The organism is Comamonas aquatica NBRC 14918 (genome assembly GCF_000739875.1).
Taxonomy (GTDB): domain Bacteria; phylum Pseudomonadota; class Gammaproteobacteria; order Burkholderiales; family Burkholderiaceae_C; genus Comamonas; species Comamonas aquatica.
Window position 1 is genome coordinate 1 of record NZ_BBJR01000055.1, and the last position, 47,912, is coordinate 47,912.

At 65.1% G+C, this 47,912-nt stretch carries 41 protein-coding genes and 2 pseudogenes; 35 read left to right on the forward strand and 8 right to left on the reverse strand.

What is annotated here, in order from left to right:
* Both CA2_RS17660 and CA2_RS13140 read right to left on the reverse strand, forming a co-directional pair.
* The coding region (locus CA2_RS17660) for a glycosyltransferase family 4 protein (protein ID WP_217997638.1) at nucleotides 1-949 on the reverse strand (949 nt) is incomplete at its 3' end.
* Entirely contained in the window at nucleotides 931-2,040 is a 1,110-nt protein-coding gene (locus CA2_RS13140; RefSeq protein ID WP_042418035.1) for an MraY family glycosyltransferase, read from the reverse strand. The genes CA2_RS17660 and CA2_RS13140, both read right to left, overlap by 19 nt.
* Nucleotides 2,041-2,133: 93 nt before the next feature.
* Here CA2_RS13140 and argB point away from each other — a divergent pair, with 93 nt between their 5' ends.
* The 14 genes and pseudogenes from argB to CA2_RS13210 all read left to right on the forward strand — a co-directional run bounded on the left by argB (nucleotide 2,134) and on the right by CA2_RS13210 (nucleotide 17,489).
* Nucleotides 2,134-3,024: an acetylglutamate kinase gene (argB, locus tag CA2_RS13145; protein ID WP_174435617.1), complete on the forward strand. Its 891-nt coding sequence runs from the start codon at nucleotides 2,134-2,136 to the stop codon at nucleotides 3,022-3,024.
* Between the two features lie 194 nt (nucleotides 3,025-3,218).
* Nucleotides 3,219-3,941 carry a response regulator transcription factor gene (locus tag CA2_RS13150; protein WP_042418042.1) on the forward strand — a complete coding sequence of 241 codons (723 nt, stop codon included), beginning with the start codon at nucleotides 3,219-3,221 and terminating at the stop codon, nucleotides 3,939-3,941.
* A 147-nt stretch (nucleotides 3,942-4,088) separates the two neighbouring features.
* The gene (locus CA2_RS13155) at nucleotides 4,089-5,117 is read left to right on the forward strand and encodes an ATP-binding protein (RefSeq protein ID WP_052369941.1); all 1,029 of its coding nucleotides are present in this window, start codon (nucleotides 4,089-4,091) and stop codon (nucleotides 5,115-5,117) included.
* A 90-nt stretch (nucleotides 5,118-5,207) separates the two neighbouring features.
* On the forward strand, nucleotides 5,208-5,897 hold the full coding sequence (slmA, locus tag CA2_RS13160) for a nucleoid occlusion factor SlmA (protein WP_042418046.1): 690 nt from the start codon (nucleotides 5,208-5,210) through the stop codon (nucleotides 5,895-5,897).
* A 171-nt stretch (nucleotides 5,898-6,068) separates the two neighbouring features.
* Entirely contained in the window at nucleotides 6,069-6,764 is a 696-nt protein-coding gene (locus CA2_RS13165) for a TetR/AcrR family transcriptional regulator (RefSeq protein ID WP_081889004.1), read from the forward strand.
* Between the two features lie 45 nt (nucleotides 6,765-6,809).
* Nucleotides 6,810-8,607: pseudogene (locus CA2_RS13170) on the forward strand (acyl-CoA dehydrogenase C-terminal domain-containing protein).
* Nucleotides 8,608-8,664: 57 nt separating this feature from the next.
* Nucleotides 8,665-9,099 carry a DUF2147 domain-containing protein gene (locus tag CA2_RS13175; RefSeq protein ID WP_042418048.1) on the forward strand — a complete coding sequence of 145 codons (435 nt, stop codon included), beginning with the start codon at nucleotides 8,665-8,667 and terminating at the stop codon, nucleotides 9,097-9,099.
* 88 nt (nucleotides 9,100-9,187) lie between these two features.
* Nucleotides 9,188-11,590, forward strand: coding sequence for a 3-hydroxyacyl-CoA dehydrogenase/enoyl-CoA hydratase family protein (locus CA2_RS13180; RefSeq protein WP_042418053.1), 2,403 nt, complete (start codon nucleotides 9,188-9,190; stop codon nucleotides 11,588-11,590).
* Between the two features lie 168 nt (nucleotides 11,591-11,758).
* Entirely contained in the window at nucleotides 11,759-12,952 is a 1,194-nt protein-coding gene (locus CA2_RS13185; protein ID WP_042418057.1) for an acetyl-CoA C-acyltransferase, read from the forward strand.
* A 4-nt stretch (nucleotides 12,953-12,956) separates the two neighbouring features.
* Nucleotides 12,957-14,003, forward strand: coding sequence for an alpha/beta hydrolase family protein (locus CA2_RS13190; protein ID WP_081889005.1), 1,047 nt, complete (start codon nucleotides 12,957-12,959; stop codon nucleotides 14,001-14,003).
* Entirely contained in the window at nucleotides 13,981-14,838 is an 858-nt protein-coding gene (locus CA2_RS13195) for an acyl-CoA thioesterase (protein WP_042418059.1), read from the forward strand. Before CA2_RS13190 ends, CA2_RS13195 begins: the two co-directional genes overlap by 23 nt.
* 87 nt (nucleotides 14,839-14,925) lie before the next feature.
* Nucleotides 14,926-15,714 (forward strand): enoyl-CoA hydratase, encoded by a 789-nt coding sequence (locus CA2_RS13200; RefSeq protein ID WP_042418062.1) that lies wholly within the window; start codon nucleotides 14,926-14,928, stop codon nucleotides 15,712-15,714.
* A gap of 502 nt (nucleotides 15,715-16,216) precedes the next feature.
* The gene (locus CA2_RS13205; protein WP_042418066.1) at nucleotides 16,217-16,705 is read left to right on the forward strand and encodes a thioesterase family protein; all 489 of its coding nucleotides are present in this window, start codon (nucleotides 16,217-16,219) and stop codon (nucleotides 16,703-16,705) included.
* Nucleotides 16,706-16,901: 196 nt separating this feature from the next.
* Nucleotides 16,902-17,489, forward strand: coding sequence for a bactofilin family protein (locus CA2_RS13210; protein ID WP_042418069.1), 588 nt, complete (start codon nucleotides 16,902-16,904; stop codon nucleotides 17,487-17,489).
* Between the two features lie 78 nt (nucleotides 17,490-17,567).
* Here the strand turns inward: CA2_RS13210 and CA2_RS13215 are convergent, their stop codons facing one another.
* Entirely contained in the window at nucleotides 17,568-18,020 is a 453-nt protein-coding gene (locus tag CA2_RS13215; RefSeq protein ID WP_042418070.1) for an acyl-CoA thioesterase, read from the reverse strand.
* Between the two features lie 42 nt (nucleotides 18,021-18,062).
* Between CA2_RS13215 and CA2_RS13220 the strand changes: the two genes are divergently transcribed.
* The 4 genes from CA2_RS13220 (at nucleotide 18,063) to CA2_RS13235 (ending at nucleotide 23,466) form a co-directional block, all read left to right on the forward strand.
* Nucleotides 18,063-19,880, forward strand: coding sequence for an ABCB family ABC transporter ATP-binding protein/permease (locus CA2_RS13220; protein ID WP_042418072.1), 1,818 nt, complete (start codon nucleotides 18,063-18,065; stop codon nucleotides 19,878-19,880).
* Nucleotides 19,881-19,916: 36 nt separating this feature from the next.
* Nucleotides 19,917-20,858: a 2-hydroxyacid dehydrogenase gene (locus CA2_RS13225; protein ID WP_042418074.1), complete on the forward strand. Its 942-nt coding sequence runs from the start codon at nucleotides 19,917-19,919 to the stop codon at nucleotides 20,856-20,858.
* A gap of 122 nt (nucleotides 20,859-20,980) precedes the next feature.
* Nucleotides 20,981-22,819 (forward strand): Na/Pi cotransporter family protein, encoded by a 1,839-nt coding sequence (locus tag CA2_RS13230; protein WP_042418076.1) that lies wholly within the window; start codon nucleotides 20,981-20,983, stop codon nucleotides 22,817-22,819.
* 290 nt (nucleotides 22,820-23,109) lie between these two features.
* Nucleotides 23,110-23,466, forward strand: a complete 357-nt coding sequence (locus tag CA2_RS13235; protein ID WP_174435618.1) for a DUF1304 domain-containing protein — start codon at nucleotides 23,110-23,112, stop codon at nucleotides 23,464-23,466.
* Between the two features lie 116 nt (nucleotides 23,467-23,582).
* On the opposite strand, the gene CA2_RS13240 is transcribed toward CA2_RS13235, so the two are convergent.
* From CA2_RS13240 to CA2_RS13250, 3 genes are read right to left on the reverse strand one after another with little or no spacing between them, the layout of a single operon-like run.
* Nucleotides 23,583-24,623 carry a DctP family TRAP transporter solute-binding subunit gene (locus tag CA2_RS13240; protein WP_042418079.1) on the reverse strand — a complete coding sequence of 347 codons (1,041 nt, stop codon included), beginning with the start codon at nucleotides 24,621-24,623 and terminating at the stop codon, nucleotides 23,583-23,585.
* A 55-nt stretch (nucleotides 24,624-24,678) separates the two neighbouring features.
* Nucleotides 24,679-25,977: a TRAP transporter large permease gene (locus CA2_RS13245; protein WP_042418081.1), complete on the reverse strand. Its 1,299-nt coding sequence runs from the start codon at nucleotides 25,975-25,977 to the stop codon at nucleotides 24,679-24,681.
* Nucleotides 25,974-26,519, reverse strand: a complete 546-nt coding sequence (locus CA2_RS13250; protein WP_042418084.1) for a TRAP transporter small permease — start codon at nucleotides 26,517-26,519, stop codon at nucleotides 25,974-25,976. Before CA2_RS13250 ends, CA2_RS13245 begins: the two co-directional genes overlap by 4 nt.
* A gap of 197 nt (nucleotides 26,520-26,716) precedes the next feature.
* On the opposite strand from CA2_RS13250, the gene CA2_RS13255 reads away from it, so the two are divergent.
* The 5 genes and pseudogenes from CA2_RS13255 to CA2_RS13275 all read left to right on the forward strand — a co-directional run bounded on the left by CA2_RS13255 (nucleotide 26,717) and on the right by CA2_RS13275 (nucleotide 31,221).
* Complete coding sequence (locus tag CA2_RS13255; RefSeq protein ID WP_042418087.1) at nucleotides 26,717-27,667, forward strand: LysR substrate-binding domain-containing protein; 951 nt, start codon at nucleotides 26,717-26,719, stop codon at nucleotides 27,665-27,667.
* 346 nt (nucleotides 27,668-28,013) lie between these two features.
* Nucleotides 28,014-28,915: pseudogene (locus CA2_RS13260) on the forward strand (amino acid ABC transporter substrate-binding protein).
* 107 nt (nucleotides 28,916-29,022) lie between these two features.
* Complete coding sequence (locus tag CA2_RS13265; protein WP_042418090.1) at nucleotides 29,023-29,778, forward strand: amino acid ABC transporter permease; 756 nt, start codon at nucleotides 29,023-29,025, stop codon at nucleotides 29,776-29,778.
* A gap of 3 nt (nucleotides 29,779-29,781) precedes the next feature.
* Complete coding sequence (locus CA2_RS13270) at nucleotides 29,782-30,453, forward strand: amino acid ABC transporter permease (protein ID WP_042418093.1); 672 nt, start codon at nucleotides 29,782-29,784, stop codon at nucleotides 30,451-30,453.
* A 30-nt stretch (nucleotides 30,454-30,483) separates the two neighbouring features.
* Nucleotides 30,484-31,221: an amino acid ABC transporter ATP-binding protein gene (locus tag CA2_RS13275; RefSeq protein ID WP_042418096.1), complete on the forward strand. Its 738-nt coding sequence runs from the start codon at nucleotides 30,484-30,486 to the stop codon at nucleotides 31,219-31,221.
* 106 nt (nucleotides 31,222-31,327) lie between these two features.
* Here CA2_RS13275 and CA2_RS13280 read toward each other — a convergent pair whose 3' ends face one another.
* Nucleotides 31,328-32,107 (reverse strand): siderophore-interacting protein, encoded by a 780-nt coding sequence (locus tag CA2_RS13280; protein ID WP_042418100.1) that lies wholly within the window; start codon nucleotides 32,105-32,107, stop codon nucleotides 31,328-31,330.
* Nucleotides 32,108-32,193: 86 nt separating this feature from the next.
* On the opposite strand from CA2_RS13280, the gene pyrC reads away from it, so the two are divergent.
* The 4 genes from pyrC (at nucleotide 32,194) to CA2_RS17665 (ending at nucleotide 36,140) form a co-directional block, all read left to right on the forward strand.
* A complete protein-coding gene (pyrC, locus tag CA2_RS13285; RefSeq protein WP_042418103.1) occupies nucleotides 32,194-33,237 on the forward strand; it encodes a dihydroorotase in 1,044 nt (347 codons plus the stop codon).
* Between the two features lie 151 nt (nucleotides 33,238-33,388).
* Nucleotides 33,389-34,273: an NYN domain-containing protein gene (locus CA2_RS13290; protein WP_042418105.1), complete on the forward strand. Its 885-nt coding sequence runs from the start codon at nucleotides 33,389-33,391 to the stop codon at nucleotides 34,271-34,273.
* 198 nt (nucleotides 34,274-34,471) lie between these two features.
* Nucleotides 34,472-35,344, forward strand: a complete 873-nt coding sequence (gene htpX, locus CA2_RS13295; RefSeq protein WP_042418108.1) for a protease HtpX — start codon at nucleotides 34,472-34,474, stop codon at nucleotides 35,342-35,344.
* A 163-nt stretch (nucleotides 35,345-35,507) separates the two neighbouring features.
* Entirely contained in the window at nucleotides 35,508-36,140 is a 633-nt protein-coding gene (locus CA2_RS17665; protein ID WP_217997639.1) for a YXWGXW repeat-containing protein, read from the forward strand.
* Between the two features lie 120 nt (nucleotides 36,141-36,260).
* Here CA2_RS17665 and CA2_RS13300 read toward each other — a convergent pair whose 3' ends face one another.
* The gene (locus CA2_RS13300; protein WP_042418111.1) at nucleotides 36,261-37,166 is read right to left on the reverse strand and encodes a LysR family transcriptional regulator; all 906 of its coding nucleotides are present in this window, start codon (nucleotides 37,164-37,166) and stop codon (nucleotides 36,261-36,263) included.
* A gap of 126 nt (nucleotides 37,167-37,292) precedes the next feature.
* On the opposite strand from CA2_RS13300, the gene CA2_RS13305 reads away from it, so the two are divergent.
* The 8 genes from CA2_RS13305 (at nucleotide 37,293) to CA2_RS13340 (ending at nucleotide 47,745) form a co-directional block, all read left to right on the forward strand.
* Nucleotides 37,293-39,410 (forward strand): 3-hydroxyacyl-CoA dehydrogenase NAD-binding domain-containing protein, encoded by a 2,118-nt coding sequence (locus CA2_RS13305; RefSeq protein ID WP_042418114.1) that lies wholly within the window; start codon nucleotides 37,293-37,295, stop codon nucleotides 39,408-39,410.
* A 286-nt stretch (nucleotides 39,411-39,696) separates the two neighbouring features.
* Complete coding sequence (locus CA2_RS13310; RefSeq protein WP_042418117.1) at nucleotides 39,697-40,893, forward strand: acetyl-CoA C-acyltransferase; 1,197 nt, start codon at nucleotides 39,697-39,699, stop codon at nucleotides 40,891-40,893.
* A gap of 76 nt (nucleotides 40,894-40,969) precedes the next feature.
* Nucleotides 40,970-42,169 carry an acyl-CoA dehydrogenase family protein gene (locus tag CA2_RS13315; RefSeq protein ID WP_042418121.1) on the forward strand — a complete coding sequence of 400 codons (1,200 nt, stop codon included), beginning with the start codon at nucleotides 40,970-40,972 and terminating at the stop codon, nucleotides 42,167-42,169.
* Nucleotides 42,170-42,313: 144 nt separating this feature from the next.
* Nucleotides 42,314-43,450, forward strand: a complete 1,137-nt coding sequence (locus tag CA2_RS13320) for an acyl-CoA dehydrogenase family protein (RefSeq protein WP_042418123.1) — start codon at nucleotides 42,314-42,316, stop codon at nucleotides 43,448-43,450.
* A gap of 68 nt (nucleotides 43,451-43,518) precedes the next feature.
* Entirely contained in the window at nucleotides 43,519-44,325 is an 807-nt protein-coding gene (locus CA2_RS13325) for an oxepin-CoA hydrolase, alternative type (protein ID WP_042418126.1), read from the forward strand.
* A 33-nt stretch (nucleotides 44,326-44,358) separates the two neighbouring features.
* Nucleotides 44,359-45,600 carry a CaiB/BaiF CoA transferase family protein gene (locus CA2_RS13330; protein WP_042418129.1) on the forward strand — a complete coding sequence of 414 codons (1,242 nt, stop codon included), beginning with the start codon at nucleotides 44,359-44,361 and terminating at the stop codon, nucleotides 45,598-45,600.
* Nucleotides 45,601-45,701: 101 nt separating this feature from the next.
* On the forward strand, nucleotides 45,702-46,703 hold the full coding sequence (locus CA2_RS13335) for a Bug family tripartite tricarboxylate transporter substrate binding protein (RefSeq protein WP_042418132.1): 1,002 nt from the start codon (nucleotides 45,702-45,704) through the stop codon (nucleotides 46,701-46,703).
* Between the two features lie 73 nt (nucleotides 46,704-46,776).
* Nucleotides 46,777-47,745 carry a Bug family tripartite tricarboxylate transporter substrate binding protein gene (locus CA2_RS13340; RefSeq protein WP_245620961.1) on the forward strand — a complete coding sequence of 323 codons (969 nt, stop codon included), beginning with the start codon at nucleotides 46,777-46,779 and terminating at the stop codon, nucleotides 47,743-47,745.
* The last annotated feature ends 167 nt before the right edge of the window (nucleotides 47,746-47,912 follow it).

Consider the following 47,912-nt stretch of genomic DNA (forward strand, 5'->3'; position numbering starts at 1 on the left):
TACACCCCGGCACATCCCTAGTAATCACCGCTCTTCCACATGCCATTGCCTCTTGTGTGCTGCAGGGTACACCTTCACGATAAGACGGTAGGACAAAAACACTGGACTTTTCAATCCACGCCTGCACATTGTCGACATGGCCAGGGTGGGTGATGATATTGGCTTGTTTGTAGTAGTCCAGGTCATTTTGCGAGAGGCTGCTGGGATTGTCTTTGTCAATAGCGCCCAAGACAATAAATTCAACTTCTGGATGCTGTTGTTTGACAATTTCAGCGGCTTTAAGAAACTCAAAGATGCCTTTTTCTGCCAGCAAGCGACCAATAAACAAGAAGCGTATGGGGTCGAGAGAGGGAGGGGTCGGTTTGAATTTTTCCAGGTCAACACCAATGCCACCCAGAATTTGCACATCTTTGACTTTAATTTTGTGCTTTTCAAGCAGGTCAACAGGGTCATCTGGGTTGAGAAAAATGATTCTATCCAGATATCTGAAAGATATTTTGTACAAGAAAATCTGTACCGCTCGAACCAGTTTTTTCTTGAAGCTTTCTTTTTTGTGCGGTGGCTCTGGGGTAAAGGCATAGCCCAAGCCTTCCAGCATGCCTACAATGCGTGGCAATTTGGCGAGCTTGGCAGCAAGTGTGCCAAAAATGACAGGTTTTGCAAAATAAGAAAAAACAATATCAGGAGAAATTGCCTTGATTTTATTTTTGAGTTGTATAGTGCTTTTTATATCAGCAAAAGGGTTTAGCCCGCCTCGATTGAGCTGGTAGCTGACAGGTTCTGCGCCAAGCGCTGTAATGGCTGCAGAAGTTTTTTCGCTGTAATCTGTGGCAAAGACATATACCTCATGACCTTCTTGGATCAGGAGTTCAATAAATGTTTTTCTAAAGTTCAGCGTGCTGCTGGCTACAGTACCGATCAGGCAAATTTTCATTTCTTTGGCACCCACCTAAAAAACGCCAACTTACTATACATAGCCAGATACACCAAAATGCTAGCAACCAGCAGCACAGCACACAGCCATGTGTACTGATAGCTAAACACCGCTGCAGTACAGGGAATGGCTGCATACAGCCACAGAAAAGGCGAGGTGAAACCGTTTTGCAGTGTTTTGGAAAGTTCTCCAAACAACTTGCGTGCCCAGCGCTTATTGGCCAGCATATGCAAGTGAACGCCATCAGGCTGGCTGGGGTGATAGCCTTCACGCAGTGATTTGCGTACAAAGCTAAAGCCAACTTCAATAATCGGGTAGGAACAAATCAGCAAGCTGGCCCAAGGCGACACCTGTGCATTGCGTGCTGGCAGCAAAATGGCAATCCAGGCCAGCGTAAAGCCAAGAAAATACGCGCCACCATCGCCCAGAAAAATTTTGCCGAAGGGCCAGTTCACCAGAAAAAAGCCTAGTACTGCGCCAGCAATAATCAGGCAGGTAAAGGCCAGGGGAATATCGCCGACTTCACGTGCAATCAGGCCAAAGGCGGCGAGCATGATGAGGGCGACACCGGCGGTCAGGCCATTAAAGCCGTCAATGATATTGATGGCATTGGCTACGCCGCCCACGGCAAAGGCGGTAAAGAGTACGGATATGGCAGTAAAGCCCAGCAGCCAGTCCACACCCCAGATATCTACGCTGGTGAGCGACACGCCTGTAATGCCCCAGCCCAGCAGGCCAGAGGCCATGGTGGCCAGCAGGCGGGTTTTGACGGAGACTTTTTTGGTGATGTCTTCCAGCAGGCCAAAGATAAAGGCTGGCATGCCTGCCATGAGAATGGCGCTGAGGATTTGACGCTTTTCTGCAGCGGCTGGGCTGTGGCTGGAGAAGGCATAGCCTGCCAGCACACCCACTACCAGAGCAATGCCTGCAATGCGCGGGGTGGGGGCAGTGTGGAACTTTTGCACGCCGGTGCTGGAGTCCATGGAGAAGGCACCGTGCCACTTCTTGGTGCCGACGAGTAATAGACAGGTGAGGAAAGAGGCGATGGCGGCAATGAGTGCATCAAGGCGTGCCAGCTCTAGCGGGGAAAAGTGGCTGAAAAACATGTGGGGGCGTAGCTATGTGTGCGCCAGCGTGGACTGGGGCACAATGCGAAGTTTGTTTGACCTTATTGTCCCATGTACTGCTGGTAGATGACCATGACAACCCTTTCCCACATCACCCCCCGCGACAAAGCAGAGATTCTGGCGCAGGCGCTGCCCTACATCCGCAAGTTTCATGGCAAGACCATGGTCATCAAGTATGGTGGCAACGCCATGACCGATCCTGCGCTGCAGGCGGACTTTGCGGAAGATGTGGTGCTCTTGAAGTTGGTGGGGATCAACCCGGTGGTGGTGCATGGCGGGGGGCCGCAGATTGAGACCGCATTGAACCGATTGGGCAAGAAGGGTGAGTTCATCCAGGGCATGCGCGTGACCGACGCGGAGACCATGGAAGTGGTGGAGTGGGTGCTGGCCGGCGAGGTGCAGCAGGACATCGTGGGCCTGATCCACCAGGCGGGCGGGAAGGCCGTGGGGCTGACCGGGCGCGACGGCGGCCTGATCCGTGCCAAGAAGCTGAAGATGCTCGACAACAAGGATCCTTCGATTGAGCACGATGTGGGGCAGGTGGGTGATATCGTGGCGATCGACCCCAGCGTGGTGCGCGCGCTACAGGACGATGCCTTCATTCCCGTGATCAGCCCCATCGGCTTTGGCGAAGAGAACGAGAGCTACAACATCAATGCCGACGTGGTGGCCAGCAAGCTGGCGACGGTGCTGCAGGCCGAAAAGCTGGTGCTGCTGACCAACACCCCCGGTGTGCTGGACAAGGGCGGCAACCTGCTGACCGATCTGACCGCGCGTGAGATCGACGGGCTGTTTGCCGATGGCACCATCTCGGGCGGCATGCTGCCCAAGATCAGCGGTGCGCTGGATGCCGCCAAGGCGGGCGTGAACGCCGTGCACATCATCGACGGCCGTGTGCCGCATGCCATGCTGCTGGAGATCCTGACGGACCAGGCCTATGGCACCATGATCCGCAGCCACTGAGCGCGCGACACCCCAACGCCGAGATTGTTGACAGTCTCGGCGTTTTTTTTATGGGCGAACGGAGGGAGCGCATGCCGAGGGGGCTCGGAAAAGCTTCTAATATTTCAGCATAGACCGGTGGAGCGGGGCCGAGGCGTCGCGCCAAGCCATGGAGCGCTCTGCAGACCAAGAAGCGCATACAAAGGGGACATCTGATGCGGTTGTTGTTGGTGGAAGACGATTTGATGGTGGCCAGCGGGATCAAGCTGGGCCTGACCGATGCGGGCTATGCGGTGGATTGGGTCAGCAGCGCCGAGCGTGCGCTGGACGTGCTGGAGCACGAGTCGTTCGATATCGCCATCCTGGACATCGGACTGCCTGGCATGGATGGGCTGGAGTTGCTGCACCGCATGCGTGGCAAAGGCATGGCCTGCACTGGCATGCCGGTGCTGATGCTGACGGCGCGCGATGCCTTGCACGACCGGGTGCGCGGCCTGGACCTGGGGGCGGACGACTACATGGTCAAGCCCTATGAGCTGCCCGAGTTGCTGGCGCGGCTGCGCGCCTTGTTGCGCCGCTCGCAGGCGGCGAACTCCGCCGTGCTGAGCTTTGGGCCGCTGGTGCTGGACACGGCGGCACGCAGTGCCGGGGCCCGGCTGGGCGGACTCGAGGGCGAGGGGGAGCTGCATTCCATCGACCTGGGCCCGCGCGAATGGACGGTGCTGGAGTACCTGCTGATCCATGCGCCCAAGCCGGCCAGCAAGGAAAAGCTGCTGCAGGCCTTGACCGGCTGGGACAAGGAGATCACACCGAATGCGGTCGAGGTCTATGTCTCGCGCCTGCGTGCCAAGCTGGAGCCCTACGGGGTGGCGTTGCGCTCCATCCGCGGCTTTGGCTACCGGCTGGATGTGCAGACGCAGGAAACCGAAGCTGCTTGATTTTTGATAGCTTGCTGCGCAGCTACAGTGAACAATACTGATAGTTTGTAGTGAGAAGTGCTCAGCATCGCTGCGCAACGCGCTCACTTTTTTGATAAGGCCATGTCTTTGCCGGTCCACAAGCGTCTGTTGGCATTGCTTCTGCCCATGTTGTTGCCGGTGCTGGGACTGGTGCTGGCGGCCGTGTGGCTGGGCTACAGCGTGGCGGCGCAGATTGCCCGGTCGCCGGAGCAGTCGCCCGATCTGGCCGAGATCGGGCTGGCGGTGCTGCCGGCCTTGCTGATGCTGCTGTTGCTGGGCGTGATGGCCCACATGGCGGCGCGCAAGGCCCTGATGCCCTGGGTGCTGCTGGCGCAGACGGTGCAGGCCCGCTCGCCCAAGGACCTGCGGCCCATCCCGATTGCGCCACACACGCCGGCGGACGTGCAGGTCATGGCCGAGGCGCTGAACCGCCTGTTCGCGCGTGCGAACGAAGAAAGCGATGCCCAGCAGCGCTTCATCGCCGATGCGGCGCACCAGTTGCGCACGCCGCTGGCCGCATTGCAGTCGCAGGTCGAAGCTTGGGCGCTGATGGCGCAGACGGCCCCGGACAAGAGCATCCACCTGCCTGTGACCCAGGTCGAACGCCTGCGCCAGGCCTCGCGCCGCACCACGCAGTTGGCCAACCAGTTGCTGGCATTGTCGCGGGTCGAAAGCTCATTGGGGCAGGCGGCGGGCACGCAGCGCGTGGACATCAAGAACCTGTGCGAGACCGTGCTGGAGTCCTTCCTGGATGACGCCCTGGCCAAGCAGCTGGACCTGGGGCTGGAGGCCGAGGCGGCGCATGTCACCGGCTACGAATGGCTGTTGCGCGAGTTGATCGCGAATGTGCTGGACAACGCCGTCAAGTACACCCCGCAGGGCGGGCGGGTCACCTTGCGCTGCGGCCGTAGGCTGTCGCCGCAGCGACAGATCCGGGTGTATGTGGAGGTGGAGGACGATGGCCCCGGCGTGTCCGTGGGTGAGTACGCACGCCTGACGCACCGCTTTTACCGAGGGCCTGGCACCACGGTGGAAGGCACGGGATTGGGCCTGGCGATTGCCCAGGAAATCGCCCAGGGCCATGGTGCGCACTTGCTGTTTGCTCCCGGTGCCCTGGGCCGTGGCATGCGGGTGACCCTGATGTTTGGCGAGTGATGGCGGCGGATTTTGTTGGCCGGACAAACGGTTACTTCTGCATATGTCTGTGAGAGAATGAATCGATTTACCTGTTGATTTGTCTGCCTTATGTCCGTATCTGAAGTTCTGACCCCTCCGACCGAAACAGCCGAGACTGTCGTTGCTAACGCCACATTGGAGGAGCAGCCCCGCACGCGTAAACGCCCCAAACCGGGCGAGCGTCGCGAGCAGATTCTTCAGGCACTGGCCGCCATGCTGGAGAAGCCTGGCAGCGATCGCATCACCACGGCGGCCCTGGCCGCCAACCTCTCCGTCAGCGAAGCGGCCCTGTATCGCCATTTCGCCAGCAAGGCGCAGATGTTCGAGGGGCTGATCGACTTCATCGAGCAAACCGTGTTTGGCCTGGTGCAGCAAGTCGCTGGCCGTGAAGGCGAACCCCTGGAGTGCACCCCCGAGGACGGCGCCCGCCGTGCGGCCCGCATCGTGGCCCTGCTGCTGCAGTTTGCTGAGCGCAATCCCGGCATGGTGCGCGTGCTGGTGGGCGACGCCCTGCTGCTGGAACACGACCGCCTGCAGGCACGCATGAACCAGTTCTTTGACCGCATCGAATCCACGTTGCGCCAGTGTCTGCGCCCGGCGGCTGGCGCGCTGGGCTCCAGCACCCCGACGGTGGATGCCCAGGTGGCCGCCAGTGTGCTGATGTCTTTCGTGCAGGGGCGCCTGCAGCGCTATGTGCGCACCGGCTTCCGCCGCCAGCCCACCGAGCACCTGGATGCCAGCCTGGCAATGCTGATTTGAGCGGGCCACACGACCACCGAACACCAGGGCGACTGCACAGTCGCCCTTTTTTATGCCGGGTCGGCGGCTGCACGACTAAATCGGGGGCGCAAGGGTTTGCACCTATGCTCAAAGCCCGAGGAAGTTTTTACGATTCAAAAAAGAACGAACGTTCGTTTTTATTGGTGATGCATGCCCTCGACCCCACACATTTTCCCCGCCGTCCCCAGCAGCCCGACCGCCGATCGTAAACCGCGCGGCGCGGCAGCCGGGCACCGCATTTCTCCCAAAGACCTGCAGACCAAGGCCCACATCGTGGATGTGGCCCTGCAACTGGCCATGCACAACGGGCTGGAAAGCCTGTCGATCGGTGGCCTGGCCGAAGCCACGCAGATGAGCAAATCCGGTGTGTTTGCCCATTTCGGTTCGCGCGAAGAGCTGCAGATTTCCGTGATCCGCGAGTACCACCACCGCTTCGAGCAGGAGGTGTTCTATCCCGCGCTGCAGGCCGAGCGCGGGCTGCCCCGTCTGCGCGCCCTGTTCGACCACTGGATGAAGCGCACCACCATCGAGCTGGACTCTGGCTGCATCTATATCAGCGGCGCGATCGAGTTCCACGACAACATCGGCCCCGTGCGCAACGCGCTGGTGGAGTCGGTCAGCATCTGGCACGCCGCCATGCGCCGCACCATCAACCAGTGCAAGGAACTGGACGACCTGCGGCCCGATGCCGACGAGAACCAGATCCTGTCCGAGATCCATGCCCTGATCCTGGTGCTGCACTACGAAGCGCGCTTCCTGCGCAGCCCGGGCGCCATGCAGCGTGCCCTGACCGGTTTCGACAACATCCTGTGGCGCTATGGCGCCCCGGCCTCGGCAAAGAACTGAGACCGCCTCCCCACCCCCTTGATTGCTGATTTACAGGAGACAACCATGCCCAGCTACACCCCGCCTCTGCGCGACATGCAATTTCTGATGCATGAAGTGTTCAAGATCGAAGAAGAATTCAAGGCCCATGCCCAAGCATGCCGAGGTGGATGCCGACACCATCAATGCCGTGCTGGAAGAGGCCGGCAAGTTCGCCGCCAACGTCACCTTCCCGCTGAACATCAGCGGCGACGAAGAGGGCTGCCAGCTGGACAAGACCACGCACGAGGTCACCACCCCCAAGGGCTACAAGGAGGCCTACCAGCAGTTTGTCGAGGGCGGCTGGCCCGCACTGTCGTGCGACCCCGAGTATGGCGGCCAGGGCCTGCCGTTCGTGGTGAACTCGGCGCTGTACGAAATGCTCAACAGCGCCAACCAGGCCTGGACCATGTACCCCGGCCTGTCGCATGGCGCCTATGAAGCCCTGCACGCCCATGGCGCCCCGGCATTGAAGGCCAAGTACCTGCCCAAGCTGACCAGTGGCGAGTGGACCGGCACCATGTGCCTGACCGAACCCCACTGCGGCACCGACCTGGGCCTGCTGCGTACCAAGGCTGAGCCCCAGGCCGACGGCACCTATAAGATCACCGGCAACAAGATCTTCATCTCCGCCGGTGAGCACGACTTCACCGACAACATCGTCCACCTGGTGTTGGCGCGCCTGCCGGACGCACCGGCCGGCTCCAAGGGCATCAGTCTGTTCGTGGTGCCCAAGTACCTGGTGAATGCCGACGGCAGCCTGGGTGCGCGCAACGGCATCTACTGCGGCGGGCTGGAGCACAAGATGGGCATCAAGTCCAACGCCACCGCCCAGATCGTGATGGAAGACGCCGTGGGCGAGCTGGTAGGCCAGCCCCACAAGGGCCTGCAGGCCATGTTCGTGATGATGAACGCGGCCCGCCTGGGGGTGGGCAACCAGTCCCTGGGCCTGACCGAAGTGGCGTTCCAGAACGCCCTGGCCTATGCCAAAGACCGTCTGCAGATGCGCAGCCTGTCCGGCACCAAGGCCAAGGACAAGCCCGCCGACCCCATCATCGTCCACCCCGATGTGCGCCGCATGCTGCTGACGGCCAAGGCCTATGCCGAAGGTGGCCGCGCGCTGTCGACCTTCTGCGCGCTGCTGATCGACAAGGAACTGAACCACCCCGATGAGAAAGTGCGCAGCGACAGCGCCGACCTGGTGGCTCTGCTGACCCCCATCGTCAAGGCCTTCTTGACCGACAACGGCTGGATCGCCACCACGCAAAGCCAGCAGGTGTTTGGTGGCCACGGCTTTATCAAAGAGTGGGGCATGGAGCAGTTCGTGCGCGACAACCGCATCAACATGATCTATGAGGGCACGAACGGCGTGCAGGCGCTGGACCTGCTGGGCCGCAAGGTGCTGGGCAACCAGGGCGCCACGCTGAAGAAGTTCGGCAAGCTGGTGGCGCAGCTGGTGGAAGAAGAAGGCGTCAACGAAAAGATGGCCGAATTCATCAACCCCATCGCCATGCTGGGCGACCAGATGACCAAGTTCACCACCGAGATCGGCTTCAAGGGCATGCAGAACCCCGACGAAGTGGGCGCGGCATCCGTGGACTACCTGCGCGTGGCCGGCCACCTGGTGTTCGGCTACCTGTTTGCCCGCATGGCCCAGGTGTCGCTGCGCGCCATCGCCGCCGGCAGCACCGATCCGTTCTACACCGCCAAGTTGCAGGTGGCGCGCTTTTACTTCGCCAAGCTGTTCCCCGAGACCGCCACCCTGATGCGCACCGCCCGTGCGGGCAGCAAGGTGCTGATGGACTCGGATGCTGCTCTTGCTTAAGTAGCGGCTAGCGCACGCATTTCCTTGAATGTAGAAGCCTTTGAGACGGAGATTCTTATGAAGCAAGCGTTGGCAGCTCTGTTTTTCGTAGTGCTCGGTGCACCCGCGATGGCGCAGATGACCCCCGTGGGGGTGTGGAAGAGCCTGGACGACAAGACCGGCGCACCCAAATCGCAGGTGCGCATCAGCGACCACGGTGGGGTGCTGACCGGCCAGGTCGAGCGCGTCCTGCGCGAGGGCGCCGATCCCCTGGCCGTGTGCGACAAGTGCACGGACGACCGCAAGGGCAAGTCCATCGTGGGTCTGGAGATCATCCGCGGCGCCAAGCAGGCCGAGGGCAAGACCGTCTGGGAGGACGGCAAGATCCTCGACCCTGAAAACGGCAAGACCTACACCCTGCGCCTGACGCCGGTGGAGGGCGGCAGCAAGCTGGAAGTGCGTGGCTCCATCGGTCCCTTTGGCCGTACCCAGACCTGGGTGCGTGTGCAGTAACGAACAACCTTGCTGGCCCTGCCCGCATGGCGCCATCCTGGTGGGGCGCCATGCGGGCGTCTGGGCAGCATTCCATGGAAACCATCCCATGTCCCGATTCAATGTGAAGAAAGTCGCCGTGCTGGGTGCCGGTGTGATGGGCGCGCAGATTGCCGCCCATCTGGTCAACGTGAAGGTGCCGGTCATCCTGTTTGACCTGCCCGCCAAGGAAGGCCCCAAGAGCGGCATTGCCGAGCGTGCCATCGCCAACCTGAAAAAGCTCAAGCCCTCGCCCATCGGTGTGGCCGAGGATGCCGACCTGATCCAGGCCGCCAATTACGAAGAGCACCTGAAGCTGCTCAAGCAGTGCGACCTGGTGATCGAGGCGATTGCCGAGCGCATGGACTGGAAGCTGGACCTGTACACCAAGATTGCGCCGTTTGTGGCCAAGCACGCGCTGGTGGCATCCAACACCTCGGGCCTGAGCATCACCAAGCTGTCCGAGGCACTGCCCGAAGCCATCCAGCCGCGTTTTTGCGGCATCCACTTCTTCAACCCACCGCGCTACATGCCGCTGGTGGAGCTGATTGCCACCCCCACCACCGAACCCCAGGTGCTGGACCAGCTGGAAGCCTTTGTCACCAGCGGCCTGGGCAAGGGCGTGGTGCGCGCCAAGGACACCCCCAACTTCATCGCCAACCGCATCGGCATCGCCGGCATGCTGTCGACCATGAAGGAGGTCGAGAACTTCGGCCTGACCTACGACGTGGTGGACGACCTGACCGGCAAGAAGCTGGGCCGGGCCTCCAGCGGCACCTTCCGCACCGCCGACGTGGTGGGCCTGGACACCATGGCCCACGTCATCAAGACGCTGCAGGACAACCTGAGCCTGGAGACCGACCCGTTCTACGGCAGCTTTGGCACGCCGCCCGTGCTGGCCAAGCTGATCGAACTGGGCCGCCTGGGCCAGAAGACCAAGGCCGGCTTCTTCAAGAAGGTGGGCCGCGACATCCTGCAGTTCGAGCTGGACAGCGAGGACTACATCCCCGCCGGCGGCAAGGCCGACGAGGTGTATGCGCGCATGCTCAAGAAGCCTGCGGCCGAACGCCTGCGCCTGCTGCGCAATGCCGAAGGCGCACCCGGCCAGTTCCTGTGGGCCATCCTGCGCAACAGCTTCCATTACGCCGCCCTGCACCTGGCCACGATTGCCGAGTCCGCGCGAGACGTGGACCAGGCCATGCGCTGGGGCTTTGGCATGAAGCAGGGCCCGTTCGAGCTGTGGCAAGAAGCCGGCTGGCTGGAGGTGGCGCAGATGATCCAGGAGGACATCGACGCCGGCAAGGCGCTGTGCAAGGCGCCCCTGCCGAAGTGGGTGTTCGAAGGCCCCGTGGCCGAGGCCGGTGGCGTGCACACGGCCCAGGGTTCGTGGAGCCCGGCGCTGCAGAAGTTTGTAGCGCGCCGCGTCCTGCCCGTCTACGAAAGACAGCTTTTCCCTGAAAAACTGTTGGGCGAGGACAACCTGCCCGACTGGAAGACGGCCGGCACCACGGTGTTCGAATCCAAGGCGCTGCGCACCTGGACGCTGGATGGCGAGATCCTGATCGCCAGCATCAAGAACAAGATGCACGCCATCAGCCCCGAAGTCATGGAAGGCCTGATGGAGGCCGTGGACACGGCCGAAAGCGACTTCCAGGGCATGGTGATCTGGTCCGGCGATGCCCCGTTCAGCGTGGGCGCCGACCTGGAAGCCACCATGCCGGCCTTTGTGGTCGGCGGTGCCGATGCCATCGACAGCATCGAAAGCGAGCTGCAGAACCTGATGCTGCGCATCCGCTATGCGCAGGTGCCGGTGGTGGCTGCCATCCACGGCATGGCGCTGGGCGGCGGTTGCGAGCTGGCCGTCTACAGCGCGCGCCGCGTGGCCCACATGGAAAGCTACATCGGCCTGGTGGAAGTGGGGGTGGGCCTGGTGCCCGGCGCCGGCGGCCTGACCTACATCGCCCGCCGTGCGGCCGAGAACATGGCCAGCTCCACCGGCAAGGACGTGCTGCCCTTCCTGACCGAAGGTTTCACTGCAGCCGCCATGGCCAAGGTGGGCACCAGCGCCATCGAGTCGCGCAAGCTGGGCTACCTGCTGGACAGCGACCTGATCGTGCCGCACAAGGACGAGGTGCTGTTCACTGCCATCAACGAGGCCCGCAGCATGGCCGCCGGTGGCTGGCGCTCCCCGCTGCAGCGCCCCTTCCCCGTGGCGGGCCGCAGCGGCCTGGCCACCATCAAGGCCCAGTTGGTGAACATGCGCGACGGCGGCTTCATCAGCGCCTACGACTTCAAGATCGCCGCCATGATCGCGGAAGTGGTCTGCGGCGGCGAGGTGGATGCCGGCTCGCTGGTGACCGAGGAGTACCTGCTCAAGCTGGAGCGCAAGGTGTTCTGCCACCTGATCGGCCAGCCCAAGACGCACGAACGCATCCTGGGCATGCTCAACACCGGCAAGCCGGTTCGCAACTGATGAAGCTACTGCGCGTCCTGCATGCCGCGTTGGGCGGTGCTCACCATCCTCACGTACAGCAAGTATGTTGCGGTGGTTGCGCTCCGTCCGCCTTGCCTGCCGGCCGCTCGCGACGCTTCCTCAGCCGCGAACGCAGTGTCTTTCAACCGCATCACTGAAAGATCCAACATGAAACAAGTACAAGACGCCTACATCGTTGCCGCCACGCGCACGCCCATCGGCCGCTCGGGCCGGGGCTATTTCAAGAACACCCGCCCCGACGATTTGCTGGTGGCCAGCATCCGTGCCGCCATGGCCCAGGTGCCCACGCTGGACCCCAAGGCCATCGAGGACGCCATCATCGGCTGCTCCTTCCCCGAGGGCGAGCAGGGCATGAACATGGCGCGCATCGCCGTGGGCCTGGCGTTCGACCATCCCATCGGCGGCGTGACGGTGAACCGTTTCTGCGCCTCGGGCATCACCGCCATCCAGATGGCGGCCGACCGCATCCGGGTGGGCGAGGCCGATGTGCTGATCGCCGGGGGCGCCGAGTCCATGAGCATGGTGCCCATGGGCGGCAACAAGCCCTCGTTCAACCCCGAGGTGTTCGCCCGTGACGAGAACGTGGGCATCGCCTACGGCATGGGGCTGACCGCCGAGAAGGTGGCCCAGCAGTGGAAGGTGAGCCGCGAGCAGCAAGACGCCTTCGCGCTGGAGTCGCACCTGCGCGCCGTCAAGGCCCAGCAGGCGGGCGAGTTCACCGATGAAATCACGCCCATCGAGATCGTCGACCGTTTCCCCAACCTGGCCACCGGCGAAGTCAGCACCCGGACCCGCACCGTGCACCTGGACGAAGGCCCGCGCCCCGACACCACGCTCGAAGCCCTGGGCAAGCTGCGCCCGGTGTTTGCCGCGCGTGGCAGCGTGACGGCGGGCAACAGCTCGCAGACCAGCGACGGCGCCGGCGCGCTGATCCTGGCCAGCGAAAAGGCGGTCAAGCAGTTCGGCCTGACCCCGCTGGCCCGCTTTGTCAGCTTTGCCGCCCGCGGTGTGCCGCCGGAAATCATGGGTATCGGCCCCATCGAAGCCATTCCCGCAGCCCTGCGCTACGCCGGCATCAACCACCAGGACATCGGCTGGTTCGAGCTGAACGAGGCCTTTGCCGCCCAGTCGCTGGCGGTGATCAACACCCTGGGCCTGGACCCCGCCAAGGTCAACCCCATGGGTGGTGCCATCGCCCTGGGCCACCCGCTGGGGGCCACCGGTGCCATCCGCGCCGCGACCGTGGTGCACGCGCTGCGCCGCCACAACCTGAAGTACGGCATGGTGACCATGTGCGTGGGCACCGGCCAGGGCGCGGCCGGCATCATCGAGCGCGTCTGAGCCCATGACGCAGGCGCGCGCAGCCAACCCGGGTGTGGAGGTGCGCTGGCAGGCCGGCACGCTCGAGGTGCCGGGCACCGCAGGGCCGTTGGCCCTGCGCCAGTGCCAGCCTGTCAGCCAGGCGGTCTGTGCCCAGGTGGTGATCGCGGCTGCGATTGGCGTGCCGCAGCGTTTTTACGCTGCGTTTGCGCAGTGGCTGGCGGCCCATGGCTATGCCGTCACCACCTTCGACTACCGAGGGCATGCCGAGTCCCTGCATGGCCCGTTGCGCCAGGCCCGCGCCGATTTGCGCGACTGGGCGGCCGACTGCGCCGCCGTGGCCCAGCATGTGCGCGCCCAGGCCCCCGGCCTGCCGGTGCTGTGGGGGGGGCACAGCGTGGGCGCCCAGTTGCCGGGCATGAGCGCGCAGGCCCTGCCCATCGACGGCATGCTGTGCGTGGCCAGCGGCAGCGGTTACTGGCGTGACAACGCACCGCCCACGCGGCGCAAGGTCTTGCTGTGGTGGTACGGCATTGCGCCGTTGCTCACGGCGCTGCATGGCTGCCTGCCGGGGCGGCGCTGGGGCCTGGTGGGGGATCTGCCCGCCGGTGTGCTGTGGCAGTGGCGCCAGTGGTGCCTGCACCCCAACTATGGCATCGGGGTGGTGGGCGAACCGCTGCGCACGGCCTATGCCGCGGCGCGCTATCCGCTGCATGCTTTTTCGATCGACGACGACGAGATGATGTCCTGGCGCTCGACCACCTCCCTGGTCAGCTGGTACCGCCATTGCCCGTCGCGCGTGGAGCGCCTGCATGCCGTGCACGTGCCGGCCGGGCGCATCGGGCATTTCGGTTTTTTCCGTGCCGAGATGGAGGGCGCGCTGTGGCCACGCGCGCTGGCGGTGCTGGAGCGTTGGCGCGACCGTGCGCAGGCCATGACGCCTAGGGGTCAGCCATATCCGGAGCGGCGCTCTACAGTCACTAAGATGGACCCTGGTGCGGGCTCGCCACAGCCCGGACAAGGTGAGCTTTTCTCGGAGACCGCATGCTATGAACACCCCGCAAGCCCCTGAGCCGGGCGCCACACCCGGCGTCCACCCCCTGGATATGGCTCTCAGACTGATTCCCGAACACGACGGCAGCGCGCGCGGTGTGGCACCGGCTGCGTACTGGAACATGGTGGGGCCGTATGGCGGCATCACCGTCGCGCAGATGCTGCAGGCCGTGCTGCAGCACCCCGAACGGCTGGGCGACCCGCTGTCCATCACCGTGAATTTTGCCGGGCCGGTGGAGGCGGGCGATGTCCGCATCGAGGCCGTGCCCGTGCGCACCAACCGCTCGACCCAGCACTGGACCGTGTCCATGGGCCAGCGCGATGCGCAAGGGGCCTTCGTGGTCAGCACCACGGCCACGGTGATCACGGCCGTGCGCCGCGACACCTTCAGCGTGGACGACCTGCCGCGCCCCGCCATGCCGGACCCGATGCGTTGCGAACGCTTCGACACGCGCGGCGCCATGGAATGGCTGCAGCGCTACGACATGCGCGTGGTGCAGGGCGCGATCCCCAAGACCTGGGATGACAGCGGCCATGAAAGCCTGTCCCAGCTGTGGGTGCGCGACGATCCACCGCGTCCGCTGGACTTCGTGGCGCTGTCGGCGCTGTGCGATGTGTTTTATCCTCGCGTCTGGCTGCGCCGTGCGCGCCGGGTGCCGGCCGGCACCGTGGGGATGACCATCTATTTCCACGCCGATGCCGCACAACTGGCACGCCAGGGCGACAAGCACCTGCTGGCGCAGGCCAGCGCCCAGGCCTTTCGCAACGGCTTTTTCGACCAGACCGCCCAGCTGTGGGACAGCGAGGGCGTGCTGCTGGCCACCAGCCACCAAATCGTTTACTACAAGGAGTGACTGGCGCCGGTTGCGCCACCGGCCCGCAAGACCGCGGGTGGGGCGCAGCCTGGCCTGGTGCTGCTTGGTTTTTTTGCAGGAAATTTCATGACCACGACCGCCTCCCCCGACATCCTGGTGCACACCGAAGCCGGTGTGCGCACCATCACGCTCAACCGCGTGGACAAGAAGAACTCCATCACCCAGGCCATGTACAGCCGCATGGCCGAGGCGCTGACCAGCGCCGCCACCGACGAGGCCGTGCGCGTGGTCGTGCTCCAGGGGGATGCCACCGTGTTCAGCGCGGGCAACGACATCGGTGACTTCCTGGCACGCCAGGGTGGCCAGGGCCTGCCCGAGCAAAGCCCGGTGTTCCAGTTCTTGCACGCGCTGGCCGACTTCCCCAAGCCGCTGATCGCGGCCGTGGCCGGCCCCGCCGTGGGCATTGGCACCACCATGCTGCTGCACTGCGACCTGGTCTATGCGGGCGACAACGCGGCCTTCTCCATGCCCTTCGTGAACCTGGGTCTGTGCCCCGAAGCCGCCTCCAGCCTGCTGCTGCCCCGCCTGATGGGCTACCAGCGCGCGGCCGAGGCGCTGCTGCTGGGCGAGCCCTTCATGGCCGAAGCGGCCCTGGAAGCCGGCCTGGTCAACCGCGTGGTGCCGCCCACCGAAGTCAACGGTGTGGCCCAGGCCCAGGCGGCCAAGCTGGCGGCCAAGCCGCTGTCGGCGCTGATGGCGACCAAGCGCCTGATGAAAGCCGGCCAGCGCGCCGAGATCAAGGCCCAGATGGCCGAGGAAGGCCAGAGCTTTGGCCGCATGCTGACCGAACCCGCGGCCCGCGAAGCCTTCACCGCGTTCATGGAAAAGCGCAAGCCCGATTTCAGCCAATGCTGAAGCGGAGCGTGCCGCGGGAGCGGCACTCTCTGCGCGGCCAACAAGCGTTTCCATCACAACAGACACGCGGATTGCAGGCCGTGCGGACACTGGGGCCTGGTGGGCCTAGGCCGAGGGGCGGCACAGGCGGTGTTCTCACCCCAAACGCCAGTTCGATGCATGGCCCATGCTGAAGTCGCTCGGGCCGGGAGTGCTTTCTAGGCCACCACCGTCACGCGTTGCTTTGTGAAGCGCACGCCAGGCCTGCAACCGGGGCCGGCGCTTGCCAGCGCCGCGGGCACAAGCAGGGTGGTGGAGCTTAGCGCGGGAGCGGCCCCAACGCCCGCGAGCCGTCACGCCGTGCCGCAACCGGCGCAGACACCGTGGCAGGCCGCACGGTGGTGAGCGTGGGGAATCCTGTTTCATGAGCTTGCTGCGCACGTATTTCAACGGTTTCAGCGTGTTTTCTATCTGAAATCCTTTCTTATCGGGCGCAACCAGCTCTTCATTTTGAAGTGTTGCCATGCATGCCAAAAAAACCGAAGCCGCGCCCGTGGCGTTTGAGCCGGAGTTCATCGCCGCCATCAAGCAGCTGTCTGAGGAGCTGATCTGCTTCAACCAGGTGCTGGGCCTGAAGCTGGACCACATCACCCCGACCGAGGTCACGGCGCACATCGACATGCGGCCGCAGCTGGTGGGGCACTTTGCCTACAACCGCATTCACGGCGGTGCGATCAGTGCCGGGCTGGATGCAATGGGCGGCATCGCCCTGATGGTGGCCCTGGCCGCCAAGCACATGGACGAGCCGGTGCTGCAGCGCATGCAGCGCTTTGCCAAGATCGGCACCATCGACCTGCGCGTGGACTATCTGCGCCCCGGCATCGGCGAGCGTTTCACGCTGCGGGCCGAGGTGCTGCGCCTGGGCTCGCGCGTGGGCACGACGCGCATGGAATTTTTGGGCGCAGATGGCGCGCTGCTGTCGGCGGGCATGGCCGCCTACATCGTCTCCTGATTTTTTTCATAGCACGCCCCGCTGCGCTGTCGGCCTGCGCAGGCCTGAACGCGCCAGCACGGCCCAGGGGTGTGTGCGCAGGCAACAGCGGTAAGCAGACGCCACGGTCGTAGTCTTTGCTTACGCATGTTGCGAAACGAGGGATGGTGTGGCGCGCGGTGCTTTCTAAGCTCATGGCTTTCTATCAGGAGGATGCATGGCCGTGAACAACCCCTTTTTCACCAAGCGCGACACACAGAACTTTGCGACCCGCCCTGGCACGGTCGGCAGCTTGAACAGCACCCCCGGCAACGGCCTGAACAGCCACACCCCAGTGGCCGAGCCGCAGCAGCCCCGTGCCGTGGCCCCCGAGGTCAGCGCCGCCCCCGCCACCACGGACAGCCCCGTGGCCGAGCAGGGCGGCAGCAAGCTGACCGTGGGCCCCAACATCAAGCTCAAGGGGGTCGAGATCACGGACTGCGACACGCTGGTGGTGGAAGGCACGGTGGAGGCGACCATGGACTCGCGCGTCATCCACATCGCGCAGCAGGGGGCCTTCCACGGTTCGGCCGAGATCGACATCGCCGAGATCCATGGCGAGTTCACCGGCAGCCTGACCGTGCGCCAGAAGCTGGTGATCCATAGCACCGGCAAGGTCAGCGGCAAGATCCGCTACGGCAAACTGGTGGTCGAGGAGGGTGGCCAGCTGGCCGGTGAGGTCGAGGTGGGCGTGGTCGGCCGTGCCGAGCGCGCGCCCGTCAGCGCACCGGCTGCCAAGCCTGCCGCGCAGATCGCCGTCGCCTGAGCGGCGCCAGGGGCCATGCCAGCCCCATGCACAAAGCCCGGTGCGGTCACGTACCGGGCTTTTTTGCGGGGTGGGGCCTCAGCCCTGGGGCACCAGGCTGGCGGGCGCGTGCTCGGCCGCGGGCAGGTCCAGCGGGCGCGAGTTGCCGTGCGCGTCGATGGCCACATAGGTCAGCACGGCTTCGGTCACCTTCACGTACTCGCCCTGGTGGGTCATGCGTTCGGCAAACACCTCGACATCCACCGTCACCGAGGTGCGGCCCACGCGCGTGACGCAGGAGTAGAACGACAGCACGTCACCCACGCGCACGGGCTGCTTGAAGATGAATTCCTTCACGGCCACGGTGGCCATGCGGTTGCCGCCGGCCAGGCGCATGGCCAGCACGCAGCCGGCCAGGTCGACCTGGGACATGACCCAGCCACCGAAGATGTCCCCGTTGGCATTGCAGTCCCCGGGCATGGGAACGACCTTGAGCACCAACTCTTTGTCCGTGGGCAGTGCAACGCTGGGTAAGTCTGGGGAACGGGGCATGGGAGACAATCCGGGAACAAAAACAACCCGGAATTGTCCCCCATGCGTCGCAGCGGTGAAACAGCCTCCCCACAACCCTCAGCTTCCAACGTGGCTAATGCGGCCGAATGGACCGCCCTGCGCCGTTTGCTGCCCTACCTGTGGCAGTACAAATGGCGCGTGCTGGCCGCGCTGCTGTTCATGGTGGGCGCCAAGCTGGCGAACGTCGGCGTGCCGCTGCTGCTCAAGCAGCTGGTCGACGCCCTGGGCGTGCGCCCCGGCGATGCCAGCGCGCTGCTGGTGGTGCCGGCGGGCCTGCTGCTGGCCTACGGCGCGCTGCGCTTTTCCACCTCGCTGTTCACCGAGCTGCGCGATCTGGTGTTCGCCAAGGCCACGCAGGGCGCGGCGCGTTCCATCGCCTTGGCCACCTTCCGCCACCTGCATGCCCTGAGCCTGCGCTTTCACCTGGAGCGCCAGACCGGCGGCATGACGCGCGACATCGAGCGCGGCGTGCGCAGCACCGAATCGCTGGTCTCGTACTCGCTCTACAGCATCCTGCCCACGCTGATCGAAATGCTGCTGGTGCTGGGCATTCTGGCCTTCACCTTTGATTGGGGGTTTGCTGCCATCACGGCCGTGGCGCTGCTCACCTACATCACCTTCACCGTCAAGCTGACGGAGTGGCGCACCCAGTTCCGCCGTGCGGCGAATGTGCAGGACTCGGCTGCGCACACCAAGGCCGTGGATGCGCTGCTGAACTATGAGACCGTCAAATACTTCAACAACGAGGACTTCGAGGCCCGCCGCTACGACGAGAACCTGCAGGAGCTGCGGCGCGTGCGCCTCAAGAGCCAGCGCTCGCTGAGCCTGCTCAACGGCGGGCAGCAGCTCATCATCGCCACGGCCCTGGTGGCCATGCTGTGGCGCGCCACGCAGGGCGTGGTGGCCGGCGAGATGACGCTGGGCGACTTCGTCATGGTCAACGCCTTCATGATCCAGCTGTACATCCCGCTGAACTTCCTGGGCACGCTGTACCGCGAGATCAAGCAGAGCCTGGCGGACCTGTCGCGCATGTTCGTGCTGATGGACCAGGCCCGCGAGGTGGCCGATGCGCCGGGCGCGGTGCCCCTGCAACTGCAGGGCCAGCCCGAACTGCGCTTTGACGACGTGCAATTTGCCTACGACCCGGCACGGCCCATCCTGCAGGGCGTGAGCTTCACCGTGCCCGCCGGGCGCACCGTGGCCGTGGTGGGGGCCTCGGGCGCGGGCAAGAGCACCCTGGCGCGGCTGCTGTACCGCTTCTATGACGTGCAGGCGGGCCGCATCACCATCGCCGGCCAGGACATCCGCCAGGTCACCCAGGACAGCGTGCGCCGCGCCATCGGCATCGTGCCGCAGGACACAGTGCTGTTCAACGACACGGTGGCCTACAACATCGCCTATGGCCGCCCCGGTGCCACGCAGGCCGAGGTGGAGGCCGCCGCCCGGGCCGCGCGCATCCACGACTTCATCCAGTCCACCCCGCAGGGCTATGCCACCAAGGTGGGCGAACGTGGCCTGAAGCTGTCTGGCGGTGAAAAGCAGCGCGTGGCGATTGCACGCACCCTGCTGAAGAACCCGCCCATCCTGATCTTTGACGAGGCCACCTCCGCCCTGGACAGCCACACCGAGCGCGCCATCCAGCAGGAGCTGGCCAGTGCCGCCCAGGGCAAGACCACGCTGGTGATCGCGCACCGCCTGTCCACGGTGGTCGACGCCCACGAGATCCTGGTGATGGACGCGGGCCGCATCGTCGAGCACGGCACGCATGTGGCTTTGCTGGCGCAAGGGGGGCGCTATGCCCAAATGTGGGCGCTGCAGCAAAGTGCGGAGCACCAATAATGCTGGTTTTCCCCTGACTGCTGATTGCGATTGCCCATGTCTGCCTCCAAGCCACTGTTGTTGGTGCTGCACGTTCTGTCCGATGCCCACCTGTCCCAACTTGCCCAGTCCTTCGACGTGCTCTATGCCCCGGATGCAGCGCGCTGCGCCGAGGCGCTGGCCACCCACGGGCCCCGGGTGCAGGCGGTGCTGACCGTGGGCGCCATCGGTCTGAGCGCGGCGCAGATGCAGGCCATGCCCCAGCTGCGCTGGGTGGGCGCCCTGGGGGCCGGCTATGAAAACATCGATGTGGCCTACGCCCGGGCCCACGGCATCGCCGTGAGCAACGGTGCCGGCACCAACGACCAGTGCGTGGCCGACCACGCCTTCGGGCTGGTGATTGCCGCCGTGCGTGGCCTGGTGCGGCTGGACCGCCTGACGCGCCAGGGCATGTGGCGCAACGACATCCCCCTGCCGCCCAACGTCTCCGGCAAGCGCCTGGGCATTCTGGGCCTGGGCACCATCGGCCAGAAGATTGCGCGGCGTGCGCAGGCCTTCGACATGCCCATGGGCTACCACAACCGCAGCCCCAAGGATGGCGTTGACTTCACCTATTTCGACAGCGTGCTGGCGCTGGCGCAGTGGGCCGATGTGCTGCTGGTGGCCACCCCGGGCGGCGCCGGGACCCGGCACCTGGTCGATGCGCCGGTGATCGCGGCGCTGGGGCCGCAGGGCTATGTGGTGAACATTGCGCGCGGCTCGGTGGTGGATACCGCGGCCCTGGCGCAGGCCTTGCGCACCGGGGCGCTGGCCGGTGCCGGCCTGGATGTGTATGAAAGCGAGCCGCTGCCGCCCGCCGAGTTGCTGGACCTGGACAACGTGGTGCTGACCCCGCACGTGGCGGGCTGGTCGCCCGAGGCGGTGCAGGCCACGGTGGATTTGTTCCTGGACAATGCGCACCGTCATTTCGCCGGCCAACCGCTGGTGACGCCGGTGTAAGCCCCTGCGCCCACCTACACTGCGCAGTTCCGCTCGCGTCCGCTGTGGCGGCACCCAGGTCCGCCGGCGTGCTCGGCAGGATCCGTAGCGGCATTACCTCTAACGACTGCCCAAGGTGTGATGTGCTCAGTCCTCCCGCTTATTCCAAACATTCGCTGATCGTCCTGGCTTTTGCGGCGCTGGCCTGGTCGTTCTGGTTCAGCCACGGCTGGCTGGTGCTGTGCGCGGGCCTGGCCCTGTTCCTGTTCGGCATGCAGAACCTGGAGCAGGGCCTCAAAAGCCTGGCCGGGGGCAAGCTGGAAGGCTGGCTGTCGCAAAGCACGGCCACGCCGTTCAAGGGGCTGCTGTTCGGCACCGCCGCCACCTTTGTGCTGCAGTCCAGCACCCTGGTGTCGCTGCTGACGATCGCCTTTCTCAGCGCCGGGCTGATCACGCTGGCGGGCAGCATTGCCGTGCTGTTCGGTGCCAACCTGGGGGCCACCAGCGGCATCTGGCTGCTGGCCATGGCCGGGCAGAACCTGAGCATGGCGCCGCTGGCCATGCCCCTGCTGGTGTTCGGCGTGCTGCTGGGCTTTGCCGGCGACAAGGGCAAGGCCATCGGCCGCTTCCTGTTGGGCATTTCGCTGATCTTCCTGGGGATTGACGAGATCAAGCAAGGCTTCTCCAGCTTCGGGGATCTGCAGCTGAACCGCTACAGCGCCGAAGGCGTGCGTGGCGCGCTGCTGTTCGTCGGGGTGGGCACGCTGATCACGGTGGTGCTGCAGTCCAGCCACGCGACCCTGATGCTGACCCTGGCCGCCCTGGCCAATCAGCAGCTGGAGCTGCCCCAGGCCCTGGCGATCGCGATTGGCTCCAACGTCGGCTCGGCCGTGTCCACGGCCGTCATGGGCATGATCGGCAGCGCGCGCCCCGGCCAGCGCTTGGCCGTGGCGCACTTGGTGTTCAACTGCACCACGGCGGTGATCGCCTTTCTGCTGCTGGCGCCCATGACCTGGGGGGTGCAGCAGACGGCGGCGGCCGTGGGCCTGGGCGACAACCCGCTGATCCAGCTGGCCATGTTCCACTCCCTGTTCAACGTCATGGGGGTGCTGGTGTTCTGGCCCCTGCAGCGCCAGCTGGCGCGGGCCCTGGAGCGTTGGCTGCCGGACCTGCAGGAGCCCGAGGTGCTGATTGCCACGCACACCGAGCAGGTGGCGCAGACCACGCGCGCCCGCTACCTGCAGCCTGCCGCGCTGCAGTCGGTCGAAAGTGCCTGCAGCGCGGTGTCCAAGGAGCTGCAGCACATGGGCCGCCTGGGGCTGGAAGTGGTGGCCCACGCGCTGTACGCGCCAGTGCAAAGCCTGCAGGGGCCGCTGGAGCGCGAGGACCCCGAGCTGCGCCTGCGCCTGCAGCAGCAGGCCATCAATGCCGACCTGCTCTACAAGACCCACATCAAGGGGGTGTACGCCGATTTGCTGGAGTTCATGGGTAGCATGGTCCTGCCCATGGATGGCGCGCAGCAGGACTACTGGCACAACAGCCAGGTCGCGGCCTTCCAGCTGGTGGAAGCTGTCAAGGACGCCCACCGCCTGCAGCGCAACATGCACCACTACCTGCAGGGGCCCGACGATGCCCCGGCCCGCAGCAGCTACCTGGAGCTGCGCCTGCACATGCTGCAGACGCTGCGGGACATGCGCATGCTCAGCGTCTCCGACATGCCCGAGCCCGAATGGGCGGCGCAGTTGCAGGCCATGGACGAGCGCATCGCTGCCTTTGACACCCAGTTCCGCAAGCACCTGTTCGCGGCCATCCGCGGCGGGCTGCTGGACAGCCTGACGGTTAGCTCGCTGATGAACGACCTGGGCTTTTCGCATAGCATCATCCAGGGCCTGCGCCATGTGCTGCTGCTGGGTGAGGGCCATGAAGCGGCGCGCCAGCAGCAACTGCTGATGGGGGAAGCGCCGCTGATCCAGGCAGCCTGAGGATAGGTATCCAAAAGGCCGCTGGCCCAGGTCCATCCTGCGCAGACAGCTATGCTTTTTCTGCGGCCTTCAGGTCTTGCCGGGCTCTGTGGTGGCGGTCGCCAGTCGCGATGGCGCGATGGCGCGGTGCGCGGGCTGCGTGCTCCGTGGCAACCCGGCTGGTGCCGTGTCGGCGGCGCCCCTAAGATGGCGGACCCCGGCGCCGGCGTGCGCCCGTTGCCCCATGGGTGCCCCTGCGGGGCGCAGCCCAGGGGCCTCCACCATCACTACCCACATCGGGAGCCTCACACATGCAATGGCTGGCCAGTTTCCTTGTCGCCGCGGTGGCGATCTTGCACCTCTACATCCTCGTGCTGGAGATGTTTCTGTGGACCAAGCCCCAGGGCCGCCGGGCATTCGGCATGACGCAGGAGCAGGCCCAGCAGACCAAGGTGCTGGCGGCCAACCAGGGGCTGTACAACGGCTTCCTGGCCGCGGGGCTGATCACGGGCCTGTGCATGGGCGCCGAAGGGCTGGCCTTCCAGGTCTTCTTTCTGGTCTGCGTCATGGTTGCCGGGGTCTATGGCGCGATGACGGCCTCCAAAAAGATCTTGTTCATCCAGACTGTGCCGGCCGCCCTGGCCCTGGCCGCCGTGCTGGCGGCATGAGCCGGCCTGCGCTGCCCCTGCGGGCACGGGTGCGGGCGGGGCAGGCATAAAAAAACGGCGCAGACCGTGCTTGGGTCTGCGCCGTGCAAGCGGGGCCGGTCAGGCCCCGTAATGCATCACTGCTTGCGTGCGGCAATCGCCTTTTCGGCCATGTCCACCAGGTTGGTGCCGATCTGCGGCTTCCACTTGGTGTAGACGCTCTTGGTGGCGTCGGCAAATACCTTGCGCTGCGCGGGGCTCAGGTCGGTCACGGTCACGCCCTGGGCGGTCAGCTCCTTGACCAGGGGCTTGTCGGCCTCGCTCATGCCCTTGCGGGAGATGGCGATCTGCTCCTTGGCGGCATCCAGCGCGGCTTGCTTGACGATGGCCTGGTCGACCGGGGTCCAACTGGCCCACACGTCCTTGTTCACCACGTAGATCAGCGGGTCGTTCATGTAGCCCCACAGCGTCATGTGCTTCTGGCCCACGGTGCTCAGCTTGGCGGCCATGTACACGGACACGGGGTTTTCCTGGCCGTCCACGGCACCGCTGGCCATGGCGGGCTGGGCATCGGCCCAGCTCATCTGTGTGGGGTTGGCACCCAGGGCGGTGAAGGTGTCCAGGAACAGTGGCGAGCCGACCACGCGGATCTTCATGCCCTTGAGGTCTTCGGGCTTGCTGATGGCCTTCTTGGAGTTGGAGATCTCGCGGTAGCCGTTCTCGCCCCAGGCCAGGGGCAGCACGCCGGCCTTGTCGATGGTCTTGAAGATTTCCTGGCCGACCTGGCCCTGGACCACGGCGTCCACGGCCGCATAGTCGGGGAACAGGAAGGGCAGCGAGAACAGGTTCAGCGCCTTGACCTGGGGCGACCAGTTGATGGTGGAGCCCACGGCCATGTCGATCACGCCCTGGCGGATGGCGCTGAATTCGCGCGTCTGGTCACCCTGGACCAGCGAGGTGCCGGGGTAGAGCTTGATGTTGATGCGGCCCTGGGTGCGCTCGCGCACCTTGTCGGCCCATATTTCCGCGCCCTTGCCCCAGGGGAAGGCCGTGCCCAGCACCACGGACAGGCGGTACTCGCTCTTGTAGTTGGCGGGCGCCTGGGCGTGCGCAGGCAGGCCCAGGGTCAGCAGGGTGGCGGCAGCGGCCGAGGCCGTCAGAAAGGTACGCAGTTGCATGGGTTGTCTCCTCTTGGGTTGGGTTTTTGCAAGCACTCGGGGGAAAGCGGGGGGCTCAGTAGCCCAGTCGGGCCGGCAGCCATAGCGCCAGTTGCGGGAAGGCAATCACCAGCAGCATGACCAGGAACATGGCGATCAGCATCGGGATGACCCAGCGCACGGTGGATTCCATGGGCACGCCGGCGATGCGACAGGACACCATCAGGTTCACGGCCAACGGCGGCGTGAACTGGCCCAGGGCCACCTTCAGCGTCAGGATCACACCGAACCACACGGGGTCCCAGCCGTAGTGCTGCATGATGGGCAGCAGCAGCGGCACGAAGATCAGGAAGATGGAGATGCCGTCCAGGAACATGCCCACGGTGATCAGCAGCAGGATCAGCAGCATCAGCACGCCGTACTCGCCCAGGCCCGACTGCACGATGGCCTTGGCCACCGGATCGATCACGCCCAGCGTGGACAGCGAGAAGGCGAAGATGCCCGCCAGCGACACCACCAGCAGGATCACGGCCGACAGCTCGCCCGCCTCGCGCAGGATGGGGAACAGGTCGCGCACGCCGATGGTGCGGTGGATGCACATGCCCACGAACAGGCCGTAGAACACGGCGACCACGGCCGCCTCGGTGGGGGTGAACCAGCCGGCGCGCATGCCGCCCAGGATCAGCACCGGGGCCGCCAGACCCCAGATGGCCTCCTTGAAGCTTTGCCACAGCGCGGGGCGCGGCAGATCGGCTTCGAGGTGGCCCATCTTGTGGCGGCGTGCCATCCACACAGCGGGCACGACCAGGGCCAGGCCGGCCAGGATGCCGGGGATCATGCCGGCCGCAAACAGCGCCGGCACCGAGGCGCCGGGCACCAGCACCGAGTAGATGATGAACGCCACAGAGGGCGGGATCAGGATGTCCGTGGCGGCGGCGGCGCCGACCACGCTGGCCGAGAAGCTGCCGGGGTAGCCGGCCCGGTACATGGCCGCAATCATCACCCCGCCCACGGCGGCGGCATTGGCCGGGCCGGAGCCCGAGATGCCGCCCAGGAACATGGCCACGGCAATCGCCACCAGCGGCAGCATGCCGGGGCCACGGCCGACGATGGCGATCGCAAAGTTCACCAGCCGCGCGGCCACGCCGGAGCGGTCGAAGATGGACCCCACCAGCACGAACATGGGGATGGCCAGCAGTGGGTACTTGCCCAGGCCGGCATAGAAGTTCTGCGGCACGGCCAGCAGGCCGAACCATTGCACATCCAGGTTGGCCAGCGCAATGCAGGCCGCGCCCGCCAGGCCCAGGGCCGCGCCGATCGGCACGCCCAGGAACATCAGGACCAGAAAGGCCACGAACAGTAGGGCAGCGATCATGCGGACTCCTGCTCGTCGGTGGCCACTGCCTCGAACTGCGCCAGGCGGCCCTGGCGCCGGAACAGGCCGATGGCCCGCGCCGTGATGGCCAGCGAGCAGATCGGCAGCCACACGGAATACCACCACTGCGGCACACCGATGCCGGGCGAGGTTTCCTCATAGCGCCAGTCGTCCCAGACGACGCGTGCGCTGAGCGCCGCAATCAAAGCAAAAAGCAGAGCTACTGACGCAGAACCCAGACGGGCTAGCAGCTGTTTTCGTGCAGCAGTGCCGCGGCTGGTCAGGAATTCGATGCGGATGTGCTGGTCGCGGGCGACGGCGGCACTGCCTGCCACCATGGCCAGCAGGATCATCAGGAAGATGGAGATTTCCTCGGTCCAGGCAAACGAGGCGTCGGTGAAATAACGCACCAGGACGTTGGCGAAGGTGATCAGGGCCAGCAAGGCCATGATGATGACGGTGAGCCAGTCTTCAATGCGCAGGGCACGTGGCTGCTCGGGGCCTTCGGCCGGTGGGGCCGGGCTGTGGGAAGGTTCGGACATGTCGCGGAATCGTGAACAAAAGCAAGGCAAACGCTAGTGCGATTCCGGTCCTGTCGGTGTTGTGCACGCACAGCCGGACGCTGAGCCCTAGCACGGATGGCAGCGAGAACTCGAAACGCATTATTGAGACTTTCGCAGCCCTTGGCTATGCGGGTGGCCCTAGGGTGTCAGGCTACGGCAAGGCGATAATCACGGGCATGGAAACCAAATGGCTTGAAGATTTTGTCAGTCTGGCTGAAACGCGCAGCTTCAGCCGCTCTGCCCAGTTGCGCCACGTCACGCAGCCGGCTTTCTCGCGCCGCATCCAGGCGCTGGAGGCCTGGGCCGGGACCGACCTGGTGGATCGCAGCTCTTACCCCACGCGTCTGACGTCGGCGGGCAAGACCATGTACGACCAGGCGCTGGAGATGCTACAGTCCCTGCAGAGCACGCGCTCCATGCTGCGGGCCCATGCCAGCAGCGACAAGGGCATGGTCGGCTTTGCCGTGCCGCACACCCTTGCCTTCACCTTCTTCCCGGCCTGGGTGTCACAGGTGCAGGAGCAGTTCGGCTCCTTCAAGAGCCGCCTGATCGCCCTCAACGTCCACGATGCGGTGATGCGCCTGGTCGAAGGTGGCTGTGACCTGCTGATTGCTTATCACCACAGCTCCCAGCCTTTCCAGCTGGACATGGCGCGCTATGAAATGGTGCGCCTGGGTGAAGAGTTGCTGGCGCCGTATGCCAAGCCCGATGCCAACGGCAAGCCCCTGTTCATGCTGCCGGGCCATGCCAGCGAGCCCCTGCCGTTCCTGGCCTACGGCCCGGGCGCCTACCTGGGGCGCCTGACCGAATTGCTGCTCAAGGAGGCTTCCATGCCGGTGCACCTGGAGCGGGTCTACGAAACCGACATGGCCGAAGGCCTCAAGGCCATGGCCATCGAGGGCCATGGCGTGGCCTTCCTTCCGTACAGCGCGGTGCGCAACGAGCTGCAGTCCGGCCGCCTGGTCAGTGCCGTGCCCGAGGGGTCGCAGAAGTTCCAGCTACCCATGGATGTGCTGGCCTACCGGGAAAAGCCCACCGGCAAGGACGGCGCCAAGAGCGTGGTCCAGGCCCTGTGGAGCTTCCTGCAATCCCAGGCCGAAGGGCTGGAGAAAACCAAGGCACAGTGAGGTTCTTACCCTAAGAGTTGGCACAGGTATTGCTTGCATCTGCGGCAGTGCCTCCCGAGAAAAAAGCGACTTTCCCGAGGCCGAGAACGTCGTTTTTTTTCATTGGTCCGCGGTCTGGATGCAAGAAAACTGCCTGTTCTAGGTGTTTCTCCTGATCAAGCTTCTTCTTCAAATTGGTGCATACCTTTTAGGATGGAAGTCATTCCGCTTGGCTATGCCGGGTGGCGGAAAAGTCTGTCGCGTAGCTGACAAGCTGTGGCAGATTATGTACATTGTGCATGACCTCATGCGTAAGCTGTCGGCTGCATGAGATTGCGTTGTCTCTAGTAAATCTGAGGAGCACTGAATGAAGAAACATTTGCTGGCCGTGGCTGTGATGGCATTGGCTGCTGGTAGCGCCATGGCGCAGGCCAACGACACATTGGCCAAGGTGAAATCGTCGGGCAGCATCACCCTGGGTGTGCGCGAATCTTCGGGTGCACTGGGTTACACCCTGGGCGATGGCAAGTACGTGGGCTTTCACACCGAGATGGCGGAAAACATCGCTTCTGACCTGCGCAAGCAACTGGGCCTGTCCAAGCTGGAAACCAAGTACCAGCCCGTGACGTCGCAAAACCGTATTCCACTGGTAGTGAACGGCACCGTGGACCTGGAGTGCGGCTCCACCACCAATGACCTGAACCGTCAAAAGGACGTGGACTTCGCCAACACCACCTACGTGGAGCAGGTGCGCATCGCCGTGAAGGCCAATTCCGGCATCAACGATGTCAAGGACCTGAACGGCAAGACCGTGGCCACCACCACGGGCACGACCTCGGTGCAACTGCTGCGCCAGAACAAGCGCGCCGAAGGCATCGAGTTCAAGAACATCATGGGCAAGGACCACGCCGACAGCTTCCTGCTGCTGGAAACCGGCCGTGCCGATGCGTTCGTGATGGACGGCTCCATCTTGGCGGGCAACATCTCCAAGTCCAAGAATGCCAAGGACTTCAAGATCGTGGGCGAACCCCTGTCCACCGAGCCGATCGCCTGCATGGTGCGCAAGAACGACCCCGCCTTCCTGAAGGCCGTGAACGACTCGATCGCCCGCCAGGTCAAGGATGGCACGCTGGCCAAGCTGTGGGACAAGTGGTTCATCCAGCCTATCCCTCCCGCCAACGTGGCGGTGGGCCTGTGCCCCTATCGGAAGCCACCAAGAATGCTTGGAACAACCCCAACAACAAGCCTAAGGAAGATTACAACAAGTAATTCTTAGCCGACGCGATGCGCCCCACCTGCATCTTGCGGGCCGGGGCGTTTTGCGTTGGAGGGCCTGTCATAGACGGGCATAAGGTGGTTAACTGGAAGGAAATCCTATGAATTGGGATTGGCAAATGTTCTGCGAGGACACGCTGGACCGCACGGTGCGCGAAGGCTGTTTTGGCAAGGACGGCGACATCACCTACCTGGACTGGATGCTGTCGGCCTGGGGCTGGACCGTGTCCGTGTCCCTGCTGGCGCTGGTGCTGGCTTTGGTGGTGGGTGTGGTGATCGGTACCTTGCGTACCTTGGAAAACCGTCCCTGGACGGTGCGTTTCGGCAATGCGTGGGTGGAGTTTTTCCGCAATATCCCGTTGCTGGTGCAAATTTTTATCTGGTACCACGTGGTGCCATCCATCTTCCCGGCGATGAAGTCCGTCTCGGGCTTTGTGCTGGTGGTGTTGGCCTTGGGCTTTTTCACTTCGGCGCGTATTGCCGAGCAGGTGCGCTCCGGCATCCAGGCGCTGCCACGCGGGCAGCGCTATGCGGGCATGGCCATGGGGTTCACCACCTGGCAGACCTACCGCTACGTGCTGCTGCCGAATGCCTTCCGCATCATCATTCCGCCGCTGACCAGCGAGACGATGAACATCTTCAAGAACTCGTCGGTGGCGTTTGCGGTGTCGGTGACCGAGCTGACCATGTTCGCCATGCAGGCACAGGAAGAAACGGGTCGCGGCATCGAGGTCTATTTGGCGGTGACCGGCCTGTACATCGTCTCGGCCTTCACCATCAACCGCATCATGGCCTTCATTGAAAAGCGCGTGCGTGTGCCTGGTCTGGTGGCGCCCGGTGCGGCGGGAGGGCACTAAACCATGAATTTCTCTTTGGACTGGTCGTTTTACAACTGGGACCTGATCAGCAACTTTGTGATCAAGGGCCTGGGTTTCAGCCTGATGCTGACCGTCATCGCCACCCTGGGCGGCATCTTCTTCGGCACGGTGCTGGCGTTGATGCGGCTGTCGGGCAAGAAGTGGCTGGATCTGCCTGCCACCATCTACGTCAACGGCATGCGTTCCATTCCGCTGGTGATGGTGATCCTGTGGTTCTTCCTGCTGGTGCCCCTGGTGATCGGCAAGCCGATCGGCGCTGAGATGTCGGCCATCATCACCTTCATCGCCTTCGAGGCGGCCTACTTCTCCGAGATCATGCGTGCGGGCATCCAGTCCGTGCCGCGTGGCCAGGTGTTTGCCGGCCAGGCCCTGGGCATGACCTATGGGCAGAACATGCGCCTGGTGGTGCTGCCACAGGCCTTCCGCAACATGCTGCCGGTGCTGCTGACGCAGACCATCATCCTGTTCCAGGACACGTCCCTGGTGTACGCAATCGGTGCCTACGACATGCTCAAGGGCTTCGAGGTTGCCGGCAAGAACTTTGGTCGCCCGATGGAAGCCTATCTGGCCGCCGCCGTTATTTACTTTGTGATCTGCTTTGCCCTGTCCTACTGGGTCAAGCGCCTGCACAAGAAGATCGCCATCATCCGTTGATGTGCGCTCTGCAAGATTGAGGATTTATTCATGATCGAACTCAAGAACGTCTCCAAGTGGTACGGCAGCTTCCAGGTGCTCAACGACTGCTCCACCCACATCAAAAAGGGTGAAGTGGTGGTGGTGTGCGGCCCCTCGGGCTCCGGCAAGTCCACGCTGATCAAGACCATCAATGCGCTGGAGCCCATCCAGAAGGGCGAGATCTGGGTGAACGGCACGCCCGTGCACGACCCCAAGACCAACCTGCCCAAGCTGCGCTCCACCGTGGGCATGGTGTTTCAGCACTTCGAGCTGTTCCCCCACCTGACGGTGACTGAGAACCTGACGATCGCACAGATCAAGGTGCTGGGCCGCAGCCCCGACGAAGCCAAGGTGCGTGGCCTGAGGATGCTGGACCGCGTGGGCCTGATGGCGCACAAGGACAAGGTGCCCGGCCAGCTGTCGGGTGGCCAGCAGCAGCGCGTGGCGATTGCCCGTGCGCTGTCCATGGACCCGAACGTGATGCTGTTTGACGAGCCCACATCGGCGCTGGACCCCGAAATGGTGGGCGAAGTGCTGGACGTGATGGTGAGCCTGGCGCACGAAGGCATGACCATGATGTGCGTGACGCACGAAATGGGCTTCGCCAAGAAGGTGGCCAGCCGCGTGATCTTCATGGACGTGGGCGGCAAGATCCTGGAGGACTGCACCAAGGAAGACTTCTTTGGCAATCCCGATGCGCGCCAGCCCCGGACCAAGGACTTTCTGGGCAAGATCCTGCAGCACTGAGCGCAGGCCCCAGGCACCCCAAAAGCCGCTGTCACCAGCGGCTTTTTTTATGACAAAAAGGCCTGAAACGCTTATGCAGTGTGCGTTGATTGCTATGGTTGCTGCATCATTCCTGGTCGGCCAGCTCGGCGTGGTGCGCGGCTTCGCCGTGCTTCCAGTAGGCGGCGATGCGCATGCGCTTGGGCGAGGCACCCTTGGCCAGCGCGATCTTGCGCAGGGCGGCCATGTCGCTGTGTTCGCCGGCGGCCCAAACAAAGCCGCTGCCCTCGGGCAGCGCCAGAGCCTCGGCGGCATCGGTCAGCGCATCCACCCACTGCAGATCGACCTGGGCCTGCGAGGGCAGGGCGCGGCGGTCGGCCTCGGGCACGGCCAGGCGCACCGTCACCTGGGCGCTGGCGGGCAGCTCGGCCAGGGCGCGCTCGACGGCCGGCAGGCCGCTGGCATCGGCCAGCATCCAGTACCAGTCAAAGTCCTTGCGGATCACCAGCGAGCCACGCGGGCCGGCCGCGCCCACCCACGAACCCATGGCAGCGGTGCGTGCCCATTCGGTGGCGGGGCCGTGGTCGTGCAGGGCAAAGTCCACGGTCAGGGTGTTGGTGGTCCAGCGCAGCGGCGTGTAGTCGCGCATGGTGGGGCGGGGACCGTCGACCATGGGCTTGCCGTCCACCAACTGGGGCAGCAGGGGCTTGTCCAGGCCGGACTGCGGCAGGATGAGCTTGAAGTGGTCATCAAACCCCGCGCTGGCGAAGTCGCGCAGCTCGCCCACCAGGGTCAGGCGCAGAAAGCCGGGGCTGATCTGCTCGCGCGACAGCAGTTGCAGGTGGCGGGCCTTGAAGGGGTGGCGAACGCGTTCAAAAGCAGGGGAAGAGGTCACTTCGGTGGTCATTGTGCTGTGTTTTTAAATGAGAGTGCTTCTCATTATGCACATGCGCAGGATTTCTGCAGGACCGCAGTCAATGGGACAATACGGCCATGACTGCCCCCACGACCCTCACCCTGACCCGTCCCGATGATTGGCACCTGCACGTGCGCGATGGCGATGCCATGCGCTGCGTGGTGCCGCACAGCGCCCGCCAGATGGGCCGCGCCATCATCATGCCGAACCTGAAGCCGCCCGTGACCACGGCCGAGATGGCGCTGGCTTACCGCGCGCGCATTCTGTCGGCCGTGCCCGCCGGCAACCAGTTTCAGCCGCTGATGACGCTGTACCTGACGGACAACCTGGGCCCCGAGGGGATCGTGCGCGCCAAGGCCGCCGGCGTGGTGGCCTGCAAGCTGTACCCCGCAGGTGCCACGACCAATTCCGACCATGGTGTGACCGACCTGCGCAAGATCTACCCCACGCTGGAGGCCATGCAGCGCGAGGGCCTGGTGCTGCTGGTGCACGGCGAAGTGACCGACGCCAGCATCGACCTGTTCGACCGCGAGGCGGTGTTCATCGAGCAGCAGCTCCAGCCCCTGCGCCAGGATTTCCCCGAGCTCAAGATCGTCATGGAGCACGTGACGACCAAGGAAGCGGCCGAGTACGTGGCCGCTGCCGACGACTTCCTGGGCGCCACCATCACGCCCCAGCACCTGCTGTTCAACCGCAACGCCATCTTCCTGGGCGGCGTGCGCCCGCACTTCTACTGCCTGCCGGTGCTCAAGCGCGAAACCCACCGCCTGGCCCTGGTGCAGGCCGCCACCAGCGGCAGCAAGAAGTTCTTCCTGGGCACCGACAGCGCGCCCCATGCCGCCCACCTCAAGGAAGCGGCCACGGGCTGCGCCGGCTGCTACAGCGCCCACGCGGCGATCGAGATGTACGCCGAGGTGTTTGACAACGCCGGCGCCCTGGACAAGCTGGAAGCCTTTGCCTCCTTCAACGGCGCGGACTTCTACGGCCTGCCGCGCAACACCGACACCATCACCCTGGTCAAGGAAAGCTGGACCCCGCCCGCCAGCTTCGAGTACGGCGAAGGGGCCCAGCTCAAACCGCTGCGCTTTGGCGAAGCCCTGCCCTGGAAGCTGCTGGACTGAAAAAAGAGAAGCTGCCTGCGCTGGATTTGCAAGGAATTCAGGCGCAAAGCCTGCTGAAAACCAGCAAGGAGCTGCGCAAGCAGCTCCTTTTTTTGTATTGGCAAGCCGCGGTGGCTCGGGTAGGCTGTGCAGCAGTCCAAGGAGTGCCTGCATGCCCACCGATGTCCAGCCGCGAATCGCCCTCTTGATCGATGCCGACAACGCCCCGTCGGAGATGATCGATGAAATCCTGACCGAGCTGTCCACTTTCGGCGTCATCAACACCCGCCGTGCCTATGGCAACTGGACCAAGCCCGGCCTGCACGGCTGGCAGTCCAAGCTGCTGGAGTACGCCCTGCGGCCCATGCAGCAGTTCGACTATTCCAAGGGCAAGAACGCCACCGACATGGCCATGACCGTGGACGCCATGGAGCTGCTCTATACCGAAAAGCCCGATGCCTTCGGCATCGTCTCCTCCGACGCCGACTTCACCCCGCTGGTCATGCACCTGCGCGCCAAGGGGGCGGCCGTCTATGGCTTTGGCGCCAGCCAGACGCCCAAGGCCTTCGTCAACGCCTGTTCGCGCTTTCTGTACTTCGATGCGCTGTCGGAGCTGGGCGACGGCGTCACCAGCCGGGCCGAGCGCCGCAGCCTGGCGCAGGAGGCGGAGGCCGGCGACAGCCTGGACCTGCCCGGCGTGCCGGTGCCCGAGCCGGCCGCCACGGCGCCGGCCGGGGCACCGCTGGCGCTGGATGTGGCCCAGCCCTGCGGCTTCAGCCTGCGCGTGCCCTCGCAGCAGCTGCGCCAGGACCGCCAACTGGTCGCCATGCTGCGCGATGCCGTCAAGGCCACCCAGGACGAAAGCGGCTGGGCCCGCGTCGGCGCCGTGGGCACGCACATCGGCAACAAGCTGCCCTTCGATGCACGCAACTACGGCTACGCCACCCTGACCAAGCTGCTGGCGGCCACCCAGATGTTCGAGCTGCGCGACGAGGGCACCTCGCGCGTGGCCGTGCGCGACAAACGCTTTGTGGAACTGCCCGCGCCCGGCAAGTAGGACGATGCTGTCAGCAGGCCGGGCCGGCGAACTTTTCCTTCTATGATGACTCCCTCACATCGCGCGGCAGGCACTCCATAAGATCACGACAACATCGGAGCCTGGGACTGGTGACAAGCGCTTGAATCTGGCTGCCGGCGCCCCCAACTGGCAGGCTGTGGGCCCTGGGCCCGATTTCCCCTGGTGGAGAAACTCACAATGAAACGAATCGCTCTTTTTCTGTTGACCAACATTGCCGTGGTGGCGGTGCTGGGCATCACGGCCAGCCTGCTGGGCGTGAACCGCTTCCTGACCGCCAACGGCCTGAACCTGGGGGCGCTGCTGGGCTTTGCCTTCATCATGGGCTTTGGCGGCGCCATCATCTCGCTGCTGATCTCCAAGCCCGTGGCCAAGTGGAGCTCGGGCGTGCACGTGATCGAGCAGCCCCGCAACGCCGACGAAGCCTGGATCGTGGACACCGTGCGCAAGTTCGCCGACAAGGCTGGCATCGGCATGCCCGAAGTCGGGATCTACGAGGGTGAACCGAACGCGTTTGCCACCGGCGCCTTCAAGAACAGCGCCCTGGTGGCCGTGTCCACCGGCCTGCTGCAGGGCATGACGCGCGAAGAGGTCGAGGCTGTGATCGGCCACGAGGTGGCGCACATCGCCAACGGCGACATGGTGACCATGACGCTGATCCAGGGCGTGATGAACACCTTCGTGGTGTTCCTGTCGCGCGTCATCGGCTATGCCGTGGACAGCTTCCTGCGCAAGGGCGATTCCGAAAGCTCCGGCCCCGGCATTGGCTACTACGTGACCACCATCGTCATGGACATCCTGCTGGGCTTCGTGGCCGCCATGATCGTCGCCTGGTTCTCGCGCCAGCGCGAGTTCCGTGCCGACGCCGGTGCCGCCCAACTGATGGGCCGCAAGCAGCCCATGGTGAACGCCCTGGCGCGCCTGGGCGGCATGGTCCCTGGCGAGCTGCCCAAGAGCATGCAGGCCATGGGCATCACCGGTGGCATTGGCAAGCTGTTCTCCAGCCACCCGCCCATTGAAGAGCGCATTGCGGCGCTGCAAAACAGCCACTGAAGCGTGCGATGTGTCGGCCCTGCCTGCGCCGACACATCTTGCGCGGCTTCTTTACCCGCGCTTTACAGCTTCGACAAGAACCCCGGTCAGCATCGTGCCGGGGTTTTGCGTTATGGAATGTGTCACCTTGTTAGGAGCTGCTATGCGATGGACTGATTCCTCTGTGCGATGGACCCGCTTCAGCCCGCGCGGCTGGGCGGCGCTGGGTGTGGCAGGGGCGGTGGCTCTGCTCAGTGGCTGCGTGGTGGCTCCGGTGGATGACGGCTATGCCGACTATGGTTACTCCAGCACCACGGTCTACACCACCTATGGCTATCCGCCACCCCCGCGCGTCGAGTACCGCACTGTGGCACCCGCGCCCAACTACATCTGGATTGGTGGGGACTGGTTCTGGACCGGCAACCGCTATGACTGGCGCCCTGGGCGCTGGGCACCCCCCGGCTACCACTATGTGCCGCCCCCACCACCGCGGCCCCATTTCCGGCCGCCGCCACCGCCGGTGCGCCCGGCGCCCTGGCCCTTGCGGCCCGAAGTGCGCCCCGATGACCGGCCCCGTCCGCCGTTCTGGCGTCCTGACGACGGACCGCGCCCGCCCCAGGTGCGGCCCGATCGCCCAGACCGTCCGGACCGTGGGGAGGGCCGCCCACCGCAATGGCGCCCGGATGGCGATGGCCGCCTCCAGGTGCGCCCGGACCGGCCGCGTCCCCCCGAGGGCCGGCCCGAGCGTCCGTTGCGGGAAGAGGGGCGCGCCTGGCCCTCGCACCGGCGCGACCGTGAAGAGGGGGGCCGCGACTGAGCGTGCGCGGCGATCCCACAGCACCCGCAGGCCTGTGCCTGCGGGTTTTTTAATGGCCGTGGGGCCTGGGCCTGGGCCGGAGCTTGTGGGGTTGGTAGGGCTGGGCCGCAGCCCCTGGCGTCATGCCGTCGTGGGCTGGGCCTCGCCGCGGGCCTTGGCCAGCAGAAAGTCGATGCAGGTGCGCACCGCCCGGGTCTGGTGGCGGTTGGGCAGGTACAGCAGGTACATGTGCGTGCCGAAGATGCTCAGCCGGTAGTCGTGCAAGGTGGTCAGCACCTCGCCGGTGGCCACCTTGTCCTGCACCACATAGTCGGGCACCAGGCCCACGCCCAGGCTGGCCAGGATGCCCTGGCGCAGGAAGGGAAAGTGCTCGGAGATGATGGTCGGCTCCAGCGTCACCTCCTGGCGCTCCAGCCCCTGGTAGGCCGCCAGGCGCAGCTGGCGCCCCATCACGCCGGCGGTGATCAGCGGGCTGGCGCGCAGCTCCATCAGCGTCTGCGGCAGGCCGTGCTGCGCAGCGTAGTCCCTGGAGGCGCAGGCCACATAGCGCACATCGCCCAGGCTGCGCGCCACCACGGACAGGGGCGGCTCCTGCATCACGCGGATGGCGATGTCGACCTCGTCGCGCAGGTTGTCGGCGCGGTTCTCGAACAGCACGTCCAGCACGATGCCGGGGTACAGCCGCTTGAACTCGATCAGCCAGTCGCTCACCACGATCTGGCCATAGCCGCTGGGCACGCTGATGCCCACGCGCCCGCGCAATTCCTGGCCCAGGCTGGTGATGGTCTCGCGCGCGGCCAGCATTTCGTTGTGGATGTTGCGCCCGTGCTCGTACAGGCGCAGCCCGACCTCGGTGGGCTCCACCCGGCGCGTGGTGCGCTTGACCAGTTGCACGCCGACCGACTTTTCCAGCTGCGACAGGTGGTAGCTGACGTTGGCCCGCGTCATCTTCAGCTTGCGCGCGGCCTGGCTGAGGTTGCCGCTGTCGATGATCTCCACCAGCAGGGTGAGTGACTGCAGGTCCATTGCGGGTTTTCCCTGGTGATTGTCTAAATTTATTTGACGGTCTGTCAATTATTGAGGTGATTGTAAAGAGCCTTTGTCGTAGTACAAACGGCTTTTCCCTGAAAACCGATTTCCGGAGACACGCGCATGAGTTCCGACAACACCGCTTCTGTGGTCCAAACCCGCCTCGATGGCGAGGTGCTGGTGGTCAGCATCCACAACCCCCCCGTCAATGCACTGGGTCAGGCCGTGCGCGCCGGTTTGCTGGCCGCCGTGGAGCAGGCTGCGGCCGATGCGGCCGTGAAGGCCCTGCTGATCGTCGGTGAGGGCAAGGCCTTCATCGCCGGCGCCGACATCCGTGAATTCGGCAAGCCCGCCATGCCCCCCTCGCTGCCCGAGGTCTGCAACGCGATTGAAGCCAGCCCCAAGCTGGTGGTGGCGGCCATCCACGGCCCCGCCCTGGGGGGCGGCCTGGAGGTGGCGCTGTCGGCCCACTACCGCCTGGCACTGCCCAAGGCGCTGCTGGGCCTGCCCGAAGTGAACCTTGGCCTGCTGCCCGGCGCCGGCGGCACCCAGCGTGCCCCGCGCGTGATGGGCGTGAAGGCCGCCACCGAGCTGATGCTCAGCGGCAAGCACCTGTCGGCCAAGGCCGCAGCCGCAGCCGGCCTGGTGGACCAACTGGTGGACGGTGACGATGTGACCGCCGCCGGCCTGGCCTATACCCGCGGCCTGCTGGCGGCCGGCGCCCCCGTGCGCCGCACCCGCGACATCGAGATCACCGACAAGGTCGGGGCCCTGGCCGAGCTGGAAGCCCTGGCCATCGACACCGCCAAGAAGGCGCGTGGCCTGTTCTCGCCGCTGAAAATCATCGAGTGCGCCAAGGCCGCCGTGAACCTGCCGTTCGAGCAGGGCCTGGCCCATGAGCGCGCCCTGTTCGTGCAGTGCCTGGAAAGCCCCCAGCGCCAGGGCCTGATCCATGCCTTCTTCGCCGAGCGCGAGACCGCCAAGATCCCCGAAGCCAAGGCCGCCGCACCGCGTGCCTTTGCCAAGTTGGCCATCATCGGTGGCGGCACCATGGGCGCCGGCATCACCGTGGCGGCGCTGGACGCCGGCTACCCCGTGATCATGGTCGAGCGCGATGCCGAGTCCATCGCCCGGGGCCAGGCCAATGTGGAAAAGGTCTACAACGGCCTGATCGCCAAGGGCCGCCTCACCGAAGAGGGCAAGGCCGCCATCATGGCGCGCTACACCCCTTCGACCAGCTACGACGACCTGCAGGACGTGGACCTGGTGATCGAGGCCGTGTTCGAAGACCTGGAAGTCAAGAAGGCCGTGTTCAAGGAACTGGACCGCGTCTGCAAGCCCGGCGCGGTGCTGGCCACCAACACCTCCTACCTGGACATCGACGCGATTGCTGCCGCCACGGCCCGCCCACAGGACGTGATCGGCCTGCACTTCTTCAGCCCGGCCAACATCATGAAGCTGCTGGAGATCGTGGTGCCCGCCAAGGTCTCGGCCGATGTCGTGGCCACCGCGTTTGAGCTGGCCAAGAAGCTGAAGAAGGTGCCCGTGCGCGCCGGCGTCTGCGATGGCTTCATCGGCAACCGCATCCTGGCCGTGTACAAGCAGGCCGCCGATTACATCATGGAAGACGGTGCTTCGCCCTACGAGATCGATGCGGCCGTGCGCGGCTTTGGCTACCCCATGGGCCCCTTCCAGGTCACCGACCTGGCTGGCGGCGACATCGGCTGGGCCACGCGCAAGCGCCGCGCCGCGACGCGCGACCCCAAGGCGCGCTACGTCGAGGTGGCCGACCGCATCTGCGAGAACGGCTGGTTCGGCCAGAAGACCGGCCGCGGCTTCTACCTGTACCCGCAAGGCGCGCGCGTCGGCCAGCCCGACCCCGAAGTGCTGGCGATTGTCGACGCCGAGCGTGCCAAGAAGGGCGTGACGCCACGCCAGTTCACCCCCGAGGAAATCATGCGCCGCTACATGGCCGCCATGGTCAACGAAGGCGCCAAGGTGGTCGAAGAGGGCATCGCCCTGCGCCCCCTGGATGTGGACGTGACCTTCATCTCCGGCTACGGCTTCCCCCGCTGGCGCGGCGGCCCCATGAAGTGGGCCGACATGCAGGGCCTGGACAAGATCCTGGCCGACATCCAGACGTTCGAACAGGAAGACCCGCTGTTCTGGAAGCCCGCCGCCCTGCTGAAAAAGCTGGTCGCCGAAGGCAAGAACTTTGACAGCCTGAACCAGGCGGACTAAAGCCTGCCCAGGGGTGGCCACCTGCACAGGGCACCACCTCCGTCAGGCTGCGTGATCGGCGTGCGCCGCCGCGTGCGGCGCACAAAGAGGAAGGGCCGCAAGGCCCATCAGGGAGTACCGGGGGCACACAAAAACCAGGCCACCGGGCCGCACGTTCAAGGTGCGGCATCAAAAAGAGAAGCTGGAAGCGCAATAACAAACAGGCTTTCCATATCAAAAGTATTGGAAAGACTTGAAACAACAGCGCTGACAGCTATCCAAACCAATTCAACCGAGACAACACACCATGCGCGAAGCCGTCATCGTTTCTACCGCCCGCACGCCGCTGACCAAGTCCCACCGCGGCGAGTTCAACATCACGCCCGCCGCCCAGCTGGCCGCGTTTTCCGTCAAGGCCGCGGTGGAGCGCTCGGGCGTGGACCCCGCCATGATCGAGGACCTGATCCTCGGCTGCGGCAACCCCGACGGCTTCCAGGGCCGCAACCTGGGCCGCCAGGCCGTGCTGCGCGCCGAGCTGCCGCTGAGCATTGCCGGCACCACCATCACGCGCTACTGTGCCTCGGGCCTGCAGTCCATCGCCATCGCGGCGGGCCGCGTGGTGGCCGAAGGCGTGGACGCCATGCTGGCCGGCGGTGTGGAAACCATCTCCGGCATTCGCGCCGGCAACAACCTGCCCACCGACATGGATCCCTGGCTGGTCGAGCGCAAGCCCGAGCTGTTCATGGCCATGATCGACACCGCCGACGTGGTGGCCAAGCGCTACAACATCAGCCGCGAAGACCAGGATGCCTTCTCGCTGTTGAGCCAGCAGCGCACCGCCGCCGCGCAGGCGGCCGGTCTGTTTGGCAACGAAATCATTCCTTGCGCCACGAAGATGGCGGAGAAAAACAAGGACACCGGCGAAGTCACCTACCGGGACGTCATCGCCACCCAGGACAACTGCAACCGCGCCAGCACCACGCTGGCCGGCCTGGCCAAGCTGGAGCCCGTGAAGGGCCCTGGCAACTTCATCACCGCGGGCAATGCCTCGCAGCTGTCCGACGGCTCGAGCGCCTGCGTGGTGGTCGAGGCCAAGGTGGCCGAGCGCCTGGGCCTGCAGCCGCTGGGGGCCTTCCGCGGCTTTGCCGTGGCCGGTTGCGAGCCCGACGAGATGGGCATCGGCCCCGTGTTTGCCGTGCCCAAGCTGCTGGCCCGCCACGGCCTGACGGTGGACGACATCGACCTGTGGGAGCTGAACGAAGCGTTTGCCTCCCAAGCCCTGTACTGCCAGCGCCAGCTGGGCATTCCCACCGAGCGCCTGAACGTCAATGGCGGCGCCATCTCCATCGGCCACCCGTTTGGCATGACCGGCGCGCGCCTGGCCGGCCACATCCTGCTGGAAGGCCAGCGCCGCAAGGCCAAGGACCCGTCGGTCAAGTACGGCGTGGTGACCATGTGCATTGCCGGTGGCATGGGCGCAGCGGGCTTGTTTGAGATCTTTTGATCACGCCCTGCGCGGCAGGGCATACAGATTTGAAGTTTGACGGCGTACCGCGCCACGGATTACTGAGGACATCGCAATGGATTTGCAATTCACCCCCCAAGAAGAGGCGTTCCGCGCCGAAGTGCAGGCTTTCCTGAAGGACAAGCTGCCCCAAAACATCGCTAACAAGGTCAAGGCCGGCCAGCGCCTGAGCAAGGAAGACCAGGCCCAGTGGCACGCCATCCTGAACGAGCGTGGCTGGTACGCCAACCACTGGCCCCAGGAACACGGCGGCCCCGGCTGGGGGGCGGTGGAAAAGTTCATCTTCGACACCGAGTGCGCCCTGGCCGGTGGCCCGCGCATCGTGCCGTTTGGCGTGAACATGCTGGGCCCGGTGCTGATCAAGTACGGCAGCGAGGCGCAGAAGAAGTACTGGCTGCCCCGCATCCTGAACGGCGATGACTGGTGGTGCCAGGGCTATTCGGAACCCGGTGCGGGCTCCGATCTGGCCTCGGTCAAGACCACGGCCGTGCGCGACGGCGACCACTACATCGTCAACGGCCAGAAGACCTGGACCACCCAGGGCCAGCACGCCAACATGATCTTCTGCCTGGTGCGCACCAACAAGGACGCCAAGGCCCAGGCCGGCATCAGCTTCCTGCTGGTGGACATGAACACCCCCGGCGTGGAGCTGCGCCCCATCCGCACGCTGGACGGCGACAAGGAAGTCAACGAGGTCTTCTTCACCGACGTTAAGGTGCCCGTCGAAAACCTGGTGGGTGAAGAGAACAAGGGCTGGACCTACGCCAAGTACCTGCTGACCTATGAGCGCACCGGCATCGCGGGCGTGGGCTTTTGCATCTCGGCGCTGGCCAAGCTCAAGGTCATCGCCGCCAAGGTGCACAAGAACGGCCAGCCACTGAACCAGGATCCGCTGTTCGCCGCCCGCATGGCGCGCGTCGAGATCGACCTGGAAAACATGAAGACCACCAACCTGCGCGTGATCGCCGCCGTGGCCGGTGGCGGTGTGCCCGGTGCGGAAAGCTCCATGCTGAAGATCCGCGGCACCGAGATCCGCCAGGAAATCCTGTCGCTGATCCGCCGTGCCATGGGCGTGTATGCCGTGCCCTACATCGACGAAGCCCAGTACGAAGGCTACGACGACGCGCCGGTGGGCGGCATCGACGAGGCTGCGACTGCCTCGGCCAACTACTTCAACTACCGCAAGCTGTCGATCTTCGGCGGCTCCAACGAAATTCAGAAAAACATCATCTCCAAGATGATCCTGGGCTTGTAAATGTCCACCCCCTGAGTCGCTGCGCGCCTTCCCCCAAGGGGAACGACACCCTTGCTGCGAGGCGGCTCTTGCTCGGTGTCTCCCTCGAAAGCGGTGATGCCGAGCGATCTGGATAGATGACCTGTTGGGTAGAAAGAATTTGTCATGAACTTCACACACACCGAAGACCGCCGCATGCTGGCGGACAGCCTGAACCGTTTCGTGGCGGAGCAGTACGGCATCGAGCACCGCAACCAGCTGGCCTATGGCGACGAAGGCCACAGCCCCGCGCTGTACGCCCAGTTCGCCGAGCTGGGCGCCATCGGCGCGCTGTTCCCTGAAGACGCGGGCGGCTTTGGCGGCTCGGGCTTCGACATCAGCGTGGTGTTCGAATCGCTGGGCCGCGGCCTGGTGGCCGAGCCCCTGCTGGGCGCCCTGGTCGTGGGCCAGGCGCTGATTGTCGCGGGCACCGAATCGCAAAAGCAGCGCCTGGACGACATCATCGCCGGCGGCGTGATCGCTGCCCTGGCGCACGACGAACCCGGCAGCCACTACGAGCTGAACAAGGTCACCGCCACGGCCGCCAAGACTGCCACGGGCTGGGTGCTGAACGGCGCCAAGAGCGTGGTGGCCTTGGGCGAAAAGGCCGACCTGCTGCTGGTGTCGGCACGCACGGCCGGTGGTGCCTTTGACGAAGCCGGCATCAGCCTGTTCCTGGTGGATGGCACCATGGCCGGTATCGGCAAGCGCGGCTACAGCTGCTTTGAAGGTGGCCGCGCCGCCGAGTTGACTTTCAACAACGTGCAGCTGGGTGCCGACGCCCTGCTGGGGGCCGAAGGCCAAGGCTATGGCCTGCTGGAGCACATCCAGGGTTATGCCCTGCTGGCGCTGGCGGCCGAGGCCCTGGGCGCCATGGACGTGGCCAAGCAGTACACGCTGGAGTATCTGCAGACCCGCAAGCAGTTCGGCGTGGCCATTGGCACCTTCCAGGCCCTGCAGCACCGCATGGCCGATCTGCTGCTGGAGGTGGAGCAGGTGCGTTCGACCGTGATCAACGCGGCCGATGCCATCGACAACGCCCAGGGCGTGGAGCGCGCCAAGATGCTGGCCGCGGCCAAGTACACCGTGGGCTACGCGGGCACGCTGGTGGCCGAGGAAAGCATCCAGATGCATGGCGGCATCGGCATGACCTGGGAGCTGCCCCTGGCGCACTACGCCAAGCGCCTGGTCATGATCGACCACCAGTTCGGTGACGAAGACCACCACCTGGCGCGCTTCATGGCGCTGAGCCAGGCCGTCTGAGTCCCAGGCCGCCCGGGCGGCCGGCCCCGGCACCCACCGACCACGACAACAAGCCAAGGAGACATGCGGTGAACGATGCATTGCTGATTCGTCGCGAGGGGAATGTGCTCATCCTCTCCAACAACAACGTGGCCGCGCGCAACGCGCTGTCGCCCGAGTTCTATGCGGCCGTCACCACCGCGCTGGCGGACGCCGCGGCCGATGCCAGCATCGGCGCGGTCATCCTGACCGGCGAAGGCGGGCATTTCTGTGCCGGTGGCGATCTGCGTCAGCTGGCCAAGCGCCGCGAGCTGCCCGTGGAGCAGCGCCGCGAAAAGCTGGAAGGCCTGCACGACCTGATCCGCGCCGTGCGCGACTGCCCCAAGCCCGTCATTGCGGCGGTCGAAGGCGCGGCGGCCGGGGCTGGCCTGTCGCTGGCGCTGGCCTGCGACATGCTGGTGGCCGCGCGCGACAGCGTGTTCTCCGTGGCCTATGTGAAGGTTGGCCTGACGCCCGACGGCGGCGCCACGGCCTTCCTGTCCGAATTCGTCTCGCGCCAGGTGCTGACCGAGCTGTGCCTGACCGGTGAGCGCATCAGTGGCGAGCGCATGGAGCGCCTGGGCGCCGTCAACCGCCTGGCTGAACCCGGCCAGGCCATCGTGCTGGCGCTGGCGCTGGCGCAGCAGATCGCCCAGGGCCCCGAGCTGGCCATGGCGCGCATCAAGGACCTGTGCCGCCAGGCCCCCCGCAACACGCTGGAAGCACAGCTGGAGCTGGAAGCCCGCTACATGGTGCAGTCGCAGGAGACCGCCGAGTCGCGCGAAGGCATCGGTGCCTTCCTGGAAAAGCGCGCCCCCAGCTTCCGCCAGGCACCCAGCGTGCCGCTGACGCAGTAAACACCAGAACCACAGGCCCAGGGAGACCCTCACATGACCACCCAACCATTGCCCGACGACATCGACTTTCCGCTGGAAGGCGTGCGCGTGCTCGATCTGTCGCGGGTGTTTGCCGGCCCCTTGTGTGGCCAGGTGCTGGCCGACTTCGGTGCCGAAGTCATCAAGGTGGAGCACCCCGGCCGCGGCGATGACACGCGCGACTGGGGCATGCGCATCGGCCAGACCGAGACCACCTACTACAACAGCATGAACCGCAACAAGCGGTCCATCACGCTGGACCTGCAAAGCGCCGAAGGCGTGCAGATCATCTATGACCTGCTGCCGCAGTTCGACGTGGTGATCCACAACTTCAAGCACGGCGGTGCCGACAAGCTGGGCCTGGGCTACGACAAGCTCAAGTCCATCAAGCCCGACCTGATCTATTGCAGCGTGGCCGGCTACAACAGCGACACCCCCGAGGCCAAGCGCCCCGGCTACGACCTGGTGATCCAGGCCGAGGCCGGCCTGATGGCCATCAACGGCGAGGAGGGCACGCCCCCGCTGAAGTTCGGCGTGGCCGTGGTCGACCTGATGACCGGCATGTACGCCGCCCAGGCCGTGCTGGCGGCGCTGTACCGCCGCAGCCGCAACGGCCGGGGCCGCCAGATCGAGCTGGCGCTGTACGACTGCGGCATCACCATCAACGGCTACTACGCACTGGACGCCATGCTGCTGGGCCACGACACCCAGCGCTACGGCAACGCCCACCCGTCCATCGTGCCCTACGGCCTGTTCGAGGCGGCCGACGGCCCGCTGATCATCGGCGTGGGCAACAACCGCCAGTTCGAGGCCTTCTGCCGCCACGTCATCGACCGTCCCGACATCTTCGAAGACCCCCGCTACGCCACCAACGTGGAGCGGGCGCGCAACCGCCTCGAAGTGCTGCCCATGCTCAAGCAGATCATCGCCAGCCATCCGCGCCAGCAGCTGCTGGACCGCATGCACGCCGTGGGCATCCCCTGCGGCGAGGTGGCGGGCCTGCACGAGGCCCTGACCAGCCAGCGCACGCAGCAGGCCGGCATGTTCCACCAGATGCCGCACCCCGTGGCCGGTCAGACCTGGGTGTTTGCGCCGCCGTACCGCCTGGATGGCCAGCGTCTGCCGATCCGCAACGCCCCGCCCACCCTGGGAGAGGCCACGCGCGAAGTGCTGCAGCAACTGCTGTCCATGAGCGATGCACAGCTGCAGGCGCTGAAGGACAAGGGCGTGCTGACGCTGCCCGAGCAACAAGGCTGATTTTTGCCAAGCCGGACCGCCTGCGACGGCCCCACCAGAGGGCTGCGCGGCAAGGACCGAGGGCCGGCTTCCACCGTTCCGTTCAACAGGGAGACAACCACATGGACCGTATCACCATCCCCCGCCGCCAGTTCCTGGCCGCCACGGCCGCGGCCGCCGGCACCAGCCTGGTCGGCCTGCCCGCCTGGGCCAAGGCCGCTTACCCCAGCAAGCCCGTGCGCTTCATCGTGCCCTTCAATCCCGGCGGCGCCACCGACATCGTGGCGCGCGTGCTGGCCGAGGCCGTGTCCAAGAAGCTGGGCCAGCCCGTCATCGTGGAAAACAAGGCCGGTGCCTCGGCCATGCTGGGCACGGACATGGTCGCCAAGTCGGCCCCGGATGGCTACAACGTGGTGGTCTCGCTCAGCACCTCGCTGCTGATCAACCAGTTCCTGTACACCAAGATGGCCTACAACCCGCAGAAGGACCTGCTGATGCTGTCCTTGCTGGCCTCGGCCCCGGTGACCCTCGTGGTCCACCCCTCGGTGCCGGCCAACAACATGAAGGAGCTGCTGGCCTGGGTGAAGGCCCACAAGGGCAAGGTGTCCTATGGTTCCTGGGGCGTGGGCTCGTACGCCCACCTGGGCGGTGCCTACATGAGCAAGAGCATGGACGCCGACATGACCCACGTCGCCTACAAGGGCGAGGCGCCCATGATCCAGGAGCTGATCGGCGGCCAGCTGCAGCTGTGCTTCTCCAGCGCGCAGAACACCAAGCCCTTCATCGACAGCGGCCGCCTCAAGGCCATCGGCGTGACCGGCAAGAGCCGGATGTCCGTGCTGCCCCAGCTGCCCACCATCTACGAGCAGGGCGTGACCGATGACGCCTACGCCATCGCCGGCTTTGTCGGCATGGCCCTGCCTGCCGGCACGCCCAAGGACGTGGTGGACGTGCTGTCCGCCGCCATCCAGGACGCCGCGCAGGACCCCAAGGTCAAGGAGCGCATCGACGGCGCAGGCTTCCTGCCCGTCTTCAGCAGCCCCGAAGGCTTTGCCAAGACCTATGCCCAGGCCGCACCCGTGTGGAAGTCGCTGATCGAAGTGGCCGACGCCCGGGTGGACTGACACCCCCGCGCAGGGCCTGGCCCTGCGCATGCATGACAACCAAACAGGAGACAAAGCAATGTACGCACACCCCATGACCCGACGCCTGGCGCTGGCCGCCGCAGCCACCGTGGTGGCCGGTTCCGCCTGGGCCCAGGCCGCCTGGCCCACCAAGCCCATCACCCTGATCGTGCCCTTCCCACCGGGCGGCCCCACCGACGTGGTCTCGCGCATCGTGGGCAAGGAGCTGTCCGATCGCCTGGGCCAGCCCATCATCGTGGAAAACAAGTCCGGTGCCTCGGGCGCCATCGCCGCCGGTCAGGTCAAGCGCGCTGCCCCCGATGGCTACACGCTGATGACCCTGGCCACGCCCACGCTGTTCGCGCCGCTGTTCTACAAGAACACCGGCTACGAGGTGACCCAGGACTTCACCCCCATCGCCATGATCTACGACCTGCCCATCGTGATGGTCGTCAACCCCGAAAAGCTGCCCGGCGTGACCACGCTGCAGCAGCTGATCGACACCGCGCGTGCGCAAAAGGGGGCCCTGAACTACACCACCAGCGGCGCCGGCAGCTTTGGCCACATGAGCATGGAACTGCTCAAGGACCTGGGCAAGTTCGACATGCAGCACGTGGCCTACAAGGGCGGTGTGCCCGCCATCACCGACACCATCGGTGGCCAGGTGCCCATCATGTACGCCGACCTGGTCGCGGCCCTGCCGCACATCAAGTCCGGCAAGCTGGTGGCCGTGGCCGTGGGCTCGCCCGAGCGCGTGGCCATGATTCCCGAGGTCAAGACCATCGCCGAACAAGGCATCAATGGCTTCTCCGCCGTGTCCCTGGGCGCCTTCCTCGGCCCCAAGGGCCTGCCCCCGGCCGTGGTCGAGCGCCTGAACAAGGAACTCAAGGAAATCCTGTCGCAAAAGGCCGTGCAGGACCGCATCCTGGGCGCCGGCGCGATTGCCCGCTACCTGCCCGCTGCCCAGCTGCAGCAAAGCCTGACCACCGACTACGCCAAGTGGAGCAAGGTGGTGCGTGAAAAGGGGATGGCAGCGGAGTGAGTCTGTGAGCGCCCCAGCCGCCCGCCAGGGCGGCTGGCAGGGCCGCCATCGCGCAGGTTTCACTAAACGTGATGGCGGTATTTTGAAATACTGAATTCATAGCTGCCAGCGCTTGCTGTATAAGCGTTGGTGACCGTTTTAACCAACAATCATTGAAAGAGCAAAAC

Coding starts and splice junctions, on each gene's coding strand:
- CA2_RS13140 (WP_042418035.1), bottom strand. CDS start 2,040: ATGTTTTTCAGCCACTTTTCCCCGCTAGAGCTGGCACGCCTTGATGCA.
- argB (WP_174435617.1), top strand. CDS start 2,134: ATGACAACCCTTTCCCACATCACCCCCCGCGACAAAGCAGAGATTCTG.
- CA2_RS13150 (WP_042418042.1), top strand. CDS start 3,219: ATGCGGTTGTTGTTGGTGGAAGACGATTTGATGGTGGCCAGCGGGATC.
- CA2_RS13155 (WP_052369941.1), top strand. CDS start 4,089: ATGTTGTTGCCGGTGCTGGGACTGGTGCTGGCGGCCGTGTGGCTGGGC.
- slmA (WP_042418046.1), top strand. CDS start 5,208: ATGTCCGTATCTGAAGTTCTGACCCCTCCGACCGAAACAGCCGAGACT.
- CA2_RS13165 (WP_081889004.1), top strand. CDS start 6,069: ATGCCCTCGACCCCACACATTTTCCCCGCCGTCCCCAGCAGCCCGACC.
- CA2_RS13175 (WP_042418048.1), top strand. CDS start 8,665: ATGAAGCAAGCGTTGGCAGCTCTGTTTTTCGTAGTGCTCGGTGCACCC.
- CA2_RS13180 (WP_042418053.1), top strand. CDS start 9,188: ATGTCCCGATTCAATGTGAAGAAAGTCGCCGTGCTGGGTGCCGGTGTG.
- CA2_RS13185 (WP_042418057.1), top strand. CDS start 11,759: ATGAAACAAGTACAAGACGCCTACATCGTTGCCGCCACGCGCACGCCC.
- CA2_RS13190 (WP_081889005.1), top strand. CDS start 12,957: ATGACGCAGGCGCGCGCAGCCAACCCGGGTGTGGAGGTGCGCTGGCAG.
- CA2_RS13195 (WP_042418059.1), top strand. CDS start 13,981: ATGAACACCCCGCAAGCCCCTGAGCCGGGCGCCACACCCGGCGTCCAC.
- CA2_RS13200 (WP_042418062.1), top strand. CDS start 14,926: ATGACCACGACCGCCTCCCCCGACATCCTGGTGCACACCGAAGCCGGT.
- CA2_RS13205 (WP_042418066.1), top strand. CDS start 16,217: ATGCATGCCAAAAAAACCGAAGCCGCGCCCGTGGCGTTTGAGCCGGAG.
- CA2_RS13210 (WP_042418069.1), top strand. CDS start 16,902: ATGGCCGTGAACAACCCCTTTTTCACCAAGCGCGACACACAGAACTTT.
- CA2_RS13215 (WP_042418070.1), bottom strand. CDS start 18,020: ATGCCCCGTTCCCCAGACTTACCCAGCGTTGCACTGCCCACGGACAAA.
- CA2_RS13220 (WP_042418072.1), top strand. CDS start 18,063: ATGCGTCGCAGCGGTGAAACAGCCTCCCCACAACCCTCAGCTTCCAAC.
- CA2_RS13225 (WP_042418074.1), top strand. CDS start 19,917: ATGTCTGCCTCCAAGCCACTGTTGTTGGTGCTGCACGTTCTGTCCGAT.
- CA2_RS13235 (WP_174435618.1), top strand. CDS start 23,110: ATGCAATGGCTGGCCAGTTTCCTTGTCGCCGCGGTGGCGATCTTGCAC.
- CA2_RS13240 (WP_042418079.1), bottom strand. CDS start 24,623: ATGCAACTGCGTACCTTTCTGACGGCCTCGGCCGCTGCCGCCACCCTG.
- CA2_RS13245 (WP_042418081.1), bottom strand. CDS start 25,977: ATGATCGCTGCCCTACTGTTCGTGGCCTTTCTGGTCCTGATGTTCCTG.
- CA2_RS13250 (WP_042418084.1), bottom strand. CDS start 26,519: ATGTCCGAACCTTCCCACAGCCCGGCCCCACCGGCCGAAGGCCCCGAG.
- CA2_RS13255 (WP_042418087.1), top strand. CDS start 26,717: ATGGAAACCAAATGGCTTGAAGATTTTGTCAGTCTGGCTGAAACGCGC.
- CA2_RS13265 (WP_042418090.1), top strand. CDS start 29,023: ATGAATTGGGATTGGCAAATGTTCTGCGAGGACACGCTGGACCGCACG.
- CA2_RS13270 (WP_042418093.1), top strand. CDS start 29,782: ATGAATTTCTCTTTGGACTGGTCGTTTTACAACTGGGACCTGATCAGC.
- CA2_RS13275 (WP_042418096.1), top strand. CDS start 30,484: ATGATCGAACTCAAGAACGTCTCCAAGTGGTACGGCAGCTTCCAGGTG.
- CA2_RS13280 (WP_042418100.1), bottom strand. CDS start 32,107: ATGACCACCGAAGTGACCTCTTCCCCTGCTTTTGAACGCGTTCGCCAC.
- pyrC (WP_042418103.1), top strand. CDS start 32,194: ATGACTGCCCCCACGACCCTCACCCTGACCCGTCCCGATGATTGGCAC.
- CA2_RS13290 (WP_042418105.1), top strand. CDS start 33,389: ATGCCCACCGATGTCCAGCCGCGAATCGCCCTCTTGATCGATGCCGAC.
- htpX (WP_042418108.1), top strand. CDS start 34,472: ATGAAACGAATCGCTCTTTTTCTGTTGACCAACATTGCCGTGGTGGCG.
- CA2_RS13300 (WP_042418111.1), bottom strand. CDS start 37,166: ATGGACCTGCAGTCACTCACCCTGCTGGTGGAGATCATCGACAGCGGC.
- CA2_RS13305 (WP_042418114.1), top strand. CDS start 37,293: ATGAGTTCCGACAACACCGCTTCTGTGGTCCAAACCCGCCTCGATGGC.
- CA2_RS13310 (WP_042418117.1), top strand. CDS start 39,697: ATGCGCGAAGCCGTCATCGTTTCTACCGCCCGCACGCCGCTGACCAAG.
- CA2_RS13315 (WP_042418121.1), top strand. CDS start 40,970: ATGGATTTGCAATTCACCCCCCAAGAAGAGGCGTTCCGCGCCGAAGTG.
- CA2_RS13320 (WP_042418123.1), top strand. CDS start 42,314: ATGAACTTCACACACACCGAAGACCGCCGCATGCTGGCGGACAGCCTG.
- CA2_RS13330 (WP_042418129.1), top strand. CDS start 44,359: ATGACCACCCAACCATTGCCCGACGACATCGACTTTCCGCTGGAAGGC.
- CA2_RS13335 (WP_042418132.1), top strand. CDS start 45,702: ATGGACCGTATCACCATCCCCCGCCGCCAGTTCCTGGCCGCCACGGCC.
- CA2_RS13340 (WP_245620961.1), top strand. CDS start 46,777: ATGACCCGACGCCTGGCGCTGGCCGCCGCAGCCACCGTGGTGGCCGGT.